51 protein-coding genes (1 of these 51 running past the window's edge) are annotated in these 57,671 nt (G+C 46.4%); 31 read left to right on the top strand and 20 right to left on the bottom strand.

All coding sequences use genetic code 11. The features are described from left to right. Positions 1 to 187 carry the start of a sn-glycerol-3-phosphate ABC transporter substrate-binding protein UgpB gene (gene ugpB / locus GXP65_RS06920; protein ID WP_162092367.1) on the bottom strand. It extends 1,121 nt beyond the left edge of the window, so 187 of the gene's 1,308 nt are visible here — the first part of the coding sequence; it begins with the start codon at positions 185 to 187; its stop codon lies off the left edge, out of view. 230 nt (positions 188 to 417) lie between these two features. On the opposite strand from ugpB, the gene GXP65_RS06915 reads away from it, so the two are divergent. After that, entirely contained in the window at positions 418 to 1,170 is a 753-nt protein-coding gene (locus tag GXP65_RS06915; RefSeq protein WP_162092366.1) for a glycerophosphoryl diester phosphodiesterase, read from the top strand. After that, the gene (locus GXP65_RS06910) at positions 1,163 to 1,915 is read left to right on the top strand and encodes a DeoR/GlpR family DNA-binding transcription regulator (RefSeq protein WP_162092365.1); all 753 of its coding nucleotides are present in this window, start codon (positions 1,163 to 1,165) and stop codon (positions 1,913 to 1,915) included. Before GXP65_RS06915 ends, GXP65_RS06910 begins: the two co-directional genes overlap by 8 nt. Positions 1,916 to 2,005: 90 nt before the next feature. Here GXP65_RS06910 and GXP65_RS06905 read toward each other — a convergent pair whose 3' ends face one another. Continuing rightward, positions 2,006 to 2,431: a universal stress protein gene (locus GXP65_RS06905; RefSeq protein WP_005426405.1), complete on the bottom strand. Its 426-nt coding sequence runs from the start codon at positions 2,429 to 2,431 to the stop codon at positions 2,006 to 2,008. A 156-nt stretch (positions 2,432 to 2,587) separates the two neighbouring features. Further along, positions 2,588 to 2,839, bottom strand: coding sequence for a DUF6482 family protein (locus tag GXP65_RS06900; protein WP_038889725.1), 252 nt, complete (start codon positions 2,837 to 2,839; stop codon positions 2,588 to 2,590). 378 nt (positions 2,840 to 3,217) lie between these two features. Here GXP65_RS06900 and GXP65_RS06895 point away from each other — a divergent pair, with 378 nt between their 5' ends. From GXP65_RS06895 to GXP65_RS06885, 3 genes are all read left to right on the top strand, one after another. After that, positions 3,218 to 4,789, top strand: coding sequence for an ATP-binding cassette domain-containing protein (locus tag GXP65_RS06895; RefSeq protein ID WP_162092364.1), 1,572 nt, complete (start codon positions 3,218 to 3,220; stop codon positions 4,787 to 4,789). 160 nt (positions 4,790 to 4,949) lie between these two features. Beyond that, positions 4,950 to 7,106: a prolyl oligopeptidase family serine peptidase gene (locus GXP65_RS06890; RefSeq protein ID WP_162092363.1), complete on the top strand. Its 2,157-nt coding sequence runs from the start codon at positions 4,950 to 4,952 to the stop codon at positions 7,104 to 7,106. A 271-nt stretch (positions 7,107 to 7,377) separates the two neighbouring features. Further along, positions 7,378 to 8,496, top strand: a complete 1,119-nt coding sequence (locus GXP65_RS06885; protein WP_162092362.1) for an outer membrane protein transport protein — start codon at positions 7,378 to 7,380, stop codon at positions 8,494 to 8,496. 50 nt (positions 8,497 to 8,546) lie between these two features. Here GXP65_RS06885 and speG read toward each other — a convergent pair whose 3' ends face one another. Continuing rightward, a complete protein-coding gene (gene speG, locus GXP65_RS06880; RefSeq protein WP_045380068.1) occupies positions 8,547 to 9,077 on the bottom strand; it encodes a spermidine N1-acetyltransferase in 531 nt (176 codons plus the stop codon). A gap of 271 nt (positions 9,078 to 9,348) precedes the next feature. On the opposite strand from speG, the gene GXP65_RS25010 reads away from it, so the two are divergent. From GXP65_RS25010 to GXP65_RS06850, 7 genes are all read left to right on the top strand, one after another. Next, on the top strand, positions 9,349 to 9,501 hold the full coding sequence (locus GXP65_RS25010; protein WP_005426336.1) for a hypothetical protein: 153 nt from the start codon (positions 9,349 to 9,351) through the stop codon (positions 9,499 to 9,501). Between the two features lie 357 nt (positions 9,502 to 9,858). Continuing rightward, on the top strand, positions 9,859 to 11,265 hold the full coding sequence (locus GXP65_RS06875) for a cytochrome c peroxidase (RefSeq protein WP_005426387.1): 1,407 nt from the start codon (positions 9,859 to 9,861) through the stop codon (positions 11,263 to 11,265). A 115-nt stretch (positions 11,266 to 11,380) separates the two neighbouring features. Next, positions 11,381 to 11,743, top strand: a complete 363-nt coding sequence (locus tag GXP65_RS06870) for a VOC family protein (RefSeq protein ID WP_162092361.1) — start codon at positions 11,381 to 11,383, stop codon at positions 11,741 to 11,743. A gap of 126 nt (positions 11,744 to 11,869) precedes the next feature. Continuing rightward, positions 11,870 to 12,385, top strand: coding sequence for a GNAT family N-acetyltransferase (locus tag GXP65_RS06865; protein WP_162092360.1), 516 nt, complete (start codon positions 11,870 to 11,872; stop codon positions 12,383 to 12,385). Positions 12,386 to 12,404: 19 nt separating this feature from the next. After that, complete coding sequence (locus tag GXP65_RS06860; protein ID WP_038889712.1) at positions 12,405 to 12,803, top strand: NUDIX domain-containing protein; 399 nt, start codon at positions 12,405 to 12,407, stop codon at positions 12,801 to 12,803. 147 nt (positions 12,804 to 12,950) lie between these two features. Next, positions 12,951 to 14,114 (top strand): MerR family transcriptional regulator, encoded by a 1,164-nt coding sequence (locus GXP65_RS06855; RefSeq protein ID WP_162092359.1) that lies wholly within the window; start codon positions 12,951 to 12,953, stop codon positions 14,112 to 14,114. 7 nt (positions 14,115 to 14,121) lie between these two features. Next, positions 14,122 to 14,694 carry an N-acetyltransferase gene (locus tag GXP65_RS06850; RefSeq protein WP_162092358.1) on the top strand — a complete coding sequence of 191 codons (573 nt, stop codon included), beginning with the start codon at positions 14,122 to 14,124 and terminating at the stop codon, positions 14,692 to 14,694. 58 nt (positions 14,695 to 14,752) lie between these two features. Here GXP65_RS06850 and blaCARB read toward each other — a convergent pair whose 3' ends face one another. After that, positions 14,753 to 15,604 carry a CARB/PSE/RTG family carbenicillin-hydrolyzing class A beta-lactamase gene (gene blaCARB, locus GXP65_RS06845; protein WP_045372481.1) on the bottom strand — a complete coding sequence of 284 codons (852 nt, stop codon included), beginning with the start codon at positions 15,602 to 15,604 and terminating at the stop codon, positions 14,753 to 14,755. Positions 15,605 to 15,815: 211 nt separating this feature from the next. Between blaCARB and GXP65_RS06840 the strand changes: the two genes are divergently transcribed. After that, complete coding sequence (locus GXP65_RS06840) at positions 15,816 to 17,147, top strand: ferric reductase-like transmembrane domain-containing protein (protein WP_162092357.1); 1,332 nt, start codon at positions 15,816 to 15,818, stop codon at positions 17,145 to 17,147. 110 nt (positions 17,148 to 17,257) lie between these two features. Further along, positions 17,258 to 17,788 carry an autotransporter domain-containing protein gene (locus tag GXP65_RS06835; protein ID WP_162092356.1) on the top strand — a complete coding sequence of 177 codons (531 nt, stop codon included), beginning with the start codon at positions 17,258 to 17,260 and terminating at the stop codon, positions 17,786 to 17,788. A gap of 148 nt (positions 17,789 to 17,936) precedes the next feature. On the opposite strand, the gene GXP65_RS06830 is transcribed toward GXP65_RS06835, so the two are convergent. After that, positions 17,937 to 18,845, bottom strand: coding sequence for a LysR family transcriptional regulator (locus GXP65_RS06830; RefSeq protein WP_047476246.1), 909 nt, complete (start codon positions 18,843 to 18,845; stop codon positions 17,937 to 17,939). Between the two features lie 151 nt (positions 18,846 to 18,996). Between GXP65_RS06830 and GXP65_RS06825 the strand changes: the two genes are divergently transcribed. Further along, the gene (locus GXP65_RS06825; protein WP_005425112.1) at positions 18,997 to 19,524 is read left to right on the top strand and encodes an autotransporter domain-containing protein; all 528 of its coding nucleotides are present in this window, start codon (positions 18,997 to 18,999) and stop codon (positions 19,522 to 19,524) included. A 77-nt stretch (positions 19,525 to 19,601) separates the two neighbouring features. Here GXP65_RS06825 and GXP65_RS06820 read toward each other — a convergent pair whose 3' ends face one another. From GXP65_RS06820 to GXP65_RS06800, 5 genes are all read right to left on the bottom strand, one after another. Beyond that, complete coding sequence (locus tag GXP65_RS06820; RefSeq protein WP_005425081.1) at positions 19,602 to 20,168, bottom strand: cupredoxin family protein; 567 nt, start codon at positions 20,166 to 20,168, stop codon at positions 19,602 to 19,604. Positions 20,169 to 20,245: 77 nt separating this feature from the next. After that, positions 20,246 to 23,425: an efflux RND transporter permease subunit gene (locus GXP65_RS06815; protein ID WP_162092355.1), complete on the bottom strand. Its 3,180-nt coding sequence runs from the start codon at positions 23,423 to 23,425 to the stop codon at positions 20,246 to 20,248. 2 nt (positions 23,426 to 23,427) lie between these two features. Further along, the gene (locus tag GXP65_RS06810) at positions 23,428 to 25,146 is read right to left on the bottom strand and encodes an efflux RND transporter periplasmic adaptor subunit (protein ID WP_162092354.1); all 1,719 of its coding nucleotides are present in this window, start codon (positions 25,144 to 25,146) and stop codon (positions 23,428 to 23,430) included. Between the two features lie 164 nt (positions 25,147 to 25,310). After that, positions 25,311 to 26,702 (bottom strand): TolC family protein, encoded by a 1,392-nt coding sequence (locus GXP65_RS06805; RefSeq protein ID WP_162092353.1) that lies wholly within the window; start codon positions 26,700 to 26,702, stop codon positions 25,311 to 25,313. 134 nt (positions 26,703 to 26,836) lie between these two features. Continuing rightward, positions 26,837 to 27,274, bottom strand: coding sequence for a hypothetical protein (locus GXP65_RS06800; RefSeq protein ID WP_162092352.1), 438 nt, complete (start codon positions 27,272 to 27,274; stop codon positions 26,837 to 26,839). A 315-nt stretch (positions 27,275 to 27,589) separates the two neighbouring features. Between GXP65_RS06800 and fdhF the strand changes: the two genes are divergently transcribed. The 4 genes from fdhF (at position 27,590) to GXP65_RS06780 (ending at position 35,389) form a co-directional block, all read left to right on the top strand. Continuing rightward, positions 27,590 to 31,834 (top strand): formate dehydrogenase subunit alpha, encoded by a 4,245-nt coding sequence (gene fdhF, locus GXP65_RS06795; protein WP_162092351.1) that lies wholly within the window; start codon positions 27,590 to 27,592, stop codon positions 31,832 to 31,834. Between the two features lie 92 nt (positions 31,835 to 31,926). Next, positions 31,927 to 32,862, top strand: coding sequence for an endonuclease/exonuclease/phosphatase family protein (locus GXP65_RS06790; protein WP_162092350.1), 936 nt, complete (start codon positions 31,927 to 31,929; stop codon positions 32,860 to 32,862). A gap of 147 nt (positions 32,863 to 33,009) precedes the next feature. Continuing rightward, complete coding sequence (locus GXP65_RS06785; protein ID WP_045419085.1) at positions 33,010 to 34,818, top strand: amidohydrolase; 1,809 nt, start codon at positions 33,010 to 33,012, stop codon at positions 34,816 to 34,818. Between the two features lie 199 nt (positions 34,819 to 35,017). Further along, on the top strand, positions 35,018 to 35,389 hold the full coding sequence (locus GXP65_RS06780; RefSeq protein ID WP_086015291.1) for a hypothetical protein: 372 nt from the start codon (positions 35,018 to 35,020) through the stop codon (positions 35,387 to 35,389). A gap of 77 nt (positions 35,390 to 35,466) precedes the next feature. Here GXP65_RS06780 and GXP65_RS06775 read toward each other — a convergent pair whose 3' ends face one another. The 6 genes from GXP65_RS06775 to GXP65_RS06750 form a co-directional block, all read right to left on the bottom strand. Beyond that, complete coding sequence (locus GXP65_RS06775; protein WP_162092432.1) at positions 35,467 to 36,564, bottom strand: ABC transporter permease; 1,098 nt, start codon at positions 36,562 to 36,564, stop codon at positions 35,467 to 35,469. Next, on the bottom strand, positions 36,564 to 37,490 hold the full coding sequence (locus tag GXP65_RS06770; RefSeq protein ID WP_033906808.1) for an ABC transporter ATP-binding protein: 927 nt from the start codon (positions 37,488 to 37,490) through the stop codon (positions 36,564 to 36,566). Before GXP65_RS06770 ends, GXP65_RS06775 begins: the two co-directional genes overlap by 1 nt. Positions 37,491 to 37,494: 4 nt before the next feature. Continuing rightward, positions 37,495 to 38,445, bottom strand: coding sequence for an HlyD family efflux transporter periplasmic adaptor subunit (locus GXP65_RS06765; protein WP_205455467.1), 951 nt, complete (start codon positions 38,443 to 38,445; stop codon positions 37,495 to 37,497). Positions 38,446 to 38,810: 365 nt separating this feature from the next. Beyond that, a complete protein-coding gene (locus GXP65_RS06760) occupies positions 38,811 to 40,442 on the bottom strand; it encodes a methyl-accepting chemotaxis protein (RefSeq protein WP_162092349.1) in 1,632 nt (543 codons plus the stop codon). Between the two features lie 419 nt (positions 40,443 to 40,861). Further along, positions 40,862 to 41,725: a MurR/RpiR family transcriptional regulator gene (locus GXP65_RS06755; protein WP_162092348.1), complete on the bottom strand. Its 864-nt coding sequence runs from the start codon at positions 41,723 to 41,725 to the stop codon at positions 40,862 to 40,864. Between the two features lie 89 nt (positions 41,726 to 41,814). Further along, positions 41,815 to 43,086, bottom strand: a complete 1,272-nt coding sequence (locus tag GXP65_RS06750; protein ID WP_162092347.1) for an amino acid deaminase — start codon at positions 43,084 to 43,086, stop codon at positions 41,815 to 41,817. Between the two features lie 179 nt (positions 43,087 to 43,265). Between GXP65_RS06750 and GXP65_RS06745 the strand changes: the two genes are divergently transcribed. From GXP65_RS06745 to GXP65_RS06700, 10 genes are all read left to right on the top strand, one after another. Next, positions 43,266 to 44,711 (top strand): D-aminoacylase, encoded by a 1,446-nt coding sequence (locus GXP65_RS06745; protein WP_162092346.1) that lies wholly within the window; start codon positions 43,266 to 43,268, stop codon positions 44,709 to 44,711. A 51-nt stretch (positions 44,712 to 44,762) separates the two neighbouring features. Next, positions 44,763 to 45,155 carry a RidA family protein gene (locus GXP65_RS06740; protein WP_005425100.1) on the top strand — a complete coding sequence of 131 codons (393 nt, stop codon included), beginning with the start codon at positions 44,763 to 44,765 and terminating at the stop codon, positions 45,153 to 45,155. A gap of 234 nt (positions 45,156 to 45,389) precedes the next feature. After that, entirely contained in the window at positions 45,390 to 46,910 is a 1,521-nt protein-coding gene (locus GXP65_RS06735; protein WP_038889690.1) for a sodium:solute symporter family protein, read from the top strand. Positions 46,911 to 47,012: 102 nt separating this feature from the next. Next, positions 47,013 to 47,957 carry a sugar kinase gene (locus GXP65_RS06730; protein WP_049537889.1) on the top strand — a complete coding sequence of 315 codons (945 nt, stop codon included), beginning with the start codon at positions 47,013 to 47,015 and terminating at the stop codon, positions 47,955 to 47,957. A 16-nt stretch (positions 47,958 to 47,973) separates the two neighbouring features. Next, complete coding sequence (locus tag GXP65_RS06725) at positions 47,974 to 48,603, top strand: bifunctional 4-hydroxy-2-oxoglutarate aldolase/2-dehydro-3-deoxy-phosphogluconate aldolase (RefSeq protein ID WP_162092345.1); 630 nt, start codon at positions 47,974 to 47,976, stop codon at positions 48,601 to 48,603. Positions 48,604 to 48,693: 90 nt separating this feature from the next. Beyond that, on the top strand, positions 48,694 to 51,147 hold the full coding sequence (locus GXP65_RS06720; protein WP_162092344.1) for a beta-N-acetylhexosaminidase: 2,454 nt from the start codon (positions 48,694 to 48,696) through the stop codon (positions 51,145 to 51,147). Between the two features lie 79 nt (positions 51,148 to 51,226). Then, positions 51,227 to 52,273 (top strand): lactonase family protein, encoded by a 1,047-nt coding sequence (locus GXP65_RS06715; RefSeq protein ID WP_077262895.1) that lies wholly within the window; start codon positions 51,227 to 51,229, stop codon positions 52,271 to 52,273. A 14-nt stretch (positions 52,274 to 52,287) separates the two neighbouring features. Beyond that, entirely contained in the window at positions 52,288 to 52,650 is a 363-nt protein-coding gene (locus tag GXP65_RS06710; protein ID WP_005534602.1) for a RidA family protein, read from the top strand. 257 nt (positions 52,651 to 52,907) lie between these two features. Further along, on the top strand, positions 52,908 to 53,441 hold the full coding sequence (locus tag GXP65_RS06705; protein ID WP_005435484.1) for a YbhB/YbcL family Raf kinase inhibitor-like protein: 534 nt from the start codon (positions 52,908 to 52,910) through the stop codon (positions 53,439 to 53,441). A 37-nt stretch (positions 53,442 to 53,478) separates the two neighbouring features. Further along, positions 53,479 to 54,261, top strand: coding sequence for an AraC family transcriptional regulator (locus tag GXP65_RS06700; protein ID WP_162092343.1), 783 nt, complete (start codon positions 53,479 to 53,481; stop codon positions 54,259 to 54,261). A 20-nt stretch (positions 54,262 to 54,281) separates the two neighbouring features. Here the strand turns inward: GXP65_RS06700 and GXP65_RS06695 are convergent, their stop codons facing one another. From GXP65_RS06695 to GXP65_RS06685, 3 genes are all read right to left on the bottom strand, one after another. Beyond that, the gene (locus GXP65_RS06695; protein ID WP_005425122.1) at positions 54,282 to 54,500 is read right to left on the bottom strand and encodes a hypothetical protein; all 219 of its coding nucleotides are present in this window, start codon (positions 54,498 to 54,500) and stop codon (positions 54,282 to 54,284) included. A gap of 167 nt (positions 54,501 to 54,667) precedes the next feature. After that, complete coding sequence (arsB, locus tag GXP65_RS06690; RefSeq protein ID WP_045391148.1) at positions 54,668 to 55,723, bottom strand: ACR3 family arsenite efflux transporter; 1,056 nt, start codon at positions 55,721 to 55,723, stop codon at positions 54,668 to 54,670. A gap of 85 nt (positions 55,724 to 55,808) precedes the next feature. Continuing rightward, complete coding sequence (locus tag GXP65_RS06685; protein WP_005425131.1) at positions 55,809 to 56,150, bottom strand: winged helix-turn-helix domain-containing protein; 342 nt, start codon at positions 56,148 to 56,150, stop codon at positions 55,809 to 55,811. 270 nt (positions 56,151 to 56,420) lie between these two features. Here GXP65_RS06685 and GXP65_RS06680 point away from each other — a divergent pair, with 270 nt between their 5' ends. Both GXP65_RS06680 and GXP65_RS06675 read left to right on the top strand, forming a co-directional pair. Next, positions 56,421 to 57,005, top strand: a complete 585-nt coding sequence (locus GXP65_RS06680) for an NAD(P)H-dependent oxidoreductase (protein WP_045372530.1) — start codon at positions 56,421 to 56,423, stop codon at positions 57,003 to 57,005. 167 nt (positions 57,006 to 57,172) lie between these two features. Beyond that, positions 57,173 to 57,541, top strand: a complete 369-nt coding sequence (locus tag GXP65_RS06675; RefSeq protein WP_045419096.1) for a helix-turn-helix domain-containing protein — start codon at positions 57,173 to 57,175, stop codon at positions 57,539 to 57,541. The last annotated feature ends 130 nt before the right edge of the window (positions 57,542 to 57,671 follow it).

Genomic DNA, 57,671 nt, shown 5'->3' with positions numbered 1-57,671 from the left:
TGCCTTTGTAAACTGGCTTGATCTCGTATTCTGATTGGCTTGCGTTAAAGTCTGCTGCAATTTCGTTGACCTTTTTACCTAGCGCGCCACCCATTGCATGCCACCACTCAACCTCAGTTTTTGCTTGTGCTTGCGTGCTAATGAATGCCGCTGCAACGGCAAGTCCGGCGAGGTGTTTCATAGCCATAATGATTCCTTTTCATAGATGATTTGAACAGGTTGATTCCTTGCGGATGTTCACTTTGATAATGAATCCGCTTCAAAAAATTCAAATGAACATTAAATGAGCCAAATGACGTTCTAGTTACAGAAAAATGAACTTATTTGAGCATTATTTTCGTCACGATTTTGTAATCAAATCGTCATTGAGGACTGAGATAGTTCATTTGAAAACAAATGAAAAAGACGGAATAAAAAATGACAATAACGGCACACCGTGGCTTATCCAGTTTGGCTCCAGAAAACACCTTATCGGCAATCCAACGCGCCATTGAATTCGGTTGCGAATGGATTGAAATCGACGTTCAGCTCAGTGCTGACAACATTCCTGTGGTTATTCATGACAACACCGTAAACCGCTGTACTAACGGCCGAGGCAAAGTCAAAGAGCTGACTTGGCACGAGTTAAGATTGTTGGACGCTGGTTTATGGTTTGGCGATGACTTCGCAGGTGAACATATTCCTAGTTTAGAAGAGACGCTTGAGCTCACTGCGAGAGCGGGTGTGAAGCTCAATATTGAATTGAAGATCTACTCAGGCGATGAAATTGATCTGCTGTGCGAAAAGGTTGCACAGGTCATTGAGCGTTTGGACGTCGAGGCGGATGCCATTCTCTTTTCTAGCTTTAACACCGAAGCCTTGATGACGATGAGAAATTACCTGCCAGAAGTGAGAAGAGGGCAGTTATGGCAAGAGATTCCAGACGATTTTTCTATCGTGGTGCAACACATCGATGCTTACAGTGTGCATTGTGATTACCGCTTCTTGACTGAGTCACAAGCGAAGCAGATCAAGCAGTTTGGCTACCAGCTGTTTTGCTATACACCGAACTTTCCCCAATTAGTTGAAGCACATTGGCAGTGGGGAGTGGATATGATGATTACCGACATTCCGCAACGTTATAAAGTAGAAGTGCCTTCAGCCAAACGAGAACCCGCACTGAATGAATAACCTAAATGTCCGCCAGCAGAGCATCATTGAACTGGTTCATCAGCAAGAATATTGTTCGATAGAAGAGCTTGCTCAACGTTTTGAAGTCACGACGCAAACCATTCGACGTGACATCAACCAGCTTTGCCAATTAGGACTGACCCGACGCCATCATGGTGGTGTCGGATTGCCTGCTACCTTAACCAATCGCAGTTATGCCTCTCGCCAAGTCACCAATCAACAAGAAAAGCAGACCATCGCCGATGAAGTGGTCGAAGCCATCCCGAACGGTTCGACTTTATTTCTGGGTATCGGCACGACTATCGCGTTGATTGCCGAGCGTTTGGCGAACCACAGCGAGCTTCGTGTGGTGACGAATAACTTCGAAGCGGCACACATTCTTTCTCACTTTGAGAATATTGAAACTTGGATTCCCGGTGGGCGTATTCGTACTAACGATCGCGACGTGGTAGATGGCTCTGCAGAGCAGTTTTATGGCCAGTTTTCGGCGGATATTGGCATTATTGGTTGTGCAGGCGTGACCGAAATCGCGCAGTCGCATTCCGACATGATCAACCTTGGCAGCACAACGATTGATACTCAGCCATTCGCGATGGAACATGAGTTACGAGAAGCTAAGGTGAGCCAAGCGATTTTGGCTAACTCGGAGCAAAAGTGGCTAGTGGCGAACAACAGCAAATGGCAGCGCAGAGCCAATACTAAGGTAGCTCCGCTTAGTTATTTCGATCGCGTTTTCAGTAACTAATAAAAGAACACAAAAAAGCCGCCATCACAGGCGGCTTCCGATTATCTTTTGGCTATCTCTCGCGTCGTTACTTTCCGCTGTCTGTTCAGCCTAGTCGTGGATAGGCACAACCAAAATATCAACCGGAGACTTGTTGATCAAATGTCTTGAGTAAGAAATGATCTTGCTCCAGAAATCTTGGTGGTGACCACAAATCAGTAGGTCGACTTCTTGTTCTTTTATGGTCACTTCTAACTTGTCTGCCAAGTCACCGGTGCCGACAAAGAAGTGCTTCAACGGTTGCTCCATGTAATCGCTGAAGGATCTCAAACACTCCATAGAGTGCTCATTCAACGGCCTTTGATCTGGGTCCGCTTTGATATCAACAAGCTCACGATAAATCTCACCATGAGTACCGTCGATGTGGATAAATGATATCTCGGAGCCGAGATAACTCGCCATAGATACAGCGCGGTCAATCAACACAGTACTCTCATCAGACAGTTCCAGTGCGACTAGGATATGTTTGTATTTCATAACCATGCCCTTTTGTGGAATACGTTACTAATAGCATAGTATGTCTTGGCGAAAAAATGTGTTGCTAAGATCCCGAAATTGCTCAAAAAAGTTTTGGCAAATTATCATCAGCAGAGCAAGTGGAAGGCATTGATAAAAATAAAAAAAGAGCCGGTATCAGTACCAGCTCAATTCAATCTCTAAAGGCATATCACAGCGTATTTTCTCGCCGCACATTTCATCTGAAGCATTGAGGTGAACCAGCTTTGCTGATGAGTAGCTGCTGCTACGAAAATGATCCCTTGCTTCACAAAGGCTCGCGAACGTTAGCGGGCTTTTGTTTTCATTTAATATCAGTGATCTTGTCTGGTTTTCTACGTTGTAAGCGAGGTAGATACCACCCTCGACTGATTCAATCAAAAGATTCATAGCCGTTTCCCTTGGTGTGTCACTCTCTGGCTCTTACGGCGAGCGATAGAATTTAGTTCACTTCCTGTGTTTGAATTCGTTTTTCTTAGCTCTCGCTCGTGACAGAAGTCGCTTGCTTTTTATACAAGAAAACCTTTAGACTTTGCCCATCACTTCTTTAGGAGATTACGCCAACATGAACAACTAAACCTGTCATCCAACTCTCATTTTATTTTTTGGATTTACAGGGTTAGTAGGCGTAGCTCACTTTCTGATATTTCTTTGCAATTACCATTTTTCTGTTTGAAGCGCTTCTATGCACGCGTGTATTTGCATCGATCTCATCTCTAGATTTATCTCAAGCTACGGCTGTTGTCCCTGTCATACAGGAGGCAAATTATGCCAGTTTTACAGGCTTACAATATCAGTCATCAATTTGGTAACGGCGAAACACTGTTTCAGCAAATCTCATGTTCTATGACCAAACGTCGTGTTGGGTTAGTCGGACGCAACGGTGTCGGAAAATCGGTGCTTGCATCAATACTCAGCGGTGAGCAAACCCCGACCAGCGGTACGGTCACCTTACCAACGTCATTTGCAGTATATCGTCAGCAACCATCGCACTTGTTAGGTGGCGACCTTTCGATTGCCCAGTTTTTAGCAAAGGACAAAGTACTGAGTGCTATCAAGCAGATTGAAATGGGCGGTTGCTCTGAGCATTTGTTTGAGGAGGTGGGCGAACAATGGGATTTGCCGATTCAACTTGCTAAGCAGCTTACAGATATGGGCTTACCGCCACAGCCAGACTTCCCTTGCTCACAATTGAGTGGCGGACAGTTAACGCGTTTGCAACTGTGGCAGTTGTTCGACAGCGAAGTGGAATTGCTGATCCTTGATGAACCGTCTAACCACCTCGATAAACACGCCAAGCAGTGGTTGATTCATTCGATGCGAAGTTTCTCAGGCGCGATTTTGCTCATCAGTCATGACCGAGAATTGCTGCGCGAGATGGAAGAAATTTGGGAGCTATCCGGCTTAGGCTTGCAGGTGTTTGGTGGCAATTACGATGTGTATGCGGAGCAAAAGCGAACAGAACTGCAAGCGGTGGAACGCCAATTAGCCAGCGTAGAAAAGCAAAAGAAACACTTGGAAGAACAAGCTCAACGCAATCGAGAGAAAGCAGAACAAAGAGCGGCTCAAGGTAACAAGTTGAGAAAGGATGGCAGTCAGCCAAAGATCTTACTTGATGGAATGAAAGACAAAGCCACAGCCCGAGCTGCCAGTCGCAATAAGAATGAGCAACTTCGCCAAGCGCATCTACAAGAGAAAGAGCAAAGCTTACGAGCGCGTAAAGAGCAAATCAAAGGGCAAAAACTGTATTTGGCAGACAGTCAAAGTCGCTCACGAAAAGTCGTATCGTTATTAGAAGCCGTGTTGCTATTTGGGACGGCTCAACCTATTACTGCGCAAGTTCATGCGGATGATAAGGTACATTTGCTGGGCAAAAATGGATGCGGTAAATCGACCTTACTGAAAACCCTGTTGGGCGAGTTCTCATTGCAAAGTGGTGAGCAGCAAGTCAATACGCCGCTTTATTACCTCGACCAGCACTTTGGTGCGATACAACCTGAACTCTCCATGTTGGAAAACCTGACGCAACATTGTGAGGGGATGAAAGAGAACGATGCCAGAACATTACTAGCAGGTATTGGCTTTCGTAGAGACAGTGTCTTTCGTTTGGGGAATGTATTAAGCGGCGGTGAGAAAATGAAGCTCGCGATGTTGATTGTCAGTCATCAACCAACTCAGCCTTTATTGCTCTTGGATGAGCCGGATAATCATCTCGACCTAGTTTCGAAAATCATGCTCGCTCAGGCATTAAATGCTTACCGAGGCGGTTTTATTCTTATCAGTCATGACCAAGATTTTGCCGCGGAGTCGGGTGTGTCTCGCTGCGTTGAACTGAGCTAACACCAATCAGCGATAAACTGAGGACTGTCTATCTCACGGGGCAAAGTGACTCACTTTGTCTCCGTGGATTCACAGCTTTATTCAGACGATTAGAATCATTTCTCCGATATAGGTAAGATGCTTGATGCATTACACAAAACAAAAACAGAAAAGGAAGTCTATGAAAAAGAAAACCTTAGCATTGGTGACGGCGTTTGCGATGACGGGAATGTTGTCGAGTGCGTATGCAGAAGACTCAACACAAAAGCTGGTTGAACACGTACACAAAATGGCGGTGAAGTACCCAACGACAAAGAAAGTCGATGTGGAAGATGAGTATTTTGGTACCAAAGTCAGTGACCCATACCGCTGGTTAGAAGACGACCGCAGTAAAGAAACGGCAGATTGGGTGAAAGCGCAGAACCAAGTCACGTTCGATTACTTGGCGCAAATTCCTTATCGTCACCAGATTGAAGAACGCTTAACTCAGTTGATGGATTACGAGAAGTTAGGGCGTCCATTCAAAGAAGGCAAATACACCTATTTCTACAAAAACGACGGTTTGCAAAACCAAGATGTGCTTTACCGTCAACTCGATGATGGCAAGCCAGAAGTTTTCCTCGATCCTAATACCTTTAGCGAAGATGGCACGACCTCACTGGCGAATGTGAGCTTCACCAAAGATGGTTCTTTAGTCGCTTACAGCATTTCAGAAGGCGGTAGCGACTGGCGCAAAGTAATTGTGCTTGATGCAGAAACCAAAAAGCCTGTCGGTGAGACGCTAGTGGATATTAAGTTCAGCGGCGTGAATTGGCTGGGGAACAAAGGTTTCTACTACTCAAGTTACGACAAGCCAGAAGGCAGCGAGCTTTCGGCAAAAACCGACCAGCACAAGCTTTACTACCATGAGCTAGGTACTAAGCAAAGTGATGATAAGCTTATCTTCGGTGGTACAGAGGCAGAGAAGCACCGATACGTTCGCGGTTACACTTCGGACGACCAACGTTACCTGTTTATTTCGGCAAGCACTTCAACGTCGGGCAATAAACTGTTCTTGAAAGATTTGACCAAGCCAGACAGCCCGTTGCAAACCATTCTGGATAACACCAATTCTGATACTTGGGTGATTGATAGCAAAGGCACCAAGCTGTATTTGGTTACTAACTTAGATGCACCAAACAAACGTGTAGTGACGGTGGATGCGAGTAACCCTGAGCCGAAGAATTGGAAAGATTTAATACCTGAAACTGACAACGTGCTTAGCCCATCAACCGCGGGCGGTTATCTATTCGCAAGCTACATTGTTGATGCGCTTTCGATGGTCAAACAATACGATATGGACGGTAAGTTCATTCGTGAAATCAAGCTGCCAGACATCGGCAGTGCTTACGGTTTCTGGGGTAAGAAAGAAGACGCGGAAGTCTACTACTCTTTCACCAACTACAAGACGCCAAGCACGACCTATCGCTTAGACATCAAAGAGGGTGACAGCGAGGTTTACCACAAATCGAACGCACCATTCGATCCGGCACAATTTGAATCCCGTCAGGTGTTCTACAAGTCGAAAGACGGCACCAAGATTCCAATGATCATTACCTACAAGAAAGGCACACCGATGGACGGTACAGCGCCAACGATCTTGTATGGTTATGGTGGTTTCAATATCAGCCTGACGCCTTACTTCAGTCCAAGCAGAGCGGCATGGTTGGAAATGGGCGGAATCTACGCTGTTGCGAACATCCGTGGTGGTGGTGAGTACGGTAAAGAGTGGCACAATGCTGGCACCAAGTTAGAGAAGCAAAATTCGTTTGATGACTTTATTGCCGGAGCGGAGTTCCTTATTGACCAAGACTACACCTCGTCAGACAAACTCGCGATTAACGGTGGATCGAACGGCGGCTTACTTGTTGGTGCTGTGATGACGCAGCGCCCAGAGCTGTTCAAAGTGGCACTGCCAGCAGTGGGTGTATTGGATATGCTTCGCTACCACACCTTTACGGCAGGAGCAGGCTGGGCTTATGACTACGGTACAGCAGAGCAAAGTAAAGAGATGTTCAATTACCTCAAAGGGTACTCGCCAGTACACAACGTCAAAGCCGGCGTTAAGTACCCGGCAACTATGGTAACAACGGGTGATCATGATGATCGCGTGGTGCCAGCGCACTCTTACAAATTTGCGGCCGAGCTGCAGTCGAAACAAGCAGGTACAAACCCAACCTTGATTCGAATCGAAACCAATGCAGGTCATGGTGCAGGCACACCGACTAGTAAGGTTATCGAGAAAACCGCGGATGTTTATAGCTTCACTTTGTTCAATATGGGCGTCGAAAAGTTGTAAGCGAGAGGTTAGCTTTAAGCTTGGGCTTAATTCATTTGTCAATGAATCACAACGCAGTCTTCGGGCTGCGTTTTTTGTTTTTATCTCAGCCAGTTAATAACAAGGTTATAACGCATATAACCATAGGTGATAGAACTTCCTATTATTCTTCCTCTTAGTTTTCTACAGCGTTTAATCGTCTATCCCTAACTTATCCAACGTTTGTTTGCAGACCTTTATTTGATGGGGATTGGATAACGCATTCAGTTAGTTCAAGTGGAATAAATATAATATGAAAAATCTTACCAAAATCGTTGTTGCGGGGTCCCTCCTCTCGTGTGCAGCAGCGCAAGCAGGAGGTCTGTACTTGTACGAGACTTCCACTACTGATATCGGCTTGGCTTCTGCGGGCATGGCCGCAAGGGCGCAGGATGCTTCGGTCATGGCGGCGAACCCCGCGGGTTTGTCTAACGTGGCCGGTCAGTCATTTTCCGGCCATCTGATCAGCTTGTATGGCGATACCACGCTAGACACGGTTGGTGGCGGTGATGCTGGGAATATCATTGGCTACGTCCCGCTTGGTTCTGCATTTTATAGCCAACAGGTGAACGATAAGTGGACGCTTGGTATCGGTATGTATGGTAACTATGGATTAGGGTTGGAGTACGACAAGTTGTTCAATCGTATCGATATTCCTAATGCGATCACTCAAGCCTTGACCGTTCAGCCTTCTGCTTCTTACCGTATTAACGATCAATGGTCTGTAGGTGCTGCATTGGGCATCCATTACGGCATTTTAGATATGGATGTGAAAGTTGACGGTACGACCATCGCTGGTGGTGTTGAAGATACAGACACCCAAGTTAATGGCCGCGTTGGTGTGTTGTATGAGTTGAATTCCGGCACTCGCTTAGGTCTGTCTTACTCGAATGAAACTGAGTTCGAATTCGACGATAAAGACTTCTCGACCAGTGCTGTTGCGCCTCAGCAGTTGGTGTTCAGCGCTTACCATGAGCTCAACGACAAACTGGCGGTGATGGGTAACTTGAACTGGCAAGACTGGAGTGCTTACCAAACGCTGATGGATGTTGAGACGCAAGACACTTACCAAATTGCACTTGGTACTCAATACAAGGTGAACAGCAAAGTCATGTGGAACGCTGGTTTTGCTTTTGACTCTAGTATGTTTGCAGATCAATCCAATGGTGATCTCACCATTCCTTCAGGCAATGCTTACCGTTTAGGTACAGGTATTGACTATAAGATTGATGAAGCAAGTACCGTTTCTGTTGCCTTTGAAGCGATGCTTATTGAGTCGTCTGAAGTGAAAATAGCGGGTGTTCCTGTTGCAAGCTTTGATGATCCTGCTTTGTACTTCCTGAGCATCGGCTATAGCTGGAAAAACCAATAAATCAGTTTAAAACAACGGTAAGCAGGCTTTCGCTTACCGTTGTTTTATTGTTATTGATTGTTCTCGAGTTTTTCGCGGTATTGGTCTTGCAGAATGTACATGCGTTTTACATCGCGGTAGCTACCGTTAATGAAGTACTCTTGCACGAGATGACCTTCCTCAATAAAACCGCACTTCTGGTAAAGGTGAATTGCTTTTTCGTTGTCTAAGGCAACTAACAAATAGATTTTGTGCAGGTTAAGAATTGAGAACGAATAATCCAAAGCTCGATTGATCACCTCTTCGGCATAACCTCGCCCTTGATGATCTGGTGCGATGATGATTTGGAATTCAGCACTACGGTGAATGTAGTTAATCTCAATCAGCTCTACCAGACCAATTAATACGCCGTGTTCATCTTCCACTACAAAGCGGCGCTCGGCGTCGTCGTGAATATGTTTGCGGTAAAGCTCTTCTAATTCATCGTGGGATTCGTACGGTTCTTCAAACCAATACGTCATGATATTACGGTTATTGTTGAGGTCGTGAATAAAGCGCAGGTCTGAACGTTCTAAAGCACGAATTGTGAGACCATTTTTCATCGTCTATCTCCGGATAGAAAAAGCATAATTAAATGCGACTATAACCATGCCATCTTAGCCTATTAGGGGGAAATCTCCCCTTTACTTCTGCGAGTTTATGCTTGTAAAAGCGATCTTCGTCATAGCCCTGTAACGCCTTTAAATATAAGGCTTGCTGCAACAACAAAAGTTAATCATAACGACAAAAAACCTGATTAGGTTAAGGGTGCGATTTCAGATTAAATACCGCCAACGACTTAAGGTCATAATCTACATAAACAAGGTATTAAATATGTTTTCAATCGGTGACGTAGTAGTAGCTACTAAAGGTATCGATCTAGGTGAAATGGTTGTTACAGGTCTAAGCAGCGGCGGTTTCTACGTACGCGTTCAGGCTGGCGAAGCAACACTAACTTACCCAGCGAAAGATGTTAAGAAAGCATAATTTAATTTGCTGACTTGCAAAAAAGGTAGCTCACGAGCTGCCTTTTTTTATGCCTATTATTCCCTCCTAAATTCCTACTTTATTTCGTTCTGAATTATTTTTAATCGAATTTAATATGTTTGGTTAATATATTGGTGCTCTCGTCATTTTTGACTCATATCAATAAAAGTTGCGGTTTTAAGTTGTTGTCTTTATGTTGTATTTTTCACTTATTTCCCCAAGTGTCTGTTTTTACGAACTTTAGATGTTAAATTCGTTGCTCATCTAAATATTCGATTAATATCAATTCCTTTTTCCCATTTTTAAAAATATCGCCATTTCAATAACTTTCGCCCCAACTGATTTAGGGGAACAGTGATGAATAAAAAGAAAATAACGCTAGGGATTGTAGGAGTTGGCTTGGTGGCGTACTTCGGTACAGTCTATATGGTGAACCAAGACGATAAAAAAGTGGCTCAACAAAATCTGACGCAATTTAGTTCGTTAGATCAATCGACACTGGATTATCAAGCGATGAAGGTATTGGCGGATAAAGGTTGTGGCTATTGTCATACGCCGAGCAGTGAAATGCCTTTCTATTCTGAAATGCCAGTGGCAAAACAAATTATGGAAGCGGATGTGAAAGTGGCCATGCGTCACTTTGACATGACAAACTTGCTGGATGACGTGAAGCAGAACGATCCAGTTTCTGAAGTGGCTTTGGCTCGTCTTGAGAAGGTGCTCTACGACGATTCTATGCCGCCAGCGATTTACCTGACCATGCACTGGTCTGCAAGTATGTCGAAAGATGAAAAACACACGCTACTGAAATGGATTCGTGAAAAGCGTGCTGAGCGCCACGCACAATCACCGGTATCTGAAGAACGTAAAACCAAAGTTCTACAACCAATTTACACTACGTTTGAAACCGACGCAGACAAGGCTGAACTGGGTAAGGTGCTTTACCACGACACACGACTTTCAGGCGACAATACTGTCTCATGTGCATCATGCCACAGCCTTGATACAGGCGGCGTGGACCGACTCGTAACGTCTGTTGGTATTCATGGCCAAGTTGGTGGCATCAACGCGCCAACCGTTTTTAATGCTGTGTACAACAAGCTGCAGTTCTGGGATGGTCGTGCTGCGGATCTGCAAGATCAAGCGGGTGGTCCTCCGTTTAACCCGATTGAAATGGGCTCTATGGATTGGGATGAAATCGTCGATAAGTTAAGCCAAGACCCAGACATGGTGGCGATGTTCCAAAAGGTTTACTCAGGTGAGATTAATGGCAACAACATTACGGATGCGATTGCCGAGTTTGAGAAAACCCTAACCACACCAAACAGCCGCTTCGACCAATACATGATGGGTGATACAAAGGCGCTGGACTCGCACGAGAAATACGGTTTGATGCTGTTCAAGAAGTACGATTGTCAAACTTGTCACGCAGGTGAAGCGATGGGTGGTGAAACGTTTGAAACCATGGGCATGAAAGCGGATTACTTTGCGGACCGTGGTACCGACATGACGGATGCAGACCTTGGTCGTTACAACTTCACTGGCAACAAAGAAGACAAACATAAGTTCAAAGTGCCAACCTTGCGCAACATTGAACTGACACCGCCATACTTCCACGATGGCCATGCTGATACGCTAGAAAAAGCCATCTACGACATGGGCAAATACCAAGTCGGAGTAGAAATGTCGGATGAAGAAGTGGATGCCATCAAAGCGTTCTTAAAAACACTGACGGGTGATTATGAAGGCCGTCCTTTAAGTTAAGCTGAGGCATCACCGACAAGTTTGTTATCGCTAAAACGATAGACGTCGCAATCAAGACCACCTTTGACTAAGGTGGTCTTTTTTATGGAAGAAATTCAATCAAATAGGGATTGTTATGATTGATCATTTTGAAATTAAGGTTGTGGATGTTAACGCCTGTGTCGGTTTTTACTCCAAGGTGCTTACCCCTTTGGGCATCGAGCTAAAATGGTCGGACGAAGCAGCGGCAGGCTTTGGATTAGTTGGTGAACCCAATACGCGCTTCCTGATAGAAAAGGGGGCTCAAAGTGCTCCTTGCCACATTGCGTTTAAAGCGAATGACAAGGCTTCCGTCGAGGCCTTTCATAAAGCAGGTATTGAGGCTGGTTTTACTTGTCATGGTGAGCCAGGCTTGCGTGAACACTATACGCCAAATTACTACGCGGCGTTTTTTTATGATCCCGATGGTAACAACATCGAAGCGGTAGTTTATTTATAGGGCGTTAATTATAGGATTATCCAGTGGGTATTTACTGATCGAACGATCGTTAGGTCATTGGTTTTACGATCAAGATAGAAGATAATCGAGCTCCTATTTCATCCCTATAAAAAGAACGAAAATACTATGAAAGTTGTCGTCACAAAGGCACAAAAACAGCACGCTCAAAGCATTACCGAAGTTCTCAATCCCATCATCGAAGAGGGCTTATACACGATTCTCGATACGACCTTTACCCCAGAAGAGGAAGAAGGCTTCATTGAAAGCTTTCCTGAAACGGGCGTGTTCAATGTGGCATTGACTGTAAAAGAGGCGGACGAGGAAGACAGCGCCGTGCTAGGTTTCCAAAACGTAGAGCCTTTCGCCAGTTATACCAAGGCATTCGCACATGTAGGTATTATCGGTACGTTCGTCGATGCCAAGTGCCGTCGACAAGGTGTCGCTTCAGCGTTGTTTACCACCACTTTTGCCGATGCTAAAGCCAAAGGCTACGAAAAGTTGTTTGCTTATGTACGAGAGGACAACCCCAACGCGCTCGCAACCTATCTGAAACACGGCTTTGAAGTGGTCGGTACTGCTAAGAAGCACGCCAAAGTTAACGATCAATATATCAATGAAGTCATGATCGAGAAGTTTCTCTAACGCCTAGAAGGAAAGCAAGATGCACAAGTCTGCAGGTATCATTATTAAAGACGGCGCGTTGTTAGTGCTGCGATCAAAAGGCAAAGACACCTTCTATGCGCCGGGCGGAAAACTAGATAGTGGCGAAACACCAGAGCAAGCGTTATGTCGCGAACTGCAAGAAGAAGTAAGCATTGTCGTTGCGGAAGATGCCTTAACGTTGTTTGGTCGCTTTGAGGCGCCTGCACACGATAAAGACGGCATTACTTTGGTTATGGATGTGTTCTTCGTAAATGATTATTCGGGCGAGGTGGTTGCCAGTAACGAAATTGAAGAATGCCAATGGGTAGATTCTTCAAACGTGGATGACATCGCGATAAGCACAATTTTCCGCAATGAGGTTTTCCCACGCTTGGTTGAGCAAGGGTTAGTGAAGTAGCGGCCTAATCACGAACAAAATACAAAAACGCCCACAATGCGAACGTATTGTGGGCGTTTTACTTTTTGAATCTTTTTCTACAATTCATGTTGACCTGTCTATAACTCTACAGTTTAAGATGCTTTCATCAGCGCTGAGGAAAATTACATGTATCGGATATCGGAACTGGCTGAGATGCTGGGCTTGTCTCGCACCACATTGCTCTATTACGAGAAGATTGAGCTCATCAAAGGGCAACGGTTAAGTAACGGCTACCGCGCGTATAGCGATGCGGATCTGCAACGCTTGCGTTTGATCCAGCAATTGCAGAGCGGTGGACTGACGCTCAAAGAATGTAAAGCCTGTCTGGAAGCGAAAGTGGATCGCCAGTTGATGTTGGAAAGACTCAAACAGCTCGATGAAGAGATTGAGCAAAAGCAGAAGTCGCGCCAGTTGTTGGCGGCATTGCTTGGTGAAACACCGTTAACCGATTGGCATGAATCGTTGGATGAAGTTGCGCCGGATGCGCACTTGAAATGGCTGATGACGCAAGGTTTTAGCGAGAAAGAAGCCCTTCACTTACGTTGGTTATCAAAAGATATGAATACTCACGACGACTACATGGCGGACTTCTTCCGCGTATATGAAGCCCTGGAGTTTTGGGGGCCGGGTTCAGAGCAAGATACGTTGAAAGCGTTGAGTCTATTACCAACTCAACCTGATGAGATATTGGAAATCGGCTGTGGGCAGGGCATTGCGACTCGCACTTTGGCAAAACACGCACATGTCACCGCGGTCGATAATGACGAGCCGTCTTTGCAACGCTTGCAAGGTAAAGCACAAGCTCTTGGCCTAAGTGACAATATCACCACGGTGTGTGCCAGCATGACTGAACTGCCATTCGCCGACGGGACGAGCAACCTAATTTGGGCGGAAGGCAGTGCTTACATCATGGGCGTGGAAAACGCATTCAAAGCATGGCGACCATTGCTTAAAGACGGCGGTATCTTAGTGGTGAGCGATTTGGTTTGGAATACAGACACGCCAAGCGAAGATACGGTGGCATTTTGGCAAAAAGAGTACCTGGATATGGGCAGCGTCGAGAAGCGCATTGCGCAGGCGAAATCAGCAGGCTACCGAGTGTTAGAGACGTTCCCAATTAGCCAACAGGCATGGGATAACTACTACGTTCCTTTAAATGAGCGTGTGCAAAGTTTGAAAGCTGAGATGCCAGCATCACAAGCATTGAAAGACATACAAGTTGAATTAGATATCGTTAAACGCCGTGGTAATGAAGTGGCGTATCAGATGTATATCTTACAAAAAGATTGATAGAAAAATGAACGAAACAACAAATCAAAACACTCAAAAAGCAAACTACACACTTTCTCCTTACGAGGGAGTAATGAGCAGCGAGATGATCGCTTTGTTTACTCAAACCTTTTCTGATTCTGAAGGCGAAGTAGAAGGCAAAACCATCGGCTCGCTCGTCGGCGATTTATTGAGTACGACACCTGAGCGAGAGCTTAAAGGCTTTGTTGCGAAACAAGATGAACGCTTGATTTCAGGCGTGTTGTTTACACCGTTACGCTTTGAGAATGGTGAAGTGGGCTACTTGTTGTCGCCAATGGCAACACTAACAGAGTGCCAAGGTAAAGGCGTAGGACAAGCCCTAATCAACTTTGGCCTTGAGCAACTGAAACAACAAGGCATCGAATTGGTATTTACCTATGGCGACCCTAACTTTTACTCGCGTGTTGGTTTCCAACAAGTGACAGAAGCGCAATTCAAAGCGCCTCATACTTTAAGCTTTCCACATGGTTGGTTAGCACAATCACTTGTTGGTGAGCTGACGCCAGTCCAAGGGACATCCTCTTGCGTGAAAGGTTTGGATAGTCCTGCTTACTGGTAAGGTTACCTGCAATAAAAAACGGAGCTCGAAAGCTCCGTTTTTTAATATCTAGCGAGTGTTAAATAGTATTGTACTCATCCAGTATTAACTGGCTCACTTGAGCGATAACCTGATCGCGCGCCTGCAAGGATAAATCGGTTTCAGTAATGTAAATGCTGATGTAGACCGGTTTATGATTCTCTTTCCAGATCATTGCCGTGATGCCGCGTGATCCAAAGCCCCCTGCACCAGAACGATCGGCAATCGACCAACCCTTTGGTAACACAGAGCGCATCAAAGAATCAGAGACTTTGTTATCCTGCATCCAGATTTTTAATTGAATGCGTGATTCGTAGGATAGCGCATCACCTTCTAACAACGTATGCAGCGTATTTACCATGGCATTAGGTGTTGTGGTGTCTCGCTTGTCGCCCGGGTTCGCCTCGTTCAGTCTTGGTTCAAAACGGTCAAGGCGCGTTGCTTTATCACCGATAGAACGCAAGAACGTAGTGACACCGCGTGGACCCCCAATGCTACGCAAAACAATGTTGGCTGCGGTATTGTCGCTCATCAGCATTGCGGCTTCACAAGCATGTTCAATACGCGTTGTTTGACCTGCCATACGATCCATTACTGGTGACCAAACCACCATATTGCGCTCTTCTACTTTGGCAGTGGCGTTTTTATCGAGCTTTTCATTATCCATGTCACTAAGCATCGTTGCACATGCAAGCGTTTTGAATGTGCTCATCATCGGGAAGCGCTCGTCGCCTCTATAGTCCCAATGTTCATCGGTTTGAGTATCCCAGACAGACACACCGATTCGACCCGAAATATGCTCTTCAATCGCGGAGATGTCTTCATTAAGTTTGGCGGCGTACGTTGCACTCGAACAGGCTAACAATCCAAGTAGCAGAAATAGCTTTTTCATTATTGATTTTCTTAGTGTTATTTATTTCGGTTCACACTCAGGCGAATATAGTCGAACTATAGCGAGTGAATACTCTAATGACTGTTAGATTCTTGTCTTTTTTCTGTAGGAATCTTTGCATACACCAAGCTTTACCCGTTTTTACGCTGATTGACGTTGCTTTACACATGGATAGCTAAAGTAAAGTTGTCAAATAACCGAGTAACCAATCATGAAAACAGTCCGCAATATCATCTGGGTAATGGTCGTCGCGATGTCCATATTATGGTTTGCGATGGAACCGCAGATTTTCTCTTCAACCAATGTCTTTGAATGGCGATCGGCCATGATCCAATATTCAGGGATTCTGTCTCTGATGCTGATGTCAATCACCATGGTTTTGGCGATGCGCCTTACTGTGGTCGAAAACTGGCTACATGGCATGGACAAGGCGTATCGCGTTCATAAATGGTTGGGTATTGGAGCCGTTGCTTCGGGGGTGGCGCATTGGCTTTGGTATCAAATACCTAAGTGGTTGGTGATGTCGGGTGTTTTGGCAAAACCGATAAAACACTCAGGTGCAGGGCCTGCAAGTAACCTCTCTGATATTGAGATTTGGATTAACGGTTTGCGCGATTTTGGTCAAGGTATTGGTGAGTGGGGCTTCTATTTACTATTGGTTTTGCTGGTGGTTTCTTTATGGAGCGCAGTGAAATACAAGCCATTCAAACTCTCTCATCGGTTCATGTCCGTCGCTTACCTCTTGATCGCGATACATTCTGTTTTGCTACTGAAACGTGCGTATTGGGGTGAGCCTGTTTACTATGTCACGATTGCTTTCGCCGTAATTGGTTCGATTGCCGCGCTTTATAGTCTGTTTGGTTTTGTGGGGCGTCGCAACAAACACAAGGCGGTGGTGAGCGAGACACGTTATTTCCCACACGCAGAAGTAATGGAGTTGGTCATAACACCAGATGCGTCTTGGCAAGGCCATAAGGCGGGGCAATTTGCTTACCTGCGATTTGGCGATGAGGATGCTCATCCGTTTACGATTGTATCAAGCACTGAAAGTAGCGAGTTACGCTTCTTAATCAAAGAGCTAGGGGACTTCACCACCGGGCTTTATGAGCGAGTACAACCGGGCGATGCGGTGACAGTAGAAGGCCCTTATGGTCGCTTAGCATTTGATATAGATAAACCTCAAATATGGATCGCGGGGGGCGTGGGGATTGCTTCTTTCTTTGCGGCTTTGGAAGCATTAAAAGCGCAAACGAGTCATCAGAATGTTCATCTATTCTATTGTGATCGCGGTGTAGATGGTCAGTTGGTTGATGAGTTATGGCACCTTGCCCATGAAGCGAAGGTTAAATTATACGTAATTGATACGCTAAAATCGCCACGTTTGAACGCGCAACGTGTGGCTTTGCAGTGTGGTAATTTGAATCAATATGAAATGTACTTCTGTGGACCAGAAGTTTTTTCAAAAGCGCTTAAAAAAGAGTTAGATGCGCATCAATTTAACATTGACCAGAGTTATCATGAAGAGTTATTTATTATGCGCTAAGTGTCATGTTTGTTAGTCGTAAGTTAGCTCAGTGATGAGTTTTTTAAACCTCAATTTCGATATTCAGAAATGGTTAGGGTAATAAGCAAATCCAAACCGAGAGAGTAAAGATGACTATCACATCAAAACGCATTCTAACGCTGACGACTTTAGCGACACTAGCGGCTTCTGGCCAAGCTCTAGCCGAAGGGCGTAATAATTCGATTGAAGCCGGTGCAACATTTGTGGGTGACCACGAGATGTTTGCACTGGGCTACAGCCGTGACGTGGGCAATAACATTGTGACTGGCGGTGGCTTCTTTATTGGTAACGACACTATCGATATGTCTGCAAGTAGCGATCAAGATGCATGGGGTATGTACGCGAATGTTGGTTACCGTTTCGAGATCGCTGAATTCGATATCATTCCTAAAATCGGCTTGAACTACTTCAATGCTGATGTAGACATCAAGAGTGGCGATCACTCTGGCAAGAGCATGAACATCGACAATGTTTACGCATCAATCGGCGGCACGGTTAACTGGCGTATGATTGGTCTAACGGTTGACTACGGTAAGATCAACGATTCAACAGTTAACCCAATTACGAATAAAGAATTTGAAGAAGATGTAGTGCGCGCTACGGTAAGCTTCAACTTCTAACCTTTTTCATCGACCTTTATCTTTTTGTCGTTTTATTGCACACACTGCTTGTTTGCCGCCTGTACCGGGCGGCTTTTTTATTTCTGGTTGTTTTTACACATAGATGGGTCGACGAGCTGATGGTTTAGCGAATAGACCGCTTGAGACGCTATAAGTCGCGCAGAATATCAGACAGGTACTTTTCCAATTTCACAATGGTTGGGTGTTGGTAATAGCCCCTATGAAATTGCAGGCCGATATCGAAGAACATTTGCTTCTTATCCTGAGTCAACGGGACTTTTTTGATCCCTTGCGGCAAAACGGATTCGGGCAGCGCAAAGCAAATCAAAACATAGTTGGTGTTCGTAAGCCAATCTAATGCAGCGTGCACAGAAGGAACCGTTAATCGCCTCGTAAGAGCAAAACCGAGTTGTCGTTTAACCCTTTCATAGTAAATCGCATCATCAAGCGCTCCCATCGAAACGCGTACTAACTTCTCACTTTGTAAAGCCTGAATATCCACTTGGTCTTGATGTGATAAAGGGTTACTTGCTGAGGTGTAGAGGTACAATCCCAGCTCGCCAATTTTTCGTTCAACGACACGCTCGTTCATTACTGACGGGTAGCCGGAAATGCCCACAGCGAGTGAGCCTGCTTTTGGAAACTCGATGCCTTCCAAATTCCAATCCACCATAGAAAAGTCCGCAATATTGTTGTTGTGATCGAGAAGTTCGAGTAGTGGGGTAGTAAGAATTGCACTGAGCGGGTTGGGAACAAAAAAGCGGAATTGAGTGGGTTGAGTTGCTGCTTCCAACACATTGACCTGAGTTTGTGCAGACTCCAGCTGTTCGAGTGGCTCTTCAATAATACTCATCAGTTGGCTGCAAAACAGGGTTGGAACATACAACCCTTTGTTGGCAATGAATAGCTCGTTGCCAAATAGTTCGCGGCAATCGGCTAACTGACGGTTAAACGTTGCTCGACTAATGTCTAGCGTATGGCACACCTTGGGCAACGATTTTTGTTCAAAAACCAGATGTAAAAAGCGGTACAGGTTGAGATCTATCGAGTGTTTCACAAGGTGCCTTAAATTATAAAATTTCGTCGTTGAGTACGACATTGTGTGGCGTTCAAAGGTTCAAATTTGAGCTTCTTAACCTTCAAAAATGCGCATGTAATCCACGTATTCTGATAGTGGCAAATTAACGTATTCACTATCCGGAGGTGTCATGCTTAAAGATCTATTTGGCTTATTCATTTTGGTGCTATTAGTCAGTGCGCCTGTTTTTGCGAAAGAGCAGGACCCATTTGTCGCGGGTGGCGTCACCTTTATGGATGACCATGAGGTCTTAAGTGTGGAAATCGGTGCTGAGGTGTTACCTAACCTTAACTGGTCAATCGGATTTAATGCGCCCTTAGACAGTGGAGAAAAAGAGGAAAATGGAATTTACTCAGCTGAAAAGCAAGTATGGGGGCTGCATACTGCACTGGGGTATGAAATCCGTTTGAGCGACATGCTCGCGATTACGCCGCGTATTGGTGTGAACTACAATGATGTCGAGATCGAGTACTTTAATGAAGAAACCAGCGAACATGTGGAATCTTTAAATCAGAACAACATCACACCAACGCTGGGAGTCAAAGTCGATATTGCTCGCGTTGGTTTGATTGTGGAAGGATACAAAATAGATGAAGATCTGAGCCTTTCAGAAGAAGAGGAAACCGCAATTCGCGTGATGGCGGCTTATAACTTCTGAGTTTCCCCTCACTGTTATTGACTCAAATAGAAAAAAGGAGCTTAACTGTCAGCTCCTTTGTTTCCTCAGGTCATTATTTACAGTTCAATCTTTTTAACCATTCCCGCTTCTGCGTGACCTGGAATGTTACAAGCGAACTCAACCTTGTTGTCTCCGTGGAAGTGCCACAGTAATTGCTTGGCTTTACCCGGCTCAACCGTGACTGCGTTGCCTGAATCGTGCATGTGGTCACCACTCATGTTCTTCATCATTTCACGATGTTCTAGCTGCTCTTTGGCAGAACCGATCGTAAACTCGTGGTTGATTTTACCCGTGTTCATGACTACAAACTGCACCACATCGTTTGGCTCAATCTTGACGTCTTTCTTGAACTTGATCGTCATGTCATCACTCAAGAGTACGTGTACCACTTTATCTGGCTTTGCGCCTTTTGCTGGCATACCTACCGCAGACATGCCTGGCATATCCATCATGTTGGAGTGGTCCATTTTGCTGTGATCCATCTTCATGCTGCCGTGGTCCATGTTTTCATGCTTCATATTGCTATGATCCATATCGCCATGATCCATGTTTGAATGATCCATTTGTGCAAAAGCAGTCGTTGTTGTTAAAGCTAGAGCAAGAGTGATTAGTGTCTTTTTCATCTTTTTTATCCTTGTTTTAATTCATTAATAATTTGGTTGTTTCCCCTCAAAACTGAACGTTTGAGGGGAAGTAGGGATTAAGCGTTGTTGTTTACATCACTAGCTTGTGTGCTAGCTTGGTGATTAGTCGCATTGCTTTGGCGCAACTCACGTTGTTTCCACAGCTTGAAGATGGCTGGCAGTACTAATAGCGTCAGTAGTAGTGCTGATGCCATACCACCAATCATTGGTGCAGCGATACGTTGCATTACTTCTGACCCTGTACCTTCGCCGTACATGATTGGAATAAGGCCAATAATGACCGTTAGTACCGTCATCATTACTGGGCGAACACGTAAGCCTGCACCTTCACGAATGGCATCGGTTAGGTCTTTCGCCTCAAGCTTTTGCTTGCTCTCTTCTGCATCCAGCTTTTTGTAGTGCCACGCTTGGTTAAGGTAGACGAGCATGATGACTCCAATTTCAACCGCGACACCTGCTAGGGCAATAAAGCCGACCCCAACGGCAATCGAGAAGTTGTAGTTGAGGATATGCATGAGCCACAAACCACCGACCATAGCGAGCGGCAGGGTAAGCATGATGATCATCACTTCGCCGACACGACGGAAGCTGAAGTAAAGCAGCAGCATAATGATGGCGATGGTGATTGGTACCACGACACTCAAGCGGTCTTTTGCACGCTCCATGTATTCATATTGACCAGACCAAGCCAGTGAGTAACCCGCAGGAAGATCCAGTTGATCGGCCACGACCTGTTGCGCTTCTACGACGTAAGAACCAAGGTCACGGCCATCGATGTCGACAAATACCCAGCCGTTCGGGCGTGCGTTTTCTGTCTTGATCATTGGAGGGCCGTCTTCGTAACGGATGTCCGCGACATCAGCCAGTGCAATACGAGCGCCATTTGGAGTGACTAACGGCAGGTTTTGCAGTTTAACTACTGAGTCACGGTAGTCTTGTGGGTAACGAACGTTGATTGGGTAACGCTCCAAGCCTTCGATGGTTTCACCCACATTCATGCCGCCCACCGCAGTGGAGATCACTTGCTGAACGTCTTTGATGCTCAAGCCGTAACGTGCTGCGGCACGACGTTTAATGTCGATCGTGACATAGCGACCTCCTGCTACACGTTCTGCATAAACCGATGCGGTGCCTTGTACGCCGTTAAGAATTGGCTCCAACTGAGAACCGATCTTCTCAATCACTTTCAGATCGGGACCGGCGATCTTAATGCCGATAGGGGTTTTGATACCCGTTGCCAGCATGTCGATACGCGTTTTGATCGGCATTACCCAAGCGTTGGTTAATCCTGGGAATTGCACTAGATCATCGAACTCTTTACGCAGTGATTCTGTCGTCACCCCTTCACGCCATTGATCGCGTGGCTTCAACTGGATCACGGTTTCAATCATGGTGAGTGGCGCTGGATCGGTTGCGGTCTCAGCTCGACCAATCTTGCCCCATACCGTCTGTACTTCAGGGACGGTTTTGATCAGCTTATTGGTTTGCTGTAGCAGCTCACGAGCCTTACCAATCGAGATGCCCGGATAGGTTGTTGGCATGTACATTAAGTCACCTTCATCCAGCGGCGGGATGAACTCGCTACCCAGCTTACTGGTTGGGTAATAAGCCGACGCCATTAGACCTAATGCGATAACAATCATGGTCTTAGGGTATTTTAAGCTGGTGTTCAACAGCGGACGGTACAACGCGACCAAGCCGCGGTTAACCGGGTTTTTGTGCTCAGGTAATACCTTACCGCGAATGAAGTAGCCCATAAGTACAGGGACGAGTGTGATTGCCAAACCTGCTGCCGCTGCCATGGCGTACGTCTTAGTGAAGGCAAGTGGCGAGAACATCTTGCCTTCCTGACCTTCTAAGGCGAACACAGGCACGAAGCTTAGAGTAATGATCAGCAATGAGAAGAACAGCGGAGCGCCGACTTCTTCGGCCGCCTTACTGATGACTTGCCATCGGTTTTTATCGGTCAGTGGCGTTCGTTCAATGTGCTTGTGAACGTTTTCGATCATAACGATTGCACCATCCACCATGGCGCCGATGGCAATCGCGATACCACCAAGGGACATAATGTTGGCATTAATACCTTGCCAATGCATCACGATAAACGCAGTGAGAATGCCGACCGGTAGGCTCAGAGCGATAACCAACGAAGAACGAATGTGGAATAAGAACAACGCACACACAATCGCAACGACGATGAACTCTTCTGCGAGCTTCTTCCATAGGTTTTCTACTGCTGCATCAATTAGAGTCGAACGGTCGTAAGTCGCAACAATTTCAACACCTTCTGGTAGGCCGCGCTGTAGGTCTGCAAGCTTGTCTTTTACTTTTGCAATGACTTCACTCGCGTTCTCGCCAAAGCGCATTACGATAACGCCACCAACGGCTTCTCCTTCGCCATTGAGCTCTGAGATACCACGACGCATCTGTGGACCAAGGTTAATGTCTGCGATATCACCTAATAGCAACGGCGTGCCTTTCTCGGTGACTTTTAGAGGCAGTGATTTGATGTCTTCAATGCTGGTTAGGTAACCCGTGGTACGAACCATGTGTTCGGCTTCCGCAACTTCGATAACGGACGCGCCGGTTTCTTGGTTACCGTTTTGGATCGCCATGTTCACTTGTTGCAGAGTGAGGTTGTATGCACGCAGCTTGGCAGGATCAATTTGTACTTGGTACTGCTTAACCATGCCGCCAACGGTCGCGACTTCAGAAACGCCATCAACCGTCTGCAGTTCGTACTTCAAGAACCAGTCTTGCAGGCTACGAAGTTCGGCCAAATCGTGCTTACCGGTTTTGTCTTGTAATACGTAACTGTAAACCCAGCCTACGCCAGTCGCATCAGGACCTAACGTCGGTTTTGCGTTTGGTGGCAGCTTTGGTGCTACTTGGCTTAAGTACTCCAACACGCGCGAACGTGCCCAGTACATGTCGGTATCATCGTTGAAAATGATATAAACGTAAGAGTCACCAAAGAAAGAGTAGCCACGAACTGTCTCAGCACCCGGCACGGCAAGCATGGCGGTGGTGAGTGGGTAAGTAACTTGGTCCTCGACGACTTGAGGAGCCTGACCCGGATAACTTGTCTTGATGATCACTTGCACATCAGAGAGATCCGGAATGGCGTCAACAGGCGTATTCTTTACACTGTAAAGTCCGCCTAATACAAGGGCTAAGGTCGCGACCAACACTAGGAATCGGTTGCTCAGTGACCAACGAATAATAGCATTGATCATAATTAACCCTCGACGGCTGTTGTTGCAGGAACTAACTGTTTAAGAACGTAGTCAGCTCCTTGTTTTTCAACTAGAAACCGAACTTTCTGTCCTTCTTCAAAACCCGATAGATCAACGTCTTCACCCACAGAGAAGTTCATCTCGCCTGCATCCCAGTTCCATTCAGCTACTGGCAGATGGTTTAAAGTGATCATGCCGAAATCAGCCATCAGCATCGTGATGTCACCAGTTAGCCAAACTTCTGCTGCAATGACGCTGTTATCCGCTTTGTAATCAATGATTTGGTACTGACCGGATTCTGTCTTTTGCATTTCAAATTCAATGGCTTGGCCTTTTTTCAAGTCACCCATATCAATGCCATCTGCGAAAGTGAAGTTCATCACCATGCCAGGCCAATCCCACTCTGGTACCGGCTGGTGGTTGATGGTCAGCATACGGTGATTTTCCATTACACCGGTGATTTCACCTTTTGCCCATGCCGTTTCTGCTTCTGGTTCGACACCGTTAATACGAGATAGATCTGCAGATTGGCTAGATTCAGAATCGAGCATGAAGTGCGCAGAGGTGACTATCTTGTCATCTTGCTTCAGACCTTGTAATACCTCGATTTGCTCTCCGGCTTCACGACCGACTTCAATTCGAGCTGAGCGGTATTTGCCTTCTCCCTCAGCCAGAACTACACGAGTCATACCACCGGAACGAATGACGGAGGACTTAGGAATGGTTAATACTGCATCGTCGGTCACGGGTTGCAGGGCAATATTGGCGAACATGTTTGGCTTCAATGCGCCATCTGGATTAGGGAATTTTAGACGCACACGCAACGTACGTGTTTTCGGATCGAGGATTGGGTACACGTAATCGACAACACCTTGCCATTCATTGCCCGGAATCGCGTCAAGGGTCATGGTGGCTTGAGAACCCGCTTTCATCCAGTGCGCTTGACGCTCAAAGACTTCCGCATCAACCCAAACATTGTCCAGTGGGCCAGCACTGATTACCGCTTGTGCAGGGGACAGGTAGCCTCCTTCACGCACGTTTAGGCTTGCAATGACACCGTCAGCCGGTGCTTTAATTTCAATGGTTTGAGAGGCTTTTCCGCTACGTGTGATGGATTTGATTTGACCACGGTCTACACCAAGCGTCACCAAACGCTCTGTCGCACCTTTCACTAAACCGTTGCGACCAGTGCGGTACGCATTCAGCAATTCTTCTTGTGCCTTAACCAACTCTGGTGAATACAGGGTGAAAAGCACATCGCCTTTCTTCACTTTTTCACCGACGGCGTTGATGTAGAGTTTCTCAACCCAACCCGCAACACGTACGTTGGTCTGCCACAACAGACTTTCATCGAAGGCGATATAGCCGACGGTCTCAATGCGCGGTGATAATTTTTCCAGCGTTACTTTTGCTGTCTTTACACCGAGGTTGTTTTCAATGGAAGGGTCGATAGTGATAGTACCCGGTACACTTTTCTCACCAGATAGATCTTCCGCGTAAACCGGAATTAAATCCATGCCCATTGGGGATTTACCCGGCTTGTCGCGTTTATAGTTCGGATCCATTGGGGCAACCCAGTAAAGCGGATCATTAGAGCTTGCAGCAGATTCGCCACCCATCGCACTCATGTCGTGAGCCGAGCCCGTAATAAAATGATTAGCACCAAACCCTAAAGCACCACCAACAATCAGCGCGATGGTTGCAATTTTAAATGTTTTCATTGTTTTACCTTATTTTCCCCTTCACATTTGACGCTACAGCGTTGTTGCCTGCTCTCGTTCACCCAAATCACATAGAAGATCCCTTAGTTTGTTAGGGAAAGTGCTCATGGGATTCTGTCGTTTGCCGCCTAGCTGTAGCCCCAACTGTCTTGGGGAATCACAAATTAATATGTCGAAATAGAGCGAGCTTCCGGTGAAGCCACTTGGTAGTCGAAACCACCGAGCAGGGTGGCTAAATTGCTGTTTGCGATGTTGAGATCGGTCAGCAGACGTTGTTGCTCTAATTGCAGTGCTAACTCGTCAGTCGTGGCAGAAATCACATCGTTAAACTGCGCTGTATTGTTTTGATAACCCCGCTCAACGGCTTGAATGCGCGCTTTCGCTTGAGGCAATAAGGTGGATTGATAACGTTCTAAACGCTGGGTTAAGTTGCCGCGATCAACCAGCAAAGTGTTCACTTTGGCATTCATCTGCGTTAGTAAGGTGTCTTTTTGCGATTGTGCCGCGCCAACTTGATATTGAGCGGCAGCAAGATTGCGGTCTTGGCGGTCCCCTGTGAACAACGGAATGTCCATTGTGAGGTAAGTGCTGACCAAATCAGAGGCAGGCTCACCCATCATGTTGTCAGCTTGACGGTAGGCATACATTACCTCCACACCAAACTGCGGGTTGTAGGCTTGCTCAGCAATTTCTACCTGAGTTTTATTGGCAGAGATGCTGACGTCGGCCATCTTAACCATCGGGTGTTGGCTGAGTTGCTGGTAGTGCTTGGTGGAGTCGATGCTGGAAGCAAGTTTGTTGTTCAGCGTGTCCCAGTTCAATTGATTGCTCGCGTGCAGAGCCTGTTCGTTTGCCAACCAATCTGACCCCAGCCATTCGGAGAGTTGAGAGATAAGACGACGTTGCATTTGTGCGTTGGCTTGCAGTTTCTCATCTAACTTGCTGACTTGAAGTTGGGCGTTGAGCAGGTCTTGCGCTTCACTCTTACCAATCGAATAGTTGGTTTGAATAAAGTTTTCCATCTCCTTCATCAACTTGCGGTTCTCAAGCATGATTTGCTCCGCACGTTGCTGATAACCTAGCTCTAACCACAGTTGAGTCATGCTGTTAGCCACCTCAAGTTCACGAGCGTGAACTTGAAGTCCAAGGCCGTCGGCTTGTTGATTGGCTTTCTTCTGCTGTAAATCAAGCGTAGAGCCACGCTCAAACTGTTGCATTAAACCAACGGAGATGTTGGTCATTGGGTCTTCATCGAATTTGAAGCTGTCGACAGGCAAGCCACCAAAACCCACTTTCAGTTTTGGGTCCATCAAGGTAGAGCTTGCAACGCCCGTTTCACGCATGGCAGCAGATTGCGCTGAGTATTGCTTACGATTGCCATCATTACTTAAAGCGATGTTGATCAGTTGGGCAAGCTTGGTCGTTGAAGCTCGCTCACTTGATGCGGAATTTTGCGCTGCGTGCGTCTCGTTACCTGCGGCGTTAACCAAGGTTGGCGCAGCGACAAGAGCCACCATAAAAATAGGTGCAGCTAAGCGGTATGGTTTGATATCCATAATCTAAATCCAGTGTTCGCCGGATCGATGGAGGTGCGGATTTCATTGCGGGAACAGTAAAGCCTTGTAACCTCATCGTTCAGGCGCATTAAAACAACCTGCGATACACACGCAGGGTCGAATGCTTGACTGACTTAAACTATAGGAGGTCGGTACAGGTCGCGGCTGACGTGTACTACTGGGGAAGCAACTTCAGGAGTAATGGTTGCGCGATAAACGACAGGCATTGGGCTATTGATAGGATTCGGTAGGGGGACGAAAACTATCGTACACGCGGCAGTACAGCAGGTATGAACCATGCCTCCGCCTCCGCCACAGTTCATACTGGTTTCTCTTGCATCGCTATTTTCTGCTACGGAAGCTTCGGACATAGAAACGTCTGTCATGGAGACGTCCATCATGCCAGGCATACCGCAGTGTTCACTTTCACTCATCATAGACGAATGATGTGCCATGCCTTTTGACATCATTTGGATATTCATCAACGGCTCACTGTTCGCCACACTCGATACCAAAAGTACCAGTGTTGTGAAGAGAGTTAACCAGATTGTATGCAGCGACTTTAAGTGCATACCTTTTCCCATGTGTTTGATGAAAATGATGAAAACCCTTCGATTCTAAAGGTTAACCTTAGGGGAAGGTCAATATTTTATTGCCATTCTTATCAAAATAGTAGCGTTCACTAGTTTCTGCATAATCGAGGGAGTAAAACGTTTGTTGAGTTCTTACTTGTGATACTTCGTGACAGAAGTGCTTTCTTTTTATGACACGAAAAAAATGTGGTTTATAAGTTTTGTATCACACCGCCTTGTCTTGCAAATGTTTATCCTTATAGAATGTATGGTTTTATTTGTGCAGATGTGGATTTGCTTTGCTGCGGAGGTTGTATGATAGAAATTGTCATCGATGGAAAATATAGAATTGTAGAAGAGGGGCTGACCCTTCTAGAAGCAGCAAAAGTGTGTGGAGTTGAGATTCCATCGCTGTGCGGAATGAACAAAAGTAATGAAAAAGTACCGTGTGACTTGTGTGTGGTTGAAGTTGAAAGCGGCGGTACTAAGCGCGCGTGTGAACTTGAAGTTTACCGCGGCCTTAATGTGGTCACGCAATCAGAACAACTAAGCGAGCATCGCAAAAAAGCACTTAACCGCATCATGACGGACCATTACGCCGATTGTGAAGCACCATGCAAAACCGCTTGTCCTGCGGGTGTAGATATCCAATCGTACCTTTATCACATCGCACAGAACGATCATCAAAAAGCGATTGAAGTGATTAAGCGTACGCTTCCTATGCCGTTATCGATTGGCCGCGTATGCCCGGCATTTTGTGAGAGCGAATGTCGCCGTTCGTTAGTCGATGAGCCTATCGCAATTCGTCAGCTAAAACGTCATGCTGCGGATGCGGATTTGTCTGCGCATGAAGCCTATGTGCCAGAAAAGAAACCAAGTAAAGGTTTGAACATTGCCGTCGTTGGTAGTGGTCCTGGTGGTCTAACGGCTGGCTACTACTTATCGAATGAAGGTTACGACGTTACGGTCTTTGAATCCATGCCAAAAGCGGGCGGTTGGTTGCGTTATGGCATCCCAGAATACCGTTTGCCAAAAGACATTCTCGATAAAGAAATCGAACTGATGTGCCGCAATGGCATGCAAGTTCACACCAATCAAAAGCTGGGTGTGGATTTCACGCTCTCTCAATTGAGTGAAGAATACGACGCGGTGTGTTTGGCTGTCGGCGCGTCTCAAGCGGTTGAAATGCATTACACAGGCAGTGATCTTGAAGGTTGCTACTTAGGCGTTGATTACCTTAAAGATTACGTTACCGAACAAAACTACGTTACGGGTCAGAAAGTCGCGGTGATCGGTGGTGGTAACACGGCAATTGACTGTGCTCGTACTGCGCGTCGCGCTGGTGCAGACACCACGTTGATTTACCGTCGTACCCGTGACGAAATGCCAGCAGAAGACTACGAGATTGTCGAAGCTGAACACGAAGGGGTGAAATTCCACTTCTTGACTAACCCTGCAGAAAACCTTGCCGATGAAACCGGACGCGTGAATGCGATTCGTCTAGAGCGCATGGCGTTGGGTGAGCCGGATGCATCTGGTCGTCGAAGCCCTAAACCAACTGGCGAGTTCTTTACCGAAGAGTTCGACACCGTGATTGCAGCAGTATCGCAAAAGCCAGATCTGAGCTTCCTCGAAGGCGAAGACTTGTCGATTCCACTTACGCGCTGGAACACCTCTGATGCAGATGAAAAGACCATGCACACCGGCACGGGCAACATCTTCAGTATTGGTGATTTCCGCCGTGGTCCAGCAACGGCAGTTGAAGCTGTGGGTGATGGTCGCGTTGCGGCAAAAGCCATTGATCTGTTTTTGAATGGCGATATGGCGGATATGCCAAAGGCGGCGTTCAACTCGCGCAAAGAGAAGAAACTTTCTCAAGTCGATCCGCTTCACTTCGAGAACATCCAAAAAGTCGCTCGATCTATCATGCCTGAGCTGACCCCGGCACAACGCGAGCAAAGCTTCGCTGAAGTGGAGTTGGGCTTTGATAACGAAGAAGCGATGAAGGAAGCGGCGCGCTGCCTTGAATGTGGCTGTCAGGCCAATACTGATTGTGCGCTGCGTGATTACTCCACCGAATATGAAGCTGAGCAAAGCTTTGACTTTTCCTTGCAGGTTAAATCACATCAAGATTGGTTAGATCTTCGTGCGAAAGACTTGCGTCATAAGTACGAAGTTGACCGCAGCTCTGAGTTTATTGAGTTTGATGCCAACCGCTGTATTAGCTGTGGTCAGTGTATCCAAGCGTGTCGCGACAAAGCCGTGCACGGTGTACTGAACTTTGTGTGCGATAAACAAGGTCGTCCGGCATTACGTCCTGACGATCGTCCACACTTTGGAAGTAACAAGAATGGCTTAACTCTGATGGGCGATTCGAACTGTGTGCAATGTGGCGCGTGTGTTCAAGTGTGTCCAACAGGCGCGATGGTCGATAGTCGTGACCGCTCGCAAGGTCGTACCGAAGATCTGAAAGCGGTCGACACCATTTGTACATACTGCGGTGTGGGTTGTAAGTTGACCATGTTCGTGGACGAAGCAACCAACACGATTCGCTACGTGAAAGGCGGGGACTCGCCGGTGAACCAAGGCATGCTGTGTGTGAAAGGGCGCTTTGGTTTTGATTTCATTGGCAGTGAAGAGCGTCTTACCACGCCATTGATCCGTAAAGATGGTTGGCTGCAGCCTGCAAGTTGGGAAGAGGCAATCCAACTCGTCGCGAGTAAGTTCTCTGGCATCAAGCAAGATTTTGGCAGCAACGCATTAGCGGGTTTCTCTTCAGCGAAAACCACCAATGAAGACAACTACGCATTTCAAAAATTTGTCCGCCGTGAACTGGGCACCAATAACGTCGATCACTGTGCGCGTTTGTGTCACGCATCGAGTGTGACGGGGCTTGAGGCGTCACTGGGTAGTGGTGCAATGACCAATGACATCCCAAGTATTAAGCACTCGGATGTGATCTTTATTATTGGTTCGGATACTACATCAGCACACCCGATCATCGCTTCACACATCAAACAAGCAATTCGTCACCACGGCGCTCGCTTGATTGTGGCTGACCCGAAACGTGTCGATATGGCAGAGCATGCTGAGTTGTATATGGCGCACCGTCCGGGTACGGATGTGATGCTCCTAAACGGTGTCATGCAGCAGATCATCAAGAACGGCTGGTACGATCAAGAGTACATCGAAGAACGTGTCGACGGCTTTGATACCTTACTGCAAGAAGTGATGTCGCCAGCTTACAACCTCGATAAAGTGGAGTTGGTTACGGGCGTTAAAGCTGAAGACATTCAAGCAATGGCTCGCATGATCGGTACGGCAGATCGTACGGCTGTTTACTACTCGATGGGTATCACTCAGCATACGACAGGTCATGACAACGTGCGTTCTATCGCTAACCTGCAATTGCTGTGTGGCAACATCGGTATTGAAGGTGGTGGTATCAACCCGCTGCGTGGTCAATCAAACGTGCAAGGCGCGTGTGATATGGGCGCTTTGCCAAACAGCTTCCCAGGCTACCAAAAGGTATACAACCCAATTGTGCGTCAGAAGTTTGCGATTGAATGGAACGCGCCAAATCTGCCTTCTGAGCAAGGTCTAACCCTGACAGAAATCATTGATGCGGCTTGCCATCGTGACGTTCGCGGTATGTACATCATGGGTGAGAACCCAGTATTGAGTGACCCGAACCAAGCGCACGTGATTGAGGGCTTAGAAGCGCTCGATTTCTTAGTGGTTCAAGACATCTTCCTAACAGAAACTGCGCAATACGCGGACGTGGTTCTGCCTTCTTGCTCATTTGCAGAGAAAGCGGGGCACTTTACCAATACGGAGCGACGTGTTCAGCGAGTGAATCCGGTTGTCACGGCACCGGGTGAGGCAAAAGAAGATTGGTGGATTATTCAAGAAATCGCCAATGCCATGGGCATGGGCAGTGATTGGGATTACCACTGCGTGTCTGATATCACTAATGAAATCGCACGTGTGACACCTCAATACGCGGGTCTTCGTTGGGAGGCGATCACGCCAAACGGTGTGCAATGGCCGAGCAACAAGAACAACCCGGCAGGTACTCGCATCATGCACCAAACCCAGTTTACTCGTGGTAAAGGGCAAATGGTGGGTGTACCGTTCCGTTATGCGGCTGAGCTACCAGATGAAGAGTACCCACTTGTGTTGACGACGGGTCGTGTACTTGAGCAGTTCCACACCGGCACTATGACGCGCAAAACCAAAGGGTTGGATAATCTTGCTGGTCCACGTGCGATGGTGAGCGTGGAAGACGCAGAAGCGCTAGGCATCAGTAATGGTCAGCGTTTGACGGTGTCTACACGTCGCGGCAGCATTGAGATTAATGCCTTTGTGACTAAGCGTATTCAAAAAGGTGTGGTGTTCATTCCATTCCACTTTGTTGAATCGCCGGTGAACCGTTTAACGACAACGGCGACTGACCCGCATGCGAAAATCCCTGAGTTCAAGGTCGCAGCGGTTAAAGTGGAAGTGAGCGAAAAAGCGCGAAACGCAGAGCCTGCAACGGAAGCGGTTCATACCGTTTAAGCTTATAAGTTGCGTATTGGTCAGTAGCGCACTGGCGAGTTGGGTGATTACATATAAGCTTATGATATGTAATCGCTAAACGAGCCGTGCGTGTGCTGAGAGCCATAAAATGGATTTTGTTGTTTCTACCGGCATCAATTTGGCTGGTGGCAAGGCAATCTCATGATATTTGGTGGGCGGAGAATCTAACCTCGATTCCCGCTCTCCTTTTATTCGCCTACCTAGGTTTTGCTTTGGTACTTTTGGTCTGCCGTCATTGGGTGAAGGCACTTACTGCAATCGCGATCAGCGGTGCTTTTGTTCTATTCCTCTTACCCACTCAAATTACGAACAACCAAACCTGCGAAAATCCGCTGACGATCGTCCAATTCAATCTTTTCTACGAAAATCCGGATATCAATCAGTTCATTAATTATTTGCTTAAACACCCTGCGGATTTGGTGGTGATGCAAGAGCTCTCGCCTCAAGTGGGGGAGAAACTTCATCTTCTCGACGATATTTATCCTTTCTATTATGGCGGCCAGCGCGGCGTTGGTTACCCGTCAAATCAGATGATTTTGAGTCGTTATCCTTTGGATCCAGTTTCGATTTATCACACCCCAGATGGTCAAGAGGTGATTCGAGCAACATGGCAAGTGGACAACCCAATTACCTTAATGACGGCGCATCCTCCCTCGCCAAGAACCGAGTCGCTATGGCAACGCCGCAATGCCTTGATTCGAACCATAGAAACCCTTACTGATTTGTACCCAACACCGGAAATGATTGTGATTGGGGACTTCAACCTTTCTGCTGCAAGCCCAAGGTTTAGCAAGCTGTTCTCTCGTTTCCAATCCCGACCAGTTGCCAGTTGGCCAACATCGATAAAAGGAGTATCAGTCCCATCCTTTGCCATGATTGGGATTGATCACCTTTGGCTTAAATCAGAAAAAACGGATAGGCAAATCTGTACTCGCCTATCGACAAGTCAACCAAATGGTTCTGATCACCGCTTGGTCACCACGGTGATAGGTAACGTTCTGAATTAATTCCTGTTTCATTCTCAAGATTGTGAGCGAAATCGGTTCACCCCTGACAAAAGCGGTCTTTACTTTATACACCATGCTCCCCTTTCTTTTTTAGAACGGGATTCTATAACTAAAGCAGTAAATAAACTGGTGATATAAGGGTTAAAAATGAAACCATTCAAGCGAACGTTAGTGGCAGGTGCCATCCTAGGGTTAATTGGCGCTGTGGCAGGATGCAGCCCAGCAGAAGAAGCGAAACAACAAGAACCAAAACCTGAGGCTCAGGTAGAAGAGCAAGCTCAAGCAACTACGCCTGCGGAAAGCGGTGAAACGATCTATTTGGCTGATACCATCATCACGATGGATGAAGACCAACCTCGTGTAGAGGCGGTGGTAGCGGATGATGACGGCAAGATTGTTTTTGTTGGACAAGAAGCGCAGGCGCTGAAGCAGTTCCCAAATGCGGATAAAGTCGATTTAGAAGACAAGGTGATCATGCCTGGCTTTATTGAGCAGCACCTGCATCCGTTTCTCGGTGCACTCACGTTGAGTATGCCGGTCATTGCTCCTGAAGAGTGGCAGTTACCAAGTCGTACTTGGCCAGCGGTGAATGGACATGAAGAGTATCTGGCCGCGCTGACTGCCGTTGAAAAAGAGATGCAGGATCCAAATGAAGTCTTGTGGACATGGGGCTACAACAACTTCTTCCATGGTGAATTGACGCGCGCTGATCTTGATAAGATCTCGAAAACACGTCCAATCGGTGTATGGCATCGTTCGGCACATGAGTTCTATGTAAACACGGCATTTGTTGAGAAGTTTGGTCTTAACCAAGCAGACATCGATAAACAAGGTAAAGAGGTAGCAGCTCAGTCAGATCTGGAGAATGGTCATTTCTGGGAAGGTGGTGCGTTGATTTACCTGTTACCACGTATCTACAAAGATCTTGGCAGTGAAGCAAGATTCCGTGCCGGACTAGAGCAAATGGTGGAAATGCTGCACGAGAAAGGGGTGACGGCTTACAACGAACCTGGCGCGTTTATACCAGAGGATATGGTGGGTCTCTATAAAGAGATCTTGGGTGCTGATGAAACGCCAATGTACTCCTTCTTTACACCAGAAAGTAAGTCACCGTACTTCCTAAAAGGCAAAGAGGGTGTGGTTCAAGCGGTTGAAGAGATCACCAAAACCTTCCCTGATGAAGGCAAAGTTCGCTTCTTTAAAAACCAAGTTAAGCTACTGTTCGATGGCGCAATCATCTCTCAGTTAATGATGATGAAAGACGGTTATCTGGATGGTCACCATGGCGAGTGGATTCAAACCCCTCAAGAAGTCGAAGACATCACCAAGCTGTTCTGGGAGAAGGATTACCAAATCCTCGTGCATGTAAACGGTGATGAAGGCGTTGAAAAGCTGATTGAAATTTTGAAACGTCGTCAAGCTGAATACCCACGTGAGAACCACCGTTTTACGATTGTTCATTTTGCCAATTCGACCGACGAACAAGTCAAGGAACTGAAAGAGCTTGGTGCGATTATTAGTGTTAATCCATATTACGTAACGGGCTTCGGTGATCGTTTTGGTGAAGTCGGGTTAGGTGAAGAGCGTGCGCACGCGATGGTTCGATTAGCCACGATTGAAAAAGAGCAGATTCCTGTTTCTTTGCATTCGGATATGCCAATGGCTCCGGCTGATCCGCTGTTGCTGGCGTGGAGTGCTGCTACTCGCCAAACCAACAACGGAAATGTGCTGCGTAAAGATCTCGCGCTTTCTCGTGAAGCCGCACTAAAAGGCATTACCATTGAAGCAGCATATTCGTGGGGGATGGAAGATACGCTCGGTAGTATTGAGGTAGGTAAAGTAGCCAACTTCACGGTGCTGGAAGAAGACCCTTACAAAATCGACATCAACAAGCTGAAAGATGTGCCGATTTATGCGACCGTCTTCGAAAGCAAGTTGTTCCCTATCGATAAATAGCACCAAAATCCAGTACTTAAGAACTGCAAAGTGTCTAGTTATTTAGAATTAGGTTAAACCAAGCGACGGCTTGTCATGGAATTGACTGACTCTGACCGTCGCTTGTTATTTGTGTGAATTCTTTAACCTAAACTTCATCCGCTTTCTATACTGAAAAAGAAGCAAAGAAAAAAATTCATAACGATAAGAGGCAACTTGCATGACAAGAACTACCTCAGCAGTGTTAATACTAATCTTAATGAGCGCCTATTTTGCCTATAACCGTTTTTACGTTTATCCGCAAAAGTTACAAACACAGGCGGAATCGATGCTGATCCAAATGGCCAACCGTGAAGAGTGGCTTGACGTACATGAGATGATGGAACGTGTAGAAGCGCACAAGGCGCATCTGGAGCTGAACGCAGACATTACCTCAACCAGCGGTAAACGGGCGTACAGCGAAGGGTATATTACCTACAGCGACCGCAGCCGAAACGTCTGTAAACAAGTGGTGTTCAACTTCAAAATCAATTCGCTAAGAAGCTATAGCATTTCAGATTTGCATGACTGCTCTTTAGGTGAGTATTACTGATTTCGCTATGATGATTAAATGATTCAATAAAAACGCCTCCAATTCTGGAGGCGTTTTTAGTTCTGGAATCTGGTAGGTTAATCGAGTGACTTCTTGAAGCGAAGTGAAGCAACAAAGAGACCGATAACGGTAAACCCAAGCAGCCAAAGCGTATCTCGCCAAAGCTCCATCAAATCTGCACCACGTAACACCACACCACGAATAATACGCATGAAATGTGTGGCTGGCAGGGCTTCTGATATCCATTGTGCCGCAACGGGCATCCCTTCATAAGGGAACATAAACCCTGATAATAAGATTGATGGCAGAAGAATAAACACTGTCATCTGCATCGCCTGTAGCTGAGTCGTCGCAATGGTGGATATCACCAAACCTAAAGTTAAACTCGCGGCGATAAATAACAGCGTGCCAAACAATATCTGACTAATGGCACCGTTTATCGGTACATCAAATATCCAGTGACCCAAACCGAGAATGATGAAGACTTGAATCAAACCTACGAAGATGTAGGGAATGATCTTCGCCACCATCAGCTCGATAGAGTGGATTGGTGTGGTAATCAGTAACTCTAGATTGCCACGCTCCCGTTCTCGAACAATGGCTGCACTGGTGAACAAGATCATCGTCATGGTTAGAATCACGCCCAACAAACCGGGGACAATGTTCACCGCCGAGCGTCGACTCGGGTTGTAATACAGCGCAACTTCAAAGGTTTTGGTTGGGGCAGGGCGTATCTCAAAATCAAAATCCGTTAACGGCATGGTTTGTAGTGAAAGAATCGCAGAGCTGATCATGGTGTCCGAACCATCCACAATCCACTGACCAAGCTCTCTGCCTTGCACTATACGTTGGGTAAGGTCACTAGGTAGAATCAAAGCCGCACGAACGATACCATCCTGAATAGCTTGTTCTGCTTGCTCCGCGGTAGCGAAGGTTTCCACCACATCGACCACTTGGGTTACTTTGACGGATTCGGTAATCACACGCCCCGCAGTACTGCCACTTTGATCGACGACGCCAACGGGAATATTGCGAATATCGGTATTAATGGCAAAGCCGAACAGCAGGAGCTGAATCAACGGGATCATCACGACCATGCCAAAGGTAATGCGGTCACGTGAAAGCTGACGGATTTCTTTGATCATTACGGCTTTCATACGGGCAATAGATTTCATCATTGGCGACCTTCTCCCGTAACGCTGACAAACACATCTTCCAAGCTAGGACGAGCAATGTTCATCTCGCAGCCATCAAGCTCTGGAAAGGTTTGGGTTAACCACTCGATCGGTTGTTCGATGTGCTGGTGGATCAAAATGCGTAAGCGAATGCCTAGCTGTGCGGCGGATCGTACCTCTTCGCGCTGAATGACTTTCTCTTTGAGCTCGCGTAAGTTATCCGCTTTGACTTCGACGATGTTAACGCCCATTTGCGCCATGAGTTCTTCTGGTTCACCATCAGCGCGGATTTCACCCGCTTCCATAATAGCCAGACGATGGCAGCGCTCTGCTTCATCCATGTAGTGCGTTGTGACCAAAATCGTCGTACCTTGGTCAGAGAGGTCAAACAACTGCTCCCAGAAATCGCGTCGGTTCTCTGGGTCAACCGCAGATGTGGGTTCATCAAGAAACAACAGTTCTGGTTTGTGCATGGTCGCAGCGGCGAGAGACAAGCGTTGTTTCTGGCCGCCACTCATTCCGCCGACGCGCTGTTTACGCAGTTGGTCTAGACCGTAGGTGGATAGTTGTTCTTCGATGCGAGCTTTTAGGGCCTTGGTTTCCATTCCAAAGATTTGTCCAATAAACTCAAGGTTCTCTTGAACCGTCAGATCATCATAGAGGGAGAACTTTTGTGTCATGTAGCCAATCTTGAGGCGCAGAAGCTCAGATTGTTTTGGGATCTCTAGCCCGAGTACATCGACATTGCCCTCACTTGGGCTAAGCAAGCCCGTCAACACACGAATGGTTGTCGATTTACCGCAGCCGTTGGGGCCAAGAAAACCATAAATACTGCCTTTGGGCACATTAAGTGTGATGTTGTTGATTGCGGTGAAGTCACCAAACTTTTTCACCACATTTTCAGCTTGAATCGCGTATTCGGTCATTGGCTTACTCCACCAAATCCACTTGCGCTGGAATGCCCGAAGGCAAGGATTGTGCTGAGTCTTGAAGGTCGACTTCTGCTAGGTACATCAAACGCGAGCGTTCTTCCTCGGTAAGCGCGAAATAAGGCGTGAATGAAGGCTCAGTCGCAACCCAACGAACGGTGCCGCTATATGGTTGTTCAACGCCATCTACATGCACGTTAACCGTTTTACCCGGCACAAAATCGACTCGGTAGTTGGCAGGAACATAAACGCGAGCGTATGGGACGCGGCTGGCTTGTATTACAGCAACCACACCATTCACAGGAACGCGTTCGCCAAGGTTAAACGGTAGATTGTCGAGTAAGCCATCTCGTGTGGCGGTGATGGTGAGTTCTGCCAGTTTCTGTTCTTTCAGTGCCACATCGGCTTTTGCTGCCATGAGTGCTGCTTTTGCTTGTTCAATATCTTCAGGGCGAGAGCCAGCCGTTAGTTTGCTGAACTCTTCTTGTGAGGAATCTAGCTCTGCACGGGCAGAATCTCTGGCTGCTAAAGCGGTGTCTTTTTCTGATTGGCTGATGAGTTTTTTACGAACTAACTCCGCTTTACGTTGGTAGTTCTTTTGTGCTTCAACCAATTGAGCTTCCGCTCTGGCAACGCGTGCTTGCGCTGCGGCAATGTCTTCTGGCCGCTCACCGTTGGTCAATTTCAAAAGATAAGCGTCAGCCTTGGCTTGTTCGGCTACGGCGTGAGCTAAAACGGCTTCTTGGTTCTTTGTATCGAGCTGAACCAACACTTCTCCTTCGGTGACTTGGCTACCTTCCTTGATGGGTAGGGCACGAATTATCTCGCTAGAGGTCGCAGTAAATGTTACGCGGTCACGTTCTAGTGTGCCAAGGGCTTGCTGTCCGTCATCTTTGGAACAGGCAGTTAAAAGAGTCAGGACTAGGGTGCCAAGAATGATTCGCTTCATCATGCGACGCTTCCTCTAAGAAGGTGAGCTCGAACTCGTATCAAGCTATAGAAGAGTGTGGGACTGCATTCAGTGTAACGTGAGTCAGTTTTATCCGGCTAGGAAGTTAATTCCTTCAATATTCATCAATTGATTAATTATTGAAACTGGCCTCACCTTTGAATGCGTTTCTAAGAATATTCTCATTCAAATATAGTGGGTTACCGTGATGTTGGTGGGATTAGGAAAGATAAATTAAAGAATCGAGACAAGGATCAGATTTACCGTGTACACGTAAAGAAACGGCGAGATAAAGCAAAGCCCGATGGCTGAGCATCGGGCTTTACAGAGCGCGCTAGGACAAAGTTAACGCAACCTTTAATGGCTGTTTAAGCCGTTTTAAACTGACTGACGATTTCTTGTAGACCAACCGCCAGTTCACTCAAGTCTCGGCATGCAATCGCGGTTTGACGAGAGCCTGTTGCGACTTCGCTAGAGAACTGGTTGATGTGTTCGACATTGCGGTGCAGCTCTTCAGTCACAGAGCTTTGCTCACTGCAGGCACTCGCGATTTGGATGCTCTTTTCAGCGATGTTGTCAGCGCTTTGTTCGATGTGACCAATCGTCGTTCCCGCTCGCTGAGCTTGTTCAACGCACACTTGAATCAAATCGTTGCTGTTGTTTGTAGCCGATACCGCGGTTTTCGAGCAATTCTGAAGTTTACTGATGATAGCAATGATCTCTTCTGTCGATGCTTGTGTGCGACTCGCTAGCGTACGAACTTCATCAGCTACAACTGCAAATCCGCGGCCTTGTTCACCCGCGCGGGCAGCCTCAATTGCGGCATTGAGAGCAAGCAGGTTAGTTTGCTCTGCTATGTCTTGAATCACGTCAACCACCACGCTGATGTTCGATGCGTCTTGCTCTAGCTCGCTTACCATGGTGCCAACAGATTGAATCGCGATTGAGGCTTCGTTGATCTGCTCAATACATTCTTGAACCACTTCTAAGCCTTCTTTGGCTTCTTGAGAGGCGCTGTTTGCAGTTTCTGAAGCGGCTTCTGTGTTACTTGCTACATCGTGCACTGTTGCTTGCATTTCGTCCATGGCGGTCGCAATCAGGTTAAGTTGTTGCTGTTGCTCATCCATGCCAGAAGAGGTTTGCTCTGAAATGGCGCTCACTTCCTCGGTAGCGGTGCTCACCTGAGCGGTAGTAGAAGAGATGCTATCGACCAGACTCAGCAGCTTGGCTTGCATATCTTCACAGGCGTCTGCCAATAATCCGAGCTCATCGTTACCAATTTTATTGCGCGGAAGTTTGTAGGTTAGATCGCCAGAAGCAATCTTCGAGGCCATTTCAACCACATATTGCAGCGGAGAACAGATTTGTTTTGTAAGGAATAAGCCGAGCACGAAGCTCAATGCCAATAAAGCAACAATCGCGATAATGCTATAAGTGATGGCGTCTGCAACTACATCGTGAGTGCTGTTGATGTCTTCTTTGATGAAGGTTTGGTTTAACTCAACCAGATCTTTAATCGAGTTAGAAAGTGCTTGGAACGTTGAAAAACCATCTAGCAGCATGGCGTTGGCTTCTTCAATACGTTTCGTGGTTAATAGCTCTGAATATTTGTCGTTGAAGCTACGGTACTTTGACCATGCACTCGATACTTCATTATAAGCATCACGGTCGCGCTGATCCCAAAGTGATTTACCGTATTGTTCAATATAGTTGTCGATTTTATTTTCTGATTCATCCAAACCTTTAAGCCAAGTGTTAAATTCAGCATGGTTTACATTAGTCAGCAAAGAGAATTCGTCTTTTCTTAAGGTGCCAATTTCGATTTCAATATTTTTTACCAATAAAATACTTGGCACTGTGGTGTCAGAAAATTCTGTCATCTTGCCATCAATAAGTTTTATTTGAGAGGTAAAGAAGAAAGATAACGCAATGACGGCAGCGGAGATAACAAGTATCAACGCACTGATTTTACTTCTAATACTTAGGTTGGAAAGTTTCATAGACTCACTGCAAATTGGGGGCTTGAAAGGCTCGGAGTCTATTCCTGAGATTTGAAATTTAGTGTGATGAAAGTCTCAAATAGTTTTATCGGAAACGAAAATAAAATGGAAACTTAATGTTCATATTTAGTTTGAAAATAAGTTAATAGTTAATCAATATTGATGTGAAAAATAATTAATTAACTTATAAATTATTTAGAGTACGAATTGGTATTAATCTTGATAACCTTACATTCAATCAGAATTTTCTTATTGATGAATTTCGTTATTTATGTGTAAGCAAGTTTTCCTAAATATTAAAACAAGACAACGTACCGAATTGAAGTCTTATCTCGGTAAAATAAAAGCCCGATGCTGAACATCGGGCTTCATTGTTTGAGTTTTATGAGCGAGAGTTTAGTTATCTAGATCACGTTGGTTTAATCACCAAGAGGCTGTCTTTCCAAACCGCCACGATAAGAGTCGAGGGCAACTTTGAGTCGGCGAAGTTTATCGCGCGAGCGTCGCTTATGATTAACGGCCAATGCCATTGAAAGTAAGTCAACCAAAGCCAACATCGCGTAACGAGAAGCCGATGGTTTATAGATGAAGTCCGTCTCTTGGTGCTCAATAGGCAGAACCAAATCGGCTTGCTCAGTCAAAGGCGTGTCTTTCGGAGTAATCACAATAACTTTCACGCCGTACTGCTTGGCTAATTGCGCGGTTTCTATGATGGCAGGGGTATAGCCAGTGGCTGAGATCATGACCAACACATCGTTCGCGTCTGCCGTCGCCGCAATCATGCGCGATAACAAGCCATCGTTGTACGCCACAACAGGATAGCCCAGACGGAACAAACGATGCTGCATCTCTTGTGCTGCAATGGTTGAGCCGCCACCCATACCAATACAGATCACTTGTCTTGCGTTGTGCAGCCAGTTCACGGCAGTGTCGATATCTTCTTCAACAATCAAACTGCGGTTTACATCAAGGGATTGCTTGATCGACTCATAGATGCCTTGGTAGCCACTTTGATCAGGCGGTTCAAGGATGAATCGTTGTCCAACCGTTAAGGTTTGTGCCAATTTGATCTTCATATCACGCACGTTTTTGCAGCCAACAGCTTTGGCAAAACGGGTGATGGTAGCTTCACTCACTTCTGCGCTTTCTGCCAGCTCAGTAATGCTGGCGTTGGCGGCAGTTTGAATGTCGTCCATGATCAACTTCGCGACCTTCTTTTCGGCATCGCGCAGCGCACTGAAACGTTCAGTGATTTGAGAGATAATATCGACTTCTAAACTCAAGCTGTGTTCCTATCTTTTGCATGGAGGCGATTGTGCCGCCTCCACTGGTTTGGCATGAAGTATAACGAAAAGCCTCACTAAGCTCATCATCAGAAACGGGTTTTCACCCAATGAGTGACTTGATACTCATCATCACAAACCGCCACGGCACGCCACTTATCAAACGTTAAACATGGATGAGAGGTTGAGAAGGCAATCATATCACCCACTTGAAGGTCGCTGTTTGTGTCTACTTCGATGAACGCGTGCTGATCCATCACCGCGGTCGTTACCGCACTTTCAATAGAGATTGACTCACCATCGCGGTAAGCACGCTCGGGGATTGGTAATCCGGCATCAAACGCCACGTCACGTTTACCAAAGCCGGCAACCAGCTTGGTTGGCTCGGGGCGAGAAATCACATAAGCCCAAAGCTCTAGTGCCGATTCCAAGTCTCCACCTAAATCACACGCCGCACCTTGGTTGGTTTCAGCGCGCTGCATGACTTTGTTTTGCGCGTCTAGGTAAATGCCAGTGTCATGAATTGCGTAGCAACCTGGGCGAATGATGGCGTCAAAATCTTCTAGGTTGGCAAAGCATTCAGAAACCACGTCATACCAAGCAGAGCCTGCGCCTGTGACCAGAGGTTTGGACTCAATCAACTTGTCGTTTTGTAGTTGGGCTGCGATTTTTAATGTGGTGTTGAGGAAGTCACGGATGTCCTGCTCAGCATTGTCACCATGAATGACACCTTCGTAAACCTCGATACCTTTTAGCGTAAGGTGAGGTTGCTGGTGGATGAGAGTGGCGAGCTCAACCACATCTTGTTGATTTCGGCACCCACAGCGACCGCCCTCGACACCAAACTCAATCAGTACATTAAGTGGCAATTGATGTTCAGCGAAGGCACGCTCTAGCGCTTTGACGTTTCGGTTTGAGTCCACACAACAATAGAAGTTGACCCCGTGGGTTTCAATCAGGTTGGCGATGATAGTCATGTTTGCGCGCCCAACTAGTTGGTTCGCCATGATGATGTTTTTCGCTCCGCCTAGCGCCGCAATCTCTGCCTGAGCCGGCGTTGCGACGGTAATGCCCCAAGCGCCGTTTTCTAATTGCTGCTGAAAGAAAGCGGGAGTCATGGTGGTTTTACCGTGCGGTGACAACTTCACTTTGTGCTGATTGGCAAAACGCTGCATCCAATCGAGGTTGTTCTTCAATGAAGAAGATTTGATCACCGCTGCAGGCAAGGTGATCTCTTCATGGATCAAGCTGTGTAACCCGTCCGAATTGCACGCAACAGGTTGAGCCTTTTCTCCGTAACCTGGCGTGGTAACACACTCATTATGATAGTTTTTATCACACTTTTGGCGATTGTCTTTCATGGCGTACCTACTTCTAACATGGTCTAAGTGATTGATATTAAGTGTTTGTTGCTAACTACCATAAATAATATGTTAGAAAGTATCAAACAAATCTGATTTTTTTGTGTGTTTCTTCACTGTTTAAATTTCAAGAATTATTAAGATGGAATCATGTTAACGACGGACGAAGAGAGTGAAGTATGTTGTTCGATACCATTATCAAAAGCGTAGAGGTATTTGACGGTACGGGTGCAGCACCATTCATTGCTGATGTTGCGATTCGTCAAGATCGTATTGAGCAAGTAGGGCAGCTAGACGAGCTTTCTGCAAAGAAGGTTATCAACGGTCAGGGTCTTGCGTTGGCTCCGGGATTTATTGACGTGCACACGCACGATGACACCAATGTGATTCGTTACCCTGACTGCTTGCCAAAGATCAGCCAAGGCGTGACGACGGTAATCGTAGGCAATTGCGGAATTAGCGCGAGCCCTGCGGTACTCAGTGATACTCCGCCGGACCCAATGAACCTATTGGGCAAGCAGGAAGATTTCAAATACCCAACTTTTGCGGAGTATGCGAAGGCGGTACAAGCGGCGAACCCTGCAGTCAACGTTGCTGCGTTGGTCGGTCACACAACTTTACGTAACAACGTGATGGACGACTTACTGCGCACGGCTACCGATGAAGAAATCGAGCAAATGCGCCAAACATTGGCACAAGCGATGAAAGAGGGCGCATTGGGTTTGAGCTCGGGTCTTGCTTATGCGAGTGCCAAGCAAGCCAACGCGGATGAAGTCATGCGTCTAGCGGAAATTCTCGGTCATCACGGTGGTATCTACACCACGCACATGCGCACTGAGTTTGAAGAAATCATCAGCGCAATGGAAGAAGCCTTTGAAACTGGGCAGTACGCCAAAGTGCCCGTGGTGATTTCTCACCTTAAATGCGCAGGTGCAGGCAACTGGGGACGCACGGTAGAAGTGCTGGATTTGATGGATAAGGTTTCTGAGCATCAAGACGTGTCTTGCGATTGCTACCCATATTCGGCGAGTTCTTCAACACTGGATTTAAAACAGGTGACGGATGAAATCGACATCTTCATTACCTGGTCAGAAAGCAAGCCAGAACACGCTGGCAAGATGCTAAAAGACATTGCTGACGAGATGCAACTGCCTCTTATGGAAGCAGCAAAAGCGTTGCAACCTGCGGGCGCGGTTTATCACTGCATGGATGAAAACGACGTCAAACGTGTCCTCAAATATAAGTTGACCATGGTGGGCTCGGATGGATTACCAAACGACCCGCACCCACATCCACGTTTGTGGGGAACATTCCCGAAAGTCTTGGGGCATTACTGTCGTGAAGAGCAGCTTTTCCCATTGGCAGAAGCGATTCACAAGATGACAGGAATGTCAGCAGCACGCTACCAACTAAAAGATCGTGGTGAAATAAAAGCAGGCGCATATGCTGACTTGGTTTTATTTAACCCAAATACAATTAAAGATACTGCAACGTTCGAAAATCCAATTTCTGTTGCACAAGGTATTGAATCTGTATTTGTAAATGGTGAGTTATCTTATTTTAAAGATAACGTCACCGAAAATAGAAATGGCGTATTTATTTATAGAAATAATACCCATCAATAACTTATTAAATAAATTAACTTTATAGATTAAGCATTATCACTGGAGAATATTATGTCAATTAAACGTTATGGTGTAGAAGGCGGCGTAGGTACTGGCGGTCAACATTTACCATTTGCACGCGCAACAGAAGCAGGCGGTTTCTTATACGTATCGGGTCAAACACCAATGACTGATGGCGAAGTGGTAGAAGGCGGTATCGTTGACCAGTCTCGCCTCGCGATTCAAAACTGTGTCGACATCATGGAAGAAGCAGGCTACACACTTGCTGACGTGGTACACGTAAAAGTGGTACTAACGGATTCTCGTTACTTCCAATCGTTCAATAAAGTGTTCAGAGAGTTCTTTGGCGATCACCCACCTGCACGTATTTGCATGGTGTGTGATCTGGTGGTGGACGTGAAAGTCGAAGTCGATGTGACTTGCTACCGCGAAGATCGCCGATAGAAATCACACTTTACCTAATTAAATAAAATAGAGTGCCGGAAATAATTACTTTCCTGTTATTATCTTTTTGGCACTCTCACTCCCTACATAAATATAATTTCATAAAGCAGTAGTGCCTAATATATTTAGCAAAAGCTATAAAAATAAAATTAGATAATTTCTGGAATAAAATCTAATACTTGCTGCTGGAATTATATCAATCTGAAAGATGGATTTTGATATGAGAGGTGTTCAATGAACAGTACACTTTTTCTTACCGGCTTCGGTGCGTATGTCTTATTTTTAATTTGGTTGGGATGGTTTGTCTCTCGCAACCAAAAATCAGGTGAAGACTTTCTACTCGGTGGTCGAGGCTTACCTCTGTTCCTCGTATTAGGTACCACGGTAGCAACTATGGTTGGCACGGGCTCTAGTATGGGCGCGGTTGGCTTTGGTTACTCAAACGGTTGGGCTGGTGCGCTTTACGGCATTGGCGGCGCAATTGGTATCTTGTTATTGGCACTGTGGTTCGCGCCAGTTCGTAAACTCAACTTTATGACCATGAGTGAAGAGCTCGCTTACTACGTAGGTGCAAACCGCATCGTGAAGAACGTGGTTGGTCTGCTTATTTTTATCGCTTCCATTGGCTGGTTGGGCGCACACATCCTTGGTGGTGGTATGTACCTAGCGTGGATTGCCGATATTGAGCTGAGCACTGCGAAGATGATCATCGCAGCAGCGTTTACCATTTACGTGGTTATTGGCGGCTACACCGCGGTGGTTTGGACTGATACCATTCAAGCTATCATTTTGTTTGTTGGCTTCATCCTAATGGCGGTACTGTCGGTGCAGCACATTGGCGGCTTAGACAACCTTTACTCTGCTATGGACCCAGAAGCGGTTAGCTTCCTTGCGATTGATAAGCTTGGTTTAATCCCAGCGGTTTCTCTTGCTGTTGTGATTGGTGTGGGTGTACTTGCAACCCCTTCATTCCGCCAGCGTATCTACTCAGGTAAAGACGTATCAACCATCCGTCGCTCATTCGTGGCTTCTGGTGTGCTGTATTTGTTCTTCTCTATCATTCCAGCAGTCATTGGTATGGCGGCGCATGCGATTGACCCTGAACTGAACAACGCAAACTTTGCTTTCCCATACATCGCGGCAACGGTATTGCCAGTAGGTGTTGGTCTTATCGTTCTGATTGCAGGTCTATCAGCAACGATGTCGAGTGCGAGTTCCGATGCGATTGCGGGCGTGTCTATCTTACTGCGTGATGTGTACGTAATGTTCACCGGCCGCGTGCCAAACAAAGAGTCCATGTTGAATTACTCTCGCTTGGCTTTGGTTGTAGTGATCGGTTGTGCATTGCTGTTCGCGCTAACGTCTAACGACATCATTAGCTACATCACTAAGATGATCTCGACAGTTATGTCTGGCATGTTCGTGTGCGGTATGTTGGGTCGCTTCTGGAAGCGTTACAACTGGCAAGGTGCATTGGCAACATTGGCAGGTGCGTCTATCGCTTCATTTGCTGTCATGATGAGCCCTGACCTGACCGCTTTCTGGGGTAACCCAGTGATTCCATCTTGCTTATTTGCCCTAACCGCAGGTGTGGTAGTAAGCCTAGTGACTCCAGCTAACCAAGTTTCACCAGAAATGGCACGAGCAATCCTAGATGATGAGCGTGCGCTTATGGAAATGGAACTGTCTGACGATGGTGTTCTAGAAGAAGATGCTTCATTAAAAAACCGCACAACAGCAAATCAAAACGCTTAACAGCAAAGAGTTTTGGCTCAAACAGAAACTCGCTCATAAGCTCCTGACAAACTGGTGGCTCCCCCGAGCCTCCATTCTAAATCTATCCAAAGTAGGTGAACGATGACCGATTCATCCCAGACTAAAATTGCTTTCTTTGGCGAATGCATGATTGAACTGAGCGGCGCCCCAATTCGCAAAGGCTTTGGTGGCGACACGCTCAATACCGCACTTTACCTCTCTCGACTAACGGCTCAGCAACCTGTCCAAGTGTCCTACGCGACTGGTCTTGGGGAGGACGTACTTTCTCAAGAACTTCTGGAAAACTGGCAACAAGAAGGCATTACTACTGACCTTGTCGAGATCTTCCCAGCTCAACTACCGGGTTTGTACATGGTGCAGACCGACCAAGAGGGCGAACGCAGCTTTCTTTATTGGCGTGACAGCGCAGCCGTCAAAAGCTACTTCTCAACCTCTTCACTCAACAAATTAGAAGCCGCGATTGCGAACCGAGAGCTGGATTATCTCTACCTAAGTGGCATCAGCATTGCGATTCTAAATGAAGATAGCAAACTAAGGCTTAAAAAGGCGTTAAGTCAGTTCTCACAGGGTGGAGGCAAGGTTATCTTCGATAATAACTTCCGTCCTCAACTTTGGTCTGCGAAAGAGGCGAAACATTGGTACAGCCAAATTCTGCCATTAGTCGACATTGCGCTTATCACAGAAGACGATGATGTCTTAGTGTGGGGCGAAGAGGAAAGTGCCGAGCAGCGCTGCCTTCGCTTTGGTTGCCAAGAAATCGTGATTAAACGTGGCTGTGAGCCTTGCAAATTGGTTTGGTCGCATGGTGATGACAAGCAAACCGCTTACGTAGCCGCAGAGAAGGTTGTCAAAGTGATCGACACCTGCGCCGCTGGCGATTCTTTTGCTGCTGGTTACCTTGCAGGACGATTGACCGGACAAAGTTGTGAGCAGTCTGCCCAACTCGGTCACGCACTAGCAGCAACCGTTATTCAATATCCTGGCGCGATTATTCCAAACGACGCCATGACTCATTTAATTCGATAATTTCCGAGAACGTATTATGTCCCAAGCAATGATTAAGCAACTTCAGCAATTCAAAGTTATTCCTGTTATTCAAATTAATAAGGTAGAGCACGCGATTCCATTGGCGAAAGTGTTAGTAGAAAACGGTCTGTCGGTTGCGGAGGTGACGTTTCGAACAGAAGCTGCTGCCGATGCGATTAAAGCCATGCGCGATGCTAACCCGCAAATGTGCATCGGTGCTGGCACGGTACTGACGCCAGAGCAGATTACCCAAGCAAAAGACGCGGGGGCAGAGTTTATTGTCGCGCCGGGGTTGAACCCAAATACCGTGCGTCGCTGCCAAGAAATCAACATGCCAATCGTACCGGGTGTGAACAACCCAAGTCAGGTTGAGCAAGCACTAGAGTTGGGTTTGAACTTCCTCAAATTCTTCCCGGCAGAAGCGAGCGGTGGTATCGCGATGGTGAAGTCGCTACTCGCACCTTATGTTGATGTGAGTCTGATGCCGACAGGCGGTATCGGCAAGAACAACGTCAATGATTACCTAGCCATCGACCGTGTGGTTTGCTGCGGTGGTACTTGGATGGTGGCACCGAGCTTAATTGAAAACGAACAATGGGACGAAATTGGCAAGCTGGTTCGTGAAGCAGTAGAGCTGGTTGCGTAACTCAAACTGAGCTCTTTTACCCAAGTCACCAGACCCCATTAAATAGCGTGACTTGGGTTGAACAATAATAACAACGACAGGATGGCGCGGATGAACAAAGGTACATTAGCACTACTCATTTCAGGCTTAATCACAATTCCAACGGCAGCAATGGCGATGACTCCCAACACCGATCTTAACCTAATGCCTTACCCACAAAATGTAGAGTTGGGGCAGGGTAAAATCACACTGGATAAATCCTTCAGCATTTACATCAAAGGCTACGATTCACCGCGCGTGCAGTTCAACGCAAAGCGCACTATGGACCGTCTATATCGCCAAACCGGCTTACCAATGCTGAACTGGCATGCTGAGTCGGAAAAAGACGCGACCTTGGTGATTGATATTCGTAATGCGCCTAAGTCCGAGGTGCAAGATATTAACAGCGATGAATCGTACCAACTTGAATCGCGTAATGGTCAGATCATCATTCGCTCCGAACGCCCTTACGGTGCTTTCCATGGTTTAGAAACCTTTTTGCAGCTGGTAACTACGGACGCGACTGGGTACTTTGTGCCTGCTGTGTCGATTCAAGATGAGCCTCGCTTTCCTTGGCGTGGCGTTTCTTACGACACTTCTCGTCACTTCATTGAACTCGACGTGATTCTTCGTCAACTCAATGCGATGGCATCAGCAAAAATGAACGTTTTCCATTGGCATATTTGGGATGACCAAGCGATTCGTATCCAGCTCGATAATTACCAAAAGCTATGGCAAGACACCGCAGATGGTGATTACTACACCAAAGATGAAATCCGCTATGTAGTGAATTACGCGCGCAACCTTGGTATTCGAGTTATCCCTGAAATCTCTCTGCCGGGACATGCTTCGGCAGTGGCGCACGCTTACCCTGAATTAATGTCTGGTATGGGGGAACAATCTTATCCGCATCAACGTGGCTGGGGTGTGTTTGAGCCGTTAATGGACCCGACCAATCCCGAACTTTACAAGATGCTGGCGAGCGTGTTTGACGAAGTGGTTGAGCTCTTCCCTGATGAGTACTTCCATATCGGCGGTGATGAACCAAATTACCAACAGTGGAAAGACAACCCGAAGATTCAGCAATTCATCAAAGACAACAATCTGGATGGAGAGCGTGGTCTGCAATCGTATCTGAACACCAAGGTCGAACAGATGTTGGAACAGCGCGGCAAGAAGATGACTGGCTGGGATGAAATCTGGCACAAAGACCTTCCAACCTCGATTGTGATTCAAAGCTGGCAAGGGCACGACAGTATAGGTCGAGCAGCAAAAGAGGGCTACCAAGGCATTCTCTCAACAGGCTATTACCTAGACCAGCCACAGCCAACCAGTTACCACTATCGCAATGACCCAATGCCGAAAGGAATCACGGTTGATGACCAACTTCATCAAGGTGAGAAATTCGCGACTTACGATTGGGTGAAACCACGCAACAAAGGTGGTCCACGTACAGGTAATCTGACCATTATTGAAGCGACAGACGGCAGCTACCGAGCGTTTACCGATTACAACGGTAAGTCTCGCGAAGAGGTGTTCATCATCGAGTATGTGCCGGGTGTGAAGTTTAAAGGGCATTTCGATAACTTTATGTCTTACACCGAATTCAACTATGACTTTGCGGATGGCAAGTTGAAAGACAGCAGTTACCAGTTGATTGGCAATGTTCGTTGGCCTGCGACTGGAGAGTTGGTCGCGAGCAGTGACATGCAGGGGAGTGTCATTCCTGAGCCGAATGGCGGCTATCCGGCTGAGCTGACCGAGAAAGAACAGCGGCTAATCTTAGGCGGAGAAATCACCATTTGGGGTGAGAACCTCGATTCAATGACCATCGAGCAACGCCTATGGCCACGAAGCTACGCGATTGCCGAGCGTCTATGGTCGAGTCAAGAACTGACCGATGAGCGCAGCATGTACAAGCGCATAAAGGTGATGGATGCATGGTCTGAGATTTCGCTTGGCTTACGCCATCATGCCGATGCCAATATGATGTTGAAACGTCTTGCTAATGGTGCAGACGAAGCACCACTACAAACATTAGCGAAGTACATCGAGCCGGCTCAATATTACGCTCGTCATTGGGAGAAGTGGATCTCTACGCCAAACGAGGGTGATTTGTACAACCAGTATGAGCGACTAAACCGCTTTGCGGATGCACTGCCAGTAGAAAGCTTAGCAGTGTATGAGATGCAAGATTTAGTTGCGGCTTATGCTCAAGGTGATACAGCAGCGTTGGATGCGTTAGCGATGCATCATCAAAGCGTTAAGTTAGCAGCGCAGCAAGCCAAACCTATTTTCGCGGCCAACGTGGCGTCGGTAGAAACGGTGCCAGTTGCAGAAGCTGCAATCAAAGTTGCAGATTTAGGTTTAACCTTGATTGAGCTTGTTAAGCAGGGCAGTGATATTAGCCAATCTGACGCTGAAGTGTATCAACGCATCATCAATGAAAATACGATAATTTTTGATGAAACCATTGTCGCCATAGTGTCACCAACTGAGTTGTTGCTTCACACTTTAACCGATTGATAACTAAAAGGGATTGCCGTCTGGTAACGCAGGCGGCATCTTATCGGTTAAGCACTCTTTTATCTCCCAAAGGTTTCCCATGATAGTAAATGGTCACTTACATTTTTATGTAGGCACCTATACCGATTCACCAAGCCAAAGTCAGGGCATTGCGTGTGTTTCTCTCGATACTGCAACTGGCGCATTAACGCTCACCAATGAACTTGTTCCTGAAGCGGTGAAAACGGTTCGTAACCCTTCTTACCTTGCGCTCAGAGGAGAGGGTTTATATACCTTTAATGAAGTCGAACGCTTGGAAGGTGGAGAACTGATTTTTGCTGAAAAAACAGACAGCTATGCACTGCCAATTGAAGGTGATTACCCTTGCCATATCGACATTAAAGAACCGTTACTCGCTGTTGCAAACTACGGTTCCGGCAATGTGAGTGTTTACCAACTTGATGAGCAAGGTAAGCCGTTGAAATCCATTGCAGAATTGTATGTAGAAGGCAATGGGCCGAATATTGACCGTCAGACTTCACCTCATGCCCATCAAGTCACTTTTCTAAAACACTCCGCTCAATTGGCTGTGGTCGATTTAGGTACAGACAGTGTTCACTTCTATGACTACGGCAATGAAGGTGAGACAGTTAAGTTTTCACTTTCTCAAAGCGTCGCTATGCCTGCTGGCTCTGGACCTCGTCATTTGATCTTCAATCGTGATGAGTCTGTCGCGTACGTTGTTTGCGAACTGTCCGAAACGCTGGTGGTACTTCGCAAGCAAAACGGACAATGGAATCTGACTCAGCAAGTTAAACTGCTAGCCGATGAAGAAAACAAAGAAGCGGCGTCTGCTATTCGTCTCTCTGCGGATGAGCGTTTTGTCTATGTCTCTTGCCGTGCGCAAAATCTGATCAGCACATTTGATGTAACGAGTGATATTCCGGTTCAAATTGCCGCGTCCGATTGTGGTGGCGCGTTCCCAAGAGATTTTGTTTTATCCCGTGATGGGCAGTGGATGCTCGTTGCCAATCAACATTCACATAATGTCGCTAGCTTTCATAGGAATCCGGAAACTGGCGTTATCACTCCAACCGGATACTCATGCGACATCGGTGCGCCTGTGTGTTTGGTTGAGAAGCCGTAATTAAGAGAAATAACATGACAATTCATCGTATTAATCCATGTAAACGTTGGTCTGATGTAACGGTGTTCAACGGTATTGCCAACTTTGTTGAGGTGGCAGAAGCAGATACAACTGCGGATATGAAAGGGCAAGTGCAGCAGATCTTCGACCAAGCCGAGCAAATGCTAGCCAGTGTTGATAGCGATAAGTCGCGCATTCTGTCTGTGACGATTTACGTGACGGATTTCGCTAACTTCGATGCCCTTAATGAAGTGTGGGATGCGTGGTTCCCTGAGGGATGCGCACCGAGCCGTGCTTGCGTCAAAGTTGAATTGGCGAATCCTGAACTGTTGGTAGAAATGGCGTTTGTTGCTGCTGCGGGTGAGAAGTTCCAATAGTTCGCTATCACTCTACTTAAACCATTAAGCCCAGCGTTATCCTCAAGCCCAGCGTTATGATAGTCCAATAACGTTGGGCTTTGTTCTATTAGGCTAATCAGCACAAGCGAAATAAGTCGCTGATAAGCGCAAATTTAAAAATATCACGAAAAGTATCACCGATTAGCTTAAAATGAACGCTATTGATACTTAATGATGGGTTGCTGTTTCTTTTGGGGCATACACTTATCCCGAACTTAAGAAATAGGAGCATCATCATGAAAGCAATCACTACATCGGTTTTGGCGTTAAGCTTATTGGCGGTTGGTTCAGCGCAAGCATTTGAATTAACCAGTAAAGACATTCAAGAAGGTCATCCTATGGCGAAGACCTTCGAATACAACAGCTGGGGCTGTAATGGCGGCAACCAATCTCCACAATTGATGTGGAAGGATGCGCCAGCAGGAACAAAGAGCTTTGCAATCACGGCTTATGACCCTGATGCGCCTACTGGTAGTGGTTTCTGGCACTGGGTTGCGTTTAATATTCCAGCTTCAGTTAGCGAACTGCCACGCGCAGTGAACATTGAAAAATTGGGCGGTAAAGAGTCGCGTATTGACTACGGAACCGTTGGTTTTGGTGGTGTTTGCCCACCAGAAGCAGACGGCATGCACCGCTACCAATTTACGGTTTGGGCATTGCCAACCGAGAAGCTAAACCTAGATGAAAACACACCAGCTGCTGTGGTTGGTTTTACGCTTAACAGCATGGCGTTAGACAAAGCAAAACTGACGGCGACGTACACACGTTAAGCCGTAATAGATAGATGATAAAAAACGAGGGGAATAGATGAGCCATCAATATCGAGTCACGTTGTTTCGTGCCGAGCAGTTACAGAAACTGCGCAATGTGAAGATCCATTCCCCAAGTATTATTCAGATCATCACAGGCAGTAAGCGTCTTTTCTGGAAAGAATCGGCGCTGGATCTTTCCAATTCTGAGCTGCTGCTTTGTGAGGCTTCTGCATCGCTGAGTTTTGAGAACTTACCGCAAAAAGGTAAGTTTCTCTCTAGAATGTTCAGCTTTCATTGCTTGCCGTCAGAAGCAATGCTTGAACTGAGTGCAAGCATTGATAAGGGTGAAGAAAAGCCGACATTAGAAGCCGATAAAGCCTTGGAAGACACGCTCAATGCTCTGTTCTCGTTTGACCAACAAACCATGAGCAAAGATACCCAAACCTTCTGGGTAATGGGGTTATATCAACAACTTGCCGAGCGTGGTGTGTTGCATCATTTGTTTGTTAGCTCAAACATCACATTCAGCCAAAAATTGAGTCGTTACTTATCCTTCTCTCCCGGTGAAGAACATTCGTTGGAAGAGGCTGCTGAACGATTTGCCATGAGCAGGGCGACTATGATCCGTAAACTCAAGCAAGAAGGGACTCAATATCGAGAGGTGTTGGCAGAAGTACGTTTAAATCATGCATTGTATTTAATGCAAAATGGCCACTATAACGTTGCGATGTTGGCTCAACTTTGTGGCTATCAATCGGAAGGTCGTTTTAGTCAGCGTTTTAAAGGTAAATTCGGTCTTACCCCGAGTGATTACATCAAAACGGTGGTGATAAATTAAGCCGAGCCTTGGAAAGTGGCCTATGCGCGCTTGACCGGACGCAATGATGGTGAAGCGGAAGAATCTGCGACAGCTAAATCCGATAGAAGCTGTTGTAGCAACTCAGAAGCATGAACATTCGCCTTTACTTTGTCGACGTCACTCCAGCTCTTGCTGTTCTCTTCTTCAAGGTATTTGATGGTCTGTTGTGAAAGCTTCAGGACAGCGTGCCACTTCAGTTTTTTATATTCCAAATTCATATTTGAACTCCTATATGAATTCTTAATTTAAAACATTGTTCAAAACTTTGAGTTAGCATATTGGATTTTGTAAAGGTCTGTATGCCTAGCACCAAAATGAAAAAGCGCCCATCGCGTTAACGATAGGCGCTCTTAGAGATTATACTCTTAAGGGTTATAACCTTTGGTTATTTATAGTATTTCTGCTTCATTTTGAGTGCTACGTTCACTAAAGCAATCAATACAGGTACTTCGATCAGTGGGCCAATGACACCAGCAAAAGCTTGGTCTGAGTTTAGGCCAAAAACCGCGATGGAAACCGCAATTGCCAGTTCAAAGTTGTTACCTGTTGCCGTGAAAGCAATCGACGCATTTTTGTCGTAGTCGATGCCCATTTTCTTACCAACGAAAAAGCTGACAAAGAACATCAACACAAAGTAGATAGCCAGTGGAATTGCTACACGGAATACATCCATTGGCAGTTCAAGTATCATCTCACCTTTTAAGCTGAACATCAGTACGATGGTCGCAAGTAGGGCGATAAGCGTAATTGGTGAAATGCGTGGGATGAACACGTCGTTGTACCATTGCTCACCTTTCGCAGCGACCAGCCATTTGCGGCTTAGGAAGCCCGCTAGGAATGGGATACCAAGGTAAATCAGAACACTTTCCGCGATGTCCATCATCGAGATATCAACCACGAAACCTTCGTAACCAAAGACCGGTGGCAACACAGTGATGAACAACCATGCCATTACACTGTAAGTCACGATTTGGAAAGCACTGTTTAGTGCAACTAGGGCTGCGCCGTATTCTTTGTTACCGCCACCGATATCGTTCCATACAAGCACCATCGCAATACAACGAGCAAGACCGATCAGAATGATACCGACCATGTAACCCGGATGATCACCCAGGAAAGTCAATGCAAGGATGAACATCAAAATAGGGCCGACAATCCAGTTCATGACCAAAGACAGTGTGATCGCTTTTTTATCTTTCGTCACTGTACCTAGCAGGTTGTAGTTCACCTTTGCTAGCGGCGGGTACATCATCAAAATCAAACCAATCGCAAGCGGTACGTTCGTGCTGCCGACTGACATTGACTCATTCCACTCAGCAACTTGAGGGAACGCTGCGCCAATACCTACACCGATTGCCATTGCGACAAAAATCCACACCGTTAGGTAACGGTCCAAGAAGCTCATTTTGTCGCTGGCACTATTTAAAACTTGAGTAGTCATAGTGTTCTCTTATTCGTTTATCGTCGAAAGGCGATAGTTAAAGGTATAGTTTATCTCTGCACGCCTGACCAGCGTGCAAAGGGAATTAATCAAATAACTTGGAAAAGCCTAGATTGAACTGATCAAACGCGTCGCGCTGAATGCGGTAACACACCTTAGGTGGGTTTGGCTCGGCGCTGATAAAGCCTGCTTGCTTAAGAATACGCAAGTGTTCAGAAACAGTAGATTGTGCAAGACCCAGTTCAGAAACTAAATCACTGTTCAAACAACCGCCCATGGTATCGAGCGTGTGCAGGATATGCAGAATGCGCAAACGTGCTGGATGGGATAAAGCTTTCGCTTGTGCAGCCAGAGTTTGTTCTTTCTCGAGCTGTTGTTGTGTTGTCTGAAAAGCAACTTCGCACTTGTCGTTGCATTTATCACTCATTCGCTGGCCTTAATAGTTAATCGTCGAATTACGATAAAGTGTACGCCTGCTCTGTGGAAGATGCAACAATTCGATGAAAAAACTAATCGGGAAATAACGATGAAGAAAAAGTTGAAAAAATATCTCTTTTAAAAACAGTGGTATAATTAAAAGCCTGGTAGGTTACTAAAAGTTAACTAATTGCATTGTATTTCTAGGTTACCATAATAAACCACATCCGACGCACAACGGTTATCGCGTCATCTTGTGAACTTATTTAAGGGTAATCCTATGAGCAACGTACTGATCATCAATGCACACGAACCATCACCATATTCAGAAGGTCGTCTAAATGCTTCTCTTGTTGATAAAGCACAGACGCTTCTACAAGCAAAAGACCATGACGTTCGCGTTGTGACAATGCAAGATGAGATCAACGTAGATGAGCAACTCGCACACTTTGAATGGGCTGACCGCGTGATCATCCAAAGCCCAATCAACTGGATGTCTGTGCCTTGGTCATTCAAAAAATACATGGACGATGTTTTTACTGCGGGTATGGGCGGCGCTCTGTGTGCTTTCGACGGTCGTAGCGCAGAAGAACCAAAGAAAAACTACGGTACAGGTGGTACGCGAACCAACACTAAGTACATGCTTTCACTGACATTCAACGCGCCAAAAGAATCGTTTGATGATGAGAACGAATACCTGTTCCAAGGTAAAGGTGTCGATGATTTGATGTTCCACATGCACGCTAACTTCCGTTTCTTTGGTATGTCAGCACTGCCGACATTCGCTAGCTATGATGTGATGAAGAATGCGGATATCGAAAATGATTTTGCACGTTTCGAAGCGCACATTAACGAAAACTTCTAATCCTTTTAGAAACATAGTGTGAACTGAATGATGAATTGAGATGGACTGCTGCATGCGGTCCATTTTTATTTGTTTGCGGCGCCGTGACGTTTTTATTACTCTAAAGCACTAAATGTATCTAGCTTACTTTTCGTTACCTAGATTAGGTGCGTATCTTGAGGTGTATTGTGGAAAGCAGAATCAGTGTAGATAGCAAAGGTCGCAAGTCAGTGGCGAACGTATGTGCGGAGCCATGTGCTATCGAGAAAGGGATGCGTCTAATTGGTGGTAAATGGAAAGGTTCGCTGATTTATCACTTGAAAGACGGCCCTGTTCGCTTCAACGATTTAGCACGCATGCTAGGCGGCGCAAGCAAAAAGATGATCGACCAGCGTCTGAAAGAGCTTGAAGCGGAAGGCATGGTAGTGCGCAAAGTGATTAGCGACCGTCCAATTGCAGTAAGCTATGAGCTCACTGATTTTGGCCGTACCGCACTTAAAATTCTTGATGATTTGAGAATTTGGTCTGAAACTCACCAGATTGAGTTGCGTAAATAACGCGGCCTGTTGTATCTCATCATCGCTTAACGGTTTAAGCCAATAAAAATGCCAGCATATCGCTGGCATTTTTTATGGTGCGCCGAGCATGGCGTTGATCTAGGAGGTGAAAGTCCTCTACGGGCTCAGT

This window comes from Vibrio sp. LB10LO1, from assembly GCF_010092875.1.
In the GTDB taxonomy this organism is placed as follows: Bacteria; Pseudomonadota; Gammaproteobacteria; order Enterobacterales; family Vibrionaceae; genus Vibrio; species Vibrio campbellii.
Note: the sequence above shows the minus strand (reverse complement) of the source record. Positions and strands in the feature narration are given on the sequence as shown.

Bases quoted from the DNA above. Each gene is read 5' to 3' on its own strand.
- GXP65_RS25010 (WP_005426336.1), top strand. From the start codon at position 9,349: ATGTTTTCAATCGGTGACGTAGTAGTAGCTACTAAAGGTATCGATCTA.
- GXP65_RS06710 (WP_005534602.1), top strand. From the start codon at position 52,288: ATGACAATTCATCGTATTAATCCATGTAAACGTTGGTCTGATGTAACG.
- fdhF (WP_162092351.1), top strand. From the start codon at position 27,590: ATGATAGAAATTGTCATCGATGGAAAATATAGAATTGTAGAAGAGGGG.
- GXP65_RS06745 (WP_162092346.1), top strand. From the start codon at position 43,266: ATGTTGTTCGATACCATTATCAAAAGCGTAGAGGTATTTGACGGTACG.
- GXP65_RS06760 (WP_162092349.1), bottom strand. From the start codon at position 40,442: ATGAAACTTTCCAACCTAAGTATTAGAAGTAAAATCAGTGCGTTGATA.
- GXP65_RS06720 (WP_162092344.1), top strand. From the start codon at position 48,694: ATGAACAAAGGTACATTAGCACTACTCATTTCAGGCTTAATCACAATT.
- GXP65_RS06835 (WP_162092356.1), top strand. From the start codon at position 17,258: ATGACTATCACATCAAAACGCATTCTAACGCTGACGACTTTAGCGACA.
- GXP65_RS06900 (WP_038889725.1), bottom strand. From the start codon at position 2,839: ATGAATCTTTTGATTGAATCAGTCGAGGGTGGTATCTACCTCGCTTAC.
- GXP65_RS06855 (WP_162092359.1), top strand. From the start codon at position 12,951: ATGTATCGGATATCGGAACTGGCTGAGATGCTGGGCTTGTCTCGCACC.
- GXP65_RS06825 (WP_005425112.1), top strand. From the start codon at position 18,997: ATGCTTAAAGATCTATTTGGCTTATTCATTTTGGTGCTATTAGTCAGT.
- GXP65_RS06895 (WP_162092364.1), top strand. From the start codon at position 3,218: ATGCCAGTTTTACAGGCTTACAATATCAGTCATCAATTTGGTAACGGC.
- arsB (WP_045391148.1), bottom strand. From the start codon at position 55,723: ATGACTACTCAAGTTTTAAATAGTGCCAGCGACAAAATGAGCTTCTTG.
- GXP65_RS06805 (WP_162092353.1), bottom strand. From the start codon at position 26,702: ATGGATATCAAACCATACCGCTTAGCTGCACCTATTTTTATGGTGGCT.
- GXP65_RS06725 (WP_162092345.1), top strand. From the start codon at position 47,974: ATGTCCCAAGCAATGATTAAGCAACTTCAGCAATTCAAAGTTATTCCT.
- GXP65_RS06770 (WP_033906808.1), bottom strand. From the start codon at position 37,490: ATGACCGAATACGCGATTCAAGCTGAAAATGTGGTGAAAAAGTTTGGT.
- GXP65_RS06850 (WP_162092358.1), top strand. From the start codon at position 14,122: ATGAACGAAACAACAAATCAAAACACTCAAAAAGCAAACTACACACTT.
- GXP65_RS06740 (WP_005425100.1), top strand. From the start codon at position 44,763: ATGTCAATTAAACGTTATGGTGTAGAAGGCGGCGTAGGTACTGGCGGT.
- GXP65_RS06820 (WP_005425081.1), bottom strand. From the start codon at position 20,168: ATGAAAAAGACACTAATCACTCTTGCTCTAGCTTTAACAACAACGACT.
- GXP65_RS06715 (WP_077262895.1), top strand. From the start codon at position 51,227: ATGATAGTAAATGGTCACTTACATTTTTATGTAGGCACCTATACCGAT.
- GXP65_RS06870 (WP_162092361.1), top strand. From the start codon at position 11,381: ATGATTGATCATTTTGAAATTAAGGTTGTGGATGTTAACGCCTGTGTC.
- GXP65_RS06915 (WP_162092366.1), top strand. From the start codon at position 418: ATGACAATAACGGCACACCGTGGCTTATCCAGTTTGGCTCCAGAAAAC.
- GXP65_RS06910 (WP_162092365.1), top strand. From the start codon at position 1,163: ATGAATAACCTAAATGTCCGCCAGCAGAGCATCATTGAACTGGTTCAT.
- GXP65_RS06750 (WP_162092347.1), bottom strand. From the start codon at position 43,086: ATGAAAGACAATCGCCAAAAGTGTGATAAAAACTATCATAATGAGTGT.
- GXP65_RS06815 (WP_162092355.1), bottom strand. From the start codon at position 23,425: ATGATCAATGCTATTATTCGTTGGTCACTGAGCAACCGATTCCTAGTG.
- GXP65_RS06810 (WP_162092354.1), bottom strand. From the start codon at position 25,146: ATGAAAACATTTAAAATTGCAACCATCGCGCTGATTGTTGGTGGTGCT.
- GXP65_RS06890 (WP_162092363.1), top strand. From the start codon at position 4,950: ATGAAAAAGAAAACCTTAGCATTGGTGACGGCGTTTGCGATGACGGGA.
- GXP65_RS06775 (WP_162092432.1), bottom strand. From the start codon at position 36,564: ATGAAATCTATTGCCCGTATGAAAGCCGTAATGATCAAAGAAATCCGT.
- GXP65_RS06680 (WP_045372530.1), top strand. From the start codon at position 56,421: ATGAGCAACGTACTGATCATCAATGCACACGAACCATCACCATATTCA.
- GXP65_RS06840 (WP_162092357.1), top strand. From the start codon at position 15,816: ATGAAAACAGTCCGCAATATCATCTGGGTAATGGTCGTCGCGATGTCC.
- GXP65_RS06685 (WP_005425131.1), bottom strand. From the start codon at position 56,150: ATGAGTGATAAATGCAACGACAAGTGCGAAGTTGCTTTTCAGACAACA.
- GXP65_RS06785 (WP_045419085.1), top strand. From the start codon at position 33,010: ATGAAACCATTCAAGCGAACGTTAGTGGCAGGTGCCATCCTAGGGTTA.
- GXP65_RS06765 (WP_205455467.1), bottom strand. From the start codon at position 38,445: ATGATGAAGCGAATCATTCTTGGCACCCTAGTCCTGACTCTTTTAACT.
- GXP65_RS06885 (WP_162092362.1), top strand. From the start codon at position 7,378: ATGAAAAATCTTACCAAAATCGTTGTTGCGGGGTCCCTCCTCTCGTGT.
- GXP65_RS06705 (WP_005435484.1), top strand. From the start codon at position 52,908: ATGAAAGCAATCACTACATCGGTTTTGGCGTTAAGCTTATTGGCGGTT.
- speG (WP_045380068.1), bottom strand. From the start codon at position 9,077: ATGAAAAATGGTCTCACAATTCGTGCTTTAGAACGTTCAGACCTGCGC.
- GXP65_RS06730 (WP_049537889.1), top strand. From the start codon at position 47,013: ATGACCGATTCATCCCAGACTAAAATTGCTTTCTTTGGCGAATGCATG.
- GXP65_RS06860 (WP_038889712.1), top strand. From the start codon at position 12,405: ATGCACAAGTCTGCAGGTATCATTATTAAAGACGGCGCGTTGTTAGTG.
- GXP65_RS06735 (WP_038889690.1), top strand. From the start codon at position 45,390: ATGAACAGTACACTTTTTCTTACCGGCTTCGGTGCGTATGTCTTATTT.
- GXP65_RS06800 (WP_162092352.1), bottom strand. From the start codon at position 27,274: ATGCACTTAAAGTCGCTGCATACAATCTGGTTAACTCTCTTCACAACA.
- GXP65_RS06875 (WP_005426387.1), top strand. From the start codon at position 9,859: ATGAATAAAAAGAAAATAACGCTAGGGATTGTAGGAGTTGGCTTGGTG.
- GXP65_RS06695 (WP_005425122.1), bottom strand. From the start codon at position 54,500: ATGAATTTGGAATATAAAAAACTGAAGTGGCACGCTGTCCTGAAGCTT.
- GXP65_RS06905 (WP_005426405.1), bottom strand. From the start codon at position 2,431: ATGAAATACAAACATATCCTAGTCGCACTGGAACTGTCTGATGAGAGT.
- GXP65_RS06865 (WP_162092360.1), top strand. From the start codon at position 11,870: ATGAAAGTTGTCGTCACAAAGGCACAAAAACAGCACGCTCAAAGCATT.
- GXP65_RS06780 (WP_086015291.1), top strand. From the start codon at position 35,018: ATGACAAGAACTACCTCAGCAGTGTTAATACTAATCTTAATGAGCGCC.
- GXP65_RS06700 (WP_162092343.1), top strand. From the start codon at position 53,479: ATGAGCCATCAATATCGAGTCACGTTGTTTCGTGCCGAGCAGTTACAG.
- blaCARB (WP_045372481.1), bottom strand. From the start codon at position 15,604: ATGAAAAAGCTATTTCTGCTACTTGGATTGTTAGCCTGTTCGAGTGCA.